Here is a 57,671-nt window from a genome sequence, read left to right as displayed (position 1 = left end):
TCAGACCACGGCATGATAAAGGTAGAGGGTGATACACCTTTAGAAATCCCAGAAATGCTTTTGAATAAAGATCGCTTTGATTATTACAATTCTCAATCACTTTTGCGTGTCTATGTGAAAAACGAAACTGAAGTGAAAGAGGTTTACAAAGAACTTCAATCTAACAAAGATGAAAATTATACTGTTTATCTCACTAAAAAAATGCCTAAATATTTACATTTTTCTTCCAAAGAAGATCGATATAATAGGATTGGACAAATTACATTGATCCCCAAATCTCCAAAAATATTTTTAGAGAAAGGGAAGAAAACATCCGTTGGAAAACATGGCTACGATCCTAAAATTGTTCCAGAGATGAAAGCTACATTTTATGCTTGGGGTCCAGCTTTTAAAAATAGTCTTAAAATAAATGAATTTTCAAACGTAAATGTTTATCCATTGGTAGCTGAAATTTTAGGATTAAACATTGAGGAACCTATTGATGGTAATTTGAAAGTTTTAAAGAAAATATTAAAAGATAAATAATCCTAAAACAAGTATAGGGGCGCCAAAGGGGCGCCGGTACTTTATAATCAAAATAAATTTTTATAAAGATTGCATATCAATTACAAAACGATATTTTACATCGCTTTTTAGCATTCTTTCGTACGCATTGTTGATGTCTTGCATTTTGATCATTTCTATATCAGATACGATATTGTGTTCGCCACAGAAATCTAACATTTCTTGCGTTTCAGCAATTCCTCCAATTAGCGATCCTGCAACCGATTTTCTTCCCAAAATTAATGGAACAGTATTTAAAATAGGTTCTAATCCTCCCAAATATCCCACTAATACATGAGTTCCATTGATATTTAGAGTTGTAATGTAAGGATTGATATCGTGGATATAGGGTACAGTATCAATAATTACATCGAACTTTCCTTTTACAGATTTCATTTGATCTGAATCAGTAGAAATCACTACATCATCTGCGCCTAATTCTTTTGCATCAGCTGTTTTTTCTGGAGATCTAGAGAATAAAGTTACCTCTGCGCCCAGTCCTTTTGCCAATTTAATCGCCATGTGACCCAAACCACCAAGTCCTACAACAGCAACTTTAGATCCTGGTCCAACTTTCCAATGTCTCAAAGGTGACCAAGTAGTAATACCAGCACAAAGCAAAGGAGCAACAGCTGCTAAATCTAAATTCTTAGGAATATTTAAAACAAAATTTTGGTCTACTACCACTTTCTGAGAATATCCTCCAAAAGTATGGCCACCAATATGTTTGTCTTTACCGTTATAAGTTCCTATAGATCCATTTTCGCAATATTGTTCTAGATCTTGTCTGCAACTATCGCAAGTTTGGCAAGAATCTACCAAACAACCAACACCCGCCAAATCGCCAATTCTAAATTTTGAAACATTGCTTCCTACTTTTGTAATTTTTCCTACAATCTCGTGTCCAGGAACTGCAGGATACATAGATCCGCCCCAATCGTTTCTTGCCGTATGAAGGTCAGAATGGCAAACACCACAATATAGAATTTCTATCTCTACATCGTTTGGAGTCACTTCTCTACGGTTGATATTCATTTCGATAAGGTCAGAATCCTTAGTTTCAGCACCGTATGCCTTCACGGAAAATGTATTCATATTTTTTATTTTTAAATTAAAATCTTTATACAAAAGTCGTCTGTTTTTATCATATACTGTCATAGAAGCACTAAATTTTTTCATCCAATTGTAATGTAAATGTTTATCGCATTTTCATATCGCGGTTATTGTTACAAATAGTCAAGAAAACTTGTTTTTTATATTCTGCAATATTATTTTTATACTTAAAATAGAAAGCCTACTATGTCATTTTCTACCCAATCCAATTCTTTTACATTTCATACCCAAAAAGGTGAATTTCTCGCATTTCCAGCATATGGAATTTTAAAAATTAGAAATATTCGATATGCGTTTGCTGAGAGATTTCAAAAACCAATTTCACTAGCGCCTACTGAATTTGAACAAATACTTACAGATAAAACTGTTATTTGTCCTCAAAATATCAATCCATTATTAGAAAAAATGATAGGAAAGGTAAATATTGATGATTTTGAAGTAGATGAAACTCCGCTTTTCCTGACGATAAATCGACCTTTACTAATAAAAGAAAATGAAAAACTACCAGTAATTATTTGGATTCATGGTGGATCTTACGAAATAGGATGTGGGGATTTGTCTTCTGCAGATGCTGCAGATTGGGTAAGAGAACAAAATGTAATCATCGTAAATGTGACTTATCGTTTGGGGGTATTTGGTTTTCTGGGTGGAACTGAAGAAAAGCCAGCCAATTTAGGAGTATTTGACGTTATTGAAGCTTTGAAATGGATAAAATCTGCAATTTCAGATTTTGGTGGCGAAGCAGAAAATATAACACTTTTTGGGCAATCTTCTGGTGGAGATGCAATTGCTCATCTAATGATTTCGGAAGGTGTTGATTATCTTTTTAAACGAGTTATTATCCAAAGTGCGCCTTTCGGACTAAGAGATAATAGAGAAAAAATGATGGCGGAATTTTTATTGAATACTCAAAATATCAATAATGAAACTCAAGCTTCTGATATTGTAGAAATGTATCCGAATGGTCTGCCTTCATTTGTAAAATACGGATTGAAAGCTGCGATGCCTTTTTCTGTTCAATTCGGATTTCCACCACTTTGTAAACAAGAAGATACAAAGGAAATGTGGAAGAAAAATGCCAAAAAATATGATGTTTTATTAGGATTAAATGAGGAAGAAACTGCTTTGTATCTTAGAAGCTCTGAAAAAATGCAAAAGTTTGTTCCGAAATTCATTATAAATAAAACAATTCGTGCAACTACCGAAAGCATCTACGAAAAGCCTGCTCTGAAATTTGTAAAAGAGTACGCAGAATTTGGAGGAAATGTTTATTATTTTAAAATAAAATCGGGCATCAAAAATCATCCCTTCTCAGCGGCGCATGCGTTTGATCTTCCTCTTGTCTTTGGAAATGAAAAAGCTTGGGAAAATTCAGAACTTACCAAAAATATTCCTTGGAATTATTTTGGTGAAAATGGAAAAAAAATAAGAGCTTTATGGACAGAATTTGCTAAAACTGGTCATATTTCTGACACATCAAAAAGACCTGATATTTTGGAGCTACGAAAATTTTAGTTTAAATATTTTAATCAAAAGGCTCAGGAATCCAAACACTTACATTACCAGCAGGAACTTGAAAATTTCCCCATCCATTTTCATCAATAATCACTTTTTCTGTTGATTTTCCTAAAAAATCTGCAAACGTTCGATTTGCATATTTTATTCCTATTTCCATTGAAATTTGAGAAGCTTCTTTATTGCTCAAGGTTACTGCACAACCATCGTGTTGTTCATTTCCTTCTCTTATCCAACCGATGAAATTGGGGTTTTCGAAATAATCCTTCTGACTTCCGTAGGCAAAGTTTTTTCTTGCCTTCAAAAGTTGTTCTATATTTTCTACTTTCTCCAAATGTATTTCTTGGGGATTTCCATCTTTATCCTGATCAGAATAATGCGCTCCAAACAAATCGGGATAGAACACGCAAGGATACCCATTTTCTCTCAACAAAATTAGAGCATACGCGAGTGGTTTGAACCAATTTTCTACAGGCGCTTCCAATTGTTGTAATGGCTGCGTATCATGATTGTCCACCAGAGTCACCGAATGAATAGGATCATTTAGCGTTAAAGTTTCATCAAATATTTTTCTTAAATCAAATTGATCTCCCAGGTTGGATGCTTCATGAAAATTATGCTGAAGCGAGCTATCAAACAAACTCATGCAACCTTCTGTTGCTTCTATATATTTTTGCAAAAGCGGAAGTTGTCCAGGTGCCCAATATTCTCCAACAGCAAAAATATTTTCTTGGGTATTGGCTCGCAAAAGCGTCAGCCATTCTTTGAAAAAATTATAACCAATATGCTTCACCGCATCTAGACGAACCGCATTGAAGCCTACTGTATCATAATACCATTTTCCCCAACGGTTGAGTTCTTCGGACACGAAAGGATTTCGGTGTTCTATATCATTATACATCAGATAATCGTAGTTTCCTTTTTCATCATCTATCATCTTATCCCAACCATTTTCAGCATATTCGTTGATGATTCTATAGATTCCTTCTTCTTGGTTTTCTGCATAATCAACTCCAGAAAAACAAGTGAAATTCCACTCAAAATCAGAATATTTTTTATCACGTCCCGGAAACATAAATTTGGTATAAGATTCGATTTCAAAAGGCTCAGAAAGATTATGATTTCTATCTTCTGAATCTACTTTTATAGCATTGAAGGATTCTTTTTCATCTCCGCCTGCTTTATGATTCAGCACAATGTCTACCATTGCTTGTATGTCTTTATCTTGAAGACTTTTTACAGCATCTAGATATTGTTGCTTGGTTCCGTATTTTGTAGAAATAGTTTCTTTTTGGTCAAATTCTCCCAAATCGTACAAATCATAAGGATCATAGCCAACAGAATATCCGCCGCCAGAACTTTTGTATGCAGGAGGAAACCAAACCGTAGAAATCCCCAAATCATTTAGAAAATCGGTAGAATTTTTTATTTCATTATATAATTGTCCATTGCCATCAGAGTACCAATGGAAAAATTGTATCATTGTTGGGTTCATCCTATTTTGTAATTTGGTAATTACAATGTAGTGATAATTAAATGATTATTACTAAAATTCTTCAAACGGTATTTTTAGTTGAATAGATTTTGGATTCTTTTCTTCTGTACTAAGGTGCGAGAGTGAAAGCCCTAATAGTCGAACTGCCTTATCTAAAGGGCGAAGTTCCCAAAGTTTTTTAGCAACAGAAAAATATTCTTCAGTCGAAGTGAAATATTCTTCTTTGGTAAGACTTCTGGTGAATACGGTAAAGTCTTTATATTTAACTTTTAATGTAAGACACCGACCAGAAACAGTATTTTTTTGTAAACGTTGGTGAAGTTCTTTACTTAGTATTTCTATTTTTTCATTGATCTGTTGGTCATCTGCCAAGTCTTCAGAAAAAGTTCTCTCTACTGCTACACTTTTTTGTATTCTATTGGGTTTTACTTCAGAATGATGTATGCCTCGAACTACATTGTAAAAATAAGCACCAGATTTTCCGAAAAGCTGAGTAAGCTGAGTAAGTGTTTTATTTTTTAGATCCTTACCTTTAAATATACCATGGGTAAACATTTTGTTGGCAGTAACTTTTCCTACGCCATAAAATTTTTCTACGGGAAGATTTTCTAGAAATTTTTCTACCCTTTCTGGATGGATGGTTTTTTGTCCGTTGGGTTTGTTGATATCTGAAGCTACTTTTGCCAAAAATTTATTTACAGAAATTCCAGCTGATGCAGTAAGACCAGTTTGCTCGAATATTTTTTGCCGAATTTCCTTGGCAATACTATTGGCAGATTCTATTCCTTTTTTATTTTCGGTAACATCGAGATAGGCTTCATCTAATGATAGTGGTTCTACCAGATCCGTATACTCATAGAAAATAGCGCGTATTTGTTTTGAGATTTCTTTGTAACGCGCAAATCTTGGAGGGACAAAAATAAGATGCGGACATTTTTGAATGGCAAGTTTGCTAGACATCGCAGATCTTACGCCAAATTTTCTTGCTTCATAGCTTGCTGCGGCTACCACACCTCTGTGTCCTCCTCCTACAGCAAGTGGTTTTCCTTTGAGTTCTGGATGGTCGTGTTGTTCTACAGAAGCATAAAATGCATCCATATCTACATGAATTATTTTGCGAGTATCCAAAGAAAAATCCATATCACAAAGATATGGATTCTATAATTTTTCAAACTGAATATTACGCTCTATTTTATTTTTTGAGTTGGGTAATAGTAGTTTGTATTTCAGGATCTTCAGGAGAAATAGCATAGTATTTTGCAATAGCAGATTGCTGGTCTACTACCATAAATCTCGGAATCCAATTTAGCTCTATTTCATCATTGAAATTATTTTTCCACCCCGTAGAAAACCAGTAGTTGTCTTTATCCTTTTTATCGAATCTTTCTAAACTTCTATTAAATCCTTCTCTGGACCTTTCTAAAGATAAATATACAAAGTGAACATCCGGATTATTCTTTTCCAACAAATCTACTGCAGGTAATGCTTTCAGACAATCTCTGCACCAGCCAGCCCAAAAATCTATGACGATAATCTTACCTTTATTCTTGTTTAATATGTCTTGTATGGTGATAGATTTGCCCTCCTCGTCTTCTAAAATCTGACTTAATGCTTCTTTAGAAAACTTAGTTTTTATAACAGTTGGGCCTTTTTGTGCAAAAGAAAAGGAAAATACACCCATCATTAAGGCTACTAAAAGCTGTTTCATATTCATTTATTTTATACAAAGCTACTCAATGAGTCTAATATGAGGAAAAATTTACAATAGTATTCATCAGATTTGTGTTATCGAAAACATCAATGAGATTATAAAAATTAAATAAACCACAAATCAAAATTTGCGGCTTGTACTTATCTTTTCTTATTAACGTAATTCATAATAATCTGATCAAATTCTACAGATTGATCTATCACTACATTTATAGGCCAATAGTAGACAATATCCCTAAGTTGATCAAAGGTTTTCAAGCGAACATAATCCTTTTCCGTTGTGAGAATGAGTTTATACTCGCCCAATTTTTTATACTCTTCCAAAATATTTTTAATGTCGTTATCACTAAAATTATGATGATCTCTGAATTTCAAATGTTTCACCCTCTGAGAAAATTTTCCAAGATGGGTAAGAAGTGGTTTTGGGTTCGCTATTCCTGTAATTAATAATATATCGTAATAATTCAGGTTGTTATCTGGCAATATTTTATCTTTAGAATATACATTTTCGTCATATCCTATTGAGGAAAAAAATACTTTTTGTTTTGCAGTAGGATTTATCCTAGAAATATAGTAACGCTTGGTTTCCTCCGTAAGTTCATCAGGACATTTGCTCACCATTATAAGATCTGCTCTCTTTGCTCCCTTACGAGATTCTCTAAGGTCTCCAGCGGGTAATAAATGATCTTTGAAATAAGGGTCATTAAAATCTGTCATTAAAATATTAAAACCAGCTTTGATGGCTCTATGTTGGTAGGCATCATCAAGAATAAGCACTCCCAATTCCATCTCGTCGATGACTTTCCTAGCTCCAGGAACTCTTTTTTCCGATACAGCGACCACAAATTTGTTCTTGAAACGCTCAAATAGTTGCATCGCTTCATCACCCACAGTTTTATAGTTGCTATCGTAGTTGGTAATTTCATAACCCTTGGTAAGTCTTCCGTATCCTCTAGAAAGTACGCCTGTACGGTAATATTTTGAGAGGTATTTTGCCAAGTACATGACCATTGGCGATTTTCCACTTCCGCCCACAGACAGGTTTCCGACGTTGATGATCGGTGTAGGAAATTTCGAAGATTTAAATATTCCCAAATCATACATGAGATTACGGATACTTGTAACCATATTATAAATGAGGGAAAAAGGATAGAGATACCATCTTTTCATACGGATGCAAAAATAAGAATTTTAGTAATTATTTTAATAGTCAAAACAAAAGAGTTTGTGTTTATTTTGTGAGCTGATTTCTTTATTATCATCAAATTAAAGTATTTTTGCACTGTTATTATATTACATTGAGGTATTTTATAGAATTTTCGTACAACGGCAAGAATTATTTTGGGTATCAGATCCAGCCCAAAGACATATCAGTTCAAGAAGAATTAGAAAGTGCGCTTTCTACGATTCTAAGAGAAAAAGTAAAAACTACGGGTGCTGGACGTACAGATACGGGTGTTCATGCCAAAAAGATGTTTGCTCATTTCGAGACTGAGCATGTATTGGACGACCAGTTTTGCAGAAAACTGAATAGCTTTTTGCCTGCTGATATATCTATTAAAAGAATATTTGAGGTGAAGGAAGATTTTCACGCCCGTTTCAATGCAACTTACAGAACTTACGAATATTATATTTCTCTGGATAAAAATCCTTTTTCACAAGATTCTGCTTGGCAACATTGGAGGAAGAATTTGGATATCAATGCCATGAATGAAGCTTGTAAAATATTATTCGAATATGAAGATTTTACAAGTTTTGCCAAATTGCATACTGATAACAAAACCAATATTTGCCAAATTTACAAAGCAGAGTGGGAGCAATATGGCAGCGAACTGAAGTTTACTATTTCCGCAAATCGATTTCTTAGAAATATGGTAAGAGCTATTGTGGGAACAATGGTAGATGTAGGTTCAGGTAAAATAAAACCTGAGGATGTAAGAAATGTAATAGAAAATAAAAGTAGAGGTTCAGCAGGAACTTCTGCGCCAGCACACGCGCTTTATTTGGTAGATGTGGGCTATGATTTTTAAGTTTAATTTCATTTCAAAATTATAGAAAAACGACCAACTTTTTTTATTAAATACAAGCAGGAATTCTGCTACAATATAGAAACATTAATATTCTTCTGCAATACGTACTATGAAAAAACAAGATACCTGGGCAATCATAAAGAGATTATTCTTTATCGGAATGAAATTCCGTTCTTGGTTTATCGTAACACTTATTATATCCATATTATTATCTGTAGTTTCTACTTACCGGCCGTATCTCACTATGGAAATTGTAGACAATGATATTACCAAACTTCACGATAAAGCTTCTATGATGAAGCATATCTATTGGCTTGTGGCATTGGTTTTTGCAGAAACAATTCTTAATTTTTTCTTGGTTTATTTCTCCAACTATATATCTCAAAATGTAATTAGAGATATTAGAGAAAGATTATATAATAAGCTCATCTACTTCCGTACTGCCTTTTTTGATAAAACGCCTATAGGACAATTGGTGACACGAGCCGTGGGAGATGTAGAAACTATTGCTACTGTGTATACCGACGGATTTTTGATGGTTTTTGGTGATATTCTGAGAATTGTCTTTGTCTTAATCATGATGTTCAATACAGATGTGCATTTGAGTTATATAACGCTGGCTATTTTACCATTGATGGTCATTATAACAAGATTTTTCCAAAAAAGATTGAAAAAGGCTTTTACAGATGAAAGAAATTGGACGTCTACCCAGAATTCATTTGTGCAAGAGAGATTAGCAGGGATGCCTATTATTCAGGTTTTTAATAGACAAAAATCAGAATACGAAAAGTTCGATAAAATTAATATTACTTTAAAAGAAGCTTTACTAAAAACAGTATTCATCTTTTCTTTATTTTTCCCTGTTGTCGAATTGATCTCCTCATTATTTATCGGATTTATCTTATTTTATGGTGGTTATATTACCATAAGCGCTGGTGTTGTGATTGCATTTATCCAATATATTTCGATGTTGATAAGACCTTTAAGACAAATTGCCGATCGTTTCAATAATATCCAAAGAGGTATTGTAGGTGCAGAAAGGGTTTTGGGTATCATGGATGAAGACTTTGAGATGCCAAATACGGGCGTCGTGAAGAAAGATCATTTCGATGGTAAAATCGAATTCAAAAATGTGTATTTCTCCTACGATAACAATCAAGAAGTATTGAAGGGTATAGATTTTAAAGTAAATCCTGGTGAAACTGTGGCTATTGTAGGTGCAACGGGTGCCGGAAAATCTACCATTATAAGCCTTATTACAAGATTGTATGACTTGAAATCTGGAGAAATCCTGATAGATGGGGTAGAACTAAGAGAGTATGAACTTTACAATCTTAGAAGTCATATTGGGGTTGTACTACAAGATGTATTTCTATTTCATGGAAGCATATTCGAGAACTTATCTTTTGGAGACGAAACAATAACTTTAGAAAAAATAAAAGCAGGCGCGAAGGAGATTGAAGTGAATGATTTTATAGAAAGTTTACCTGGCGGGTATGACTATGTGGTGAGTGAAAGAGGATCCTCAATATCACTTGGGCAGAGACAATTGTTGTCATTCCTTAGAGCCTATCTATCAGATCCAAAAATACTTATTCTAGATGAAGCAACTTCTTCTATTGACCTCGAAAGTGAAAAATTAATACAAAGAGCTACCGAAAAAATTACTAAAAACAGAACTTCAATCATTATTGCACACCGACTTTCTACCATCGAAAAGGCAGACAAGATTATTGTAATGGATCAAGGTAAAATTGTAGAGGAAGGAACTCATCTGGATCTTTTATCTAATGATGGATACTACGCAAAACTGTATAAAGCTCAAGTAAAGAAAGACTAGATTACAAACCGTAAGGTACAAAGCCTAAATCTTTTTTCCATATATCACCGTATTTTTTATCCAATAGATCTGCTAATTGCTGATTGTTGGATTTTGCGGCTTTTGATGATGATTCAGTAATAACACAGCCTTGGCTTTTAATCCCAATTTTATACTTTTTGATGAATTCTGTGTTGCTTTTAAGGACAATTCCAAAATCGATGAAATAGCCTATCAACTCTTGTTCCTTTGTTTTTTCTACGGTAGTTGGCGTATTTACTCGTGAGTTTTCTTTGTTTTTCTGAGCTGAGGTAAAGGTTACCGCAGAAAAAAGAATGATAATCGTAATAATATTTTGTTTTTTCATCGTTAATTTTAGATAAAATATAGTTAAAAAGGTTAAATACCAGCATCTTTTAAATTTTTTTAAAAAGAAAATTCTAAAAATTTTATTCAAATTAAGGCGAATTATGTTCAGTTCAACAGACGCATCGCAAAGGCACAAAGTCGTTCTGATAGGGGTTTGTTAACATTTCGTTCATATTAAATTCACATTGTATTTAAATTTTAATTTTAAGTAATATTTTCAAATTGACATAAAATTTGAAAATATATTGTAAAAAGTCTTTGTTATTCGGAAAATTTGACGTATATTTAATAAATAATTCACCAATTGTTATAAAAAATAGGGGGTGTATTATAACGTTAATACTAATTACAAATTATACACAAATAATATGATGAACACAATCCAAGATGAATTTCAAGTTTTAAAAGAAGAACTGAAAAAATTAAATATTGATGTACAAAAGGTAGTAAAAGTAGGGAATGGCAGCATGGATTTTCATGAGGTCTACTACAAATCACCAAGGTACACGGAGATAAAAACTATATTTCTTCAGCGACATACTGTAGATAATGTCATTGAAAAATTTAAAACTGCTTACAAATAATAAAAACCGTTCACCTGAACGGTTTTTTTGTTTTCAATTAATTTCATTTGGTAAGGGAAGTAAATGCAAAATAGGTTTGAATAAACAGATAACCCATTCAGAATTTCTTGAATGGGTTTTGTTCTACTATAAGTTTAAAAATTAAAATTTAAGTTTCTGTTGCAATTTTTTACCATCTGCTTATGTCATGTTAGTGATAATAATAAGATTTTTTTCAACGATGGAAACAGCATATTTATTAGCTTTAATAGAAGACTTACTTACCAACATATTTCCGCTAGTATCTTATATCTCTACGGAACTAATATTTTGGTTACTATTGATGACTACATTTTGGTCTTGTTTGGTAATGTAATCTGCTGGTCCTTTTATATCGTGCGTTGCAAGATTTGAGGAGAGAATTGTAACACTATAATCTTCAACTTGACCATATTTTGGGTTAGAACATGCCGTAAGAACCGAATTATTAAACTCTCCAACTACTCTCATTCTAAGGAGAGTAATTACTATTGCATTCGCTGGAGGTGTTACCATTGCCGTAGCAGGAGTGGTAAAAGTAATCCCAGACTGTGTAATGATATTTTCTGTAACCTCAGCAAAGATTTTAGACCTCTTTAGATTGAAGGTATTTTCTCTTATTATTTCATATGAATGTCGTTCATAATTATTTTTCATCTACTCGTCCGTACCACAATTATTATTTCAGAAATTTGTGCATTGTAGAATAGCGTACCAGATAAGGTAAGTAGACTAGTGCGATTTTATTTGATATGATTTTTTGCAATATTATAAAATAATTTTGATTAAATGCATTGTTTTTTTTTTGTATTAAATTCATTCGAATGGTTAATGTTTATAAAAAAAATTGATTAATTATTCAAAAATATTAAATATTTAATAATTCTTACCACTATATGAATAATTTAATAATAATTCATTATCCATACTATACTGATTATGCTAGTAAAATTTTTTTTAATTAAGTATGTATCTATTTGATTTTAAAAATGAAGTAAGGGTTTATGTGAAAAATCTAAAGGTTATATTTTGAAAAATAATACATATGCTTTGTCTTCTTAAAAAATAGGTTGGTGTTTTTAGCCGTGAATGAACGGCATGTCTGAGCTCTTTTTGTTAGATCTGGGAATTGTGGTGATGGCACAAAAAAGCGAGTAGTGAAAGCACGAAAAGCTCCTAAACCAACAAGGGAATAAAAAAAACCGCTCAGAAAAATCTGAACGGTTTTAACTTTATATTATCTCGGTTATTGATTGTTACATCATACCTGGCATTCCACCACCCATTGGCATAGCTGGTTCTGCGCTTTTCACTTCAGTGATTACACATTCAGTTGTTAATAGCATTCCAGAAACTGAAGCTGCATTTTCAAGGGCAACTCTTGTTACTTTAGTAGGATCAATGATTCCTGCCTCTAGCATGTTTACATACTCATCAGTTTTTGCGTTATAACCAAAGTCTCCAGTACCTTCTGATACTTTAGCAACGATTACAGAACCTTCACCACCTGCATTAGCAACAATTTGTCTCAATGGCTCTTCAATAGCTCTTTTTACAATTTTGATCCCTGTCGTTTCGTCAGCATTTTCGCCTTCAAAGTTTAGTGCAGAGATTGCTCTTACCAAAGCAACACCACCACCAGCTACAATACCTTCTTCTACAGCTGCTCTTGTAGCGTGTAAAGCGTCATCTACTCTGTCTTTTTTCTCTTTCATTTCCACTTCAGAAGCTGCACCTACGTATAGTACGGCAACACCACCAGCCAATTTAGCTAGTCTTTCTTGAAGTTTTTCTTTATCATAGTCAGAAGTAGAAGTTTCCATCTGAGCTTTGATTTGGCTTACTCTTCCTTTTATTTTGCTTTCGTCACCACCACCGTTTACAATAGTTGTGTTGTCTTTATCGATAGTAACTTTCTCAGCAGTTCCCAACATATCTAACGTAATGTTTTCCATGGTGAAACCTTGCTCTTCAGAAATTACTTGTCCACCTGTAAGGATAGCGATGTCTTCTAACATTGCTTTTCTTCTGTCTCCGAATCCTGGAGCTTTTACAGCAGCAATTTTCAGAGAACCTCTTAGTTTGTTAACTACAAGAGTAGCTAATGCTTCACCTTCTACCTCTTCAGAGATAATTAATAAAGATTTACCACCTTGAGCAATTGGTTCTAGAACTGCTAATAATTCTTTCATTGAAGAGATTTTTTTCTCTACCAAAAGAATATAAGGATTTTCTAGTTCTGCCAACATTTTTTCTGGGTTGGTAACGAAGTAAGGAGATTGGTATCCTCTGTCGAACTGCATACCTTCTACTACATCTACAGTAGTATCAATACCTTTAGCTTCTTCCACTGTGATTACACCTTCTTTACCTACCTTACCAAATGCTTCAGCGATTAAAGATCCAATAGTTTCATCATTGTTAGCAGAAACAGAAGCTACTTGTTTCACCATTTCTTTAGAATCACCCACTTCTTTAGATTGAGATTTAAGGTTTGCCACAACAGCTGTTACCGCTTTGTCGATACCTCTTTTAAGATCCATTGGGTTTGCACCAGCAGCAACGTTCTTAAGACCTTCTCTTACGATAGCCTGAGCAAGTACAGTTGCGGTAGTAGTACCATCACCTGCAATGTCATTGGTTTTAGAAGCAACTTCTTTCACCATCTGAGCACCCATGTTTTCTACTTTGTCTTCTAGCTCAATTTCTTTAGCTACAGATACACCGTCTTTAGTAACGTGAGGAGCTCCGAAAGATTTTTCGATTACTACGTTTCTTCCTTTTGGTCCTAATGTTACTTTTACTGCATTTGCTAATGCATCAACTCCTCTTTTTAGAGCGTCTCTAGATTCTATATCGAATTTTATTTCTTTAGCCATTTTTTGTTGTATTAATGTACTTATATTTATGTATTAACGAAATTTTGCATCCACAAATATCGCGTTGAGGACACCTATAACTTGTTACAGTATTTTACCCAATAATTCCTAAAAGATCTCCTTCTTTCACGATTAAGAAATCTTTACCTTCTAATTTTAATTCAGAACCAGAATATTTACCGTAAAGTACTTTGTCACCTACTTGTACAGTGGTAGGCTCATCTTTTTTACCAGGACCTACTGCTACTACAGTACCTTCTTGAGGCTTTTCTTTCGCGGTGTCTGGGATAATAAGTCCTGAAGCTGTCTTCGTTTCTGCAGCAATTGGTTCGATAAGAACTCTGTCTGCTAATGGTTTAAAGTTTACTGACATAATATATTTATTTTAGTTATTTCTCCAATTAAAATCTCTAAATGTGTGCCAATTACGGGAAAAGAATTTTTTGGCAGATTTTTTTTTACGATGTGAAATTTTGGCAGAAAAAAACCTTCAAATTTTTGAAGGTTTTAATGGCTATTACTCTACAATTATTTTGTACAAGTGCTATTATATTGATCTACTATTTGTATATAGGGTTTCATACCGTATTCAGAATCTACTTTTGCTTGTAGAAAATTCTGCATGTCTTTATTTTTCACTGTTTTTCTGATCTCTTTCTTTTTATCTTCTTTTTCAAAATATTGCTTTTTCAGTTCTTTCTTGTCAATCTTATCCATCTTTTCATAATTTTCTTTCATGAATTGGCTAAACTCAGGACAATCTTTTGTTGCTTCTTCTACTGCTATTTTAAATTTACCTTCTAAAGTTCCGATATTTAAAAAATTCATTCTATTAATATCGAATGGTATATACGCATAATCGCTATTTTTATTTTTTATATAAGGGATAAATAAAGTGAGGTCATAATGTTTTGCGGTACCAAATCCTTGCAAGTTGTTGGTTGACATCATCGTTACAGAAAAACCATATAAACTCAATTTCCCTTCTTGTTGTAATGGGAGTAAAACGGTTTTATCCAAATCTACCACTTCCAATTGAGTATTAATGGTTTTCAGTTTCATTTTATCATAGATTAATCTTTCAGAGTCGTCTGCATCTAAAATAATAATTCTTTTAATATCTTCTATTTTTAAAGCTTCCTTTACTGAGGTTGCTGTAGTTTTAAAATTAATTTCTTTTGATGTGAAATTTAATCTTTTTTCTATACTTGTAACGGATTGAAGGTTGCTTCCTATTCTAGGAATTGCAAAGTTTTCTATAAATCCATTCTTTGTTTCTCCTGATTCCAAAATCACTTCAGCTTTTAAAGTGGCTTTCTGACCGTAGTAGATTTCTTTTTTTTGCGAAAATGCATTCACCGAAAATAGTAAACTAAGTAGCGTAGTTAAAGTCTTTTGTGTAAAATTCATGTCTGTAATTAAAGTTTTTAATGGTTTGAATTAGTTTTTAAGGTTGTTTAGATGTTTTTATAAAGTAGAAAAATTATTTTATTTTAAAAATAATAAGATTTCCTAGATACATTTTGTTTCCAGCAGCTTGCAATGAGTTTATCTATGAAAATTTTAATATTATGTAAAGTTTTGTAAAGTTTTGGTTGTGATTTTGTTTCTAATAAATGCATTTCTCGTTAAACCTATTCATCAAATTCAAAAAAGCTTTTATTACATAATCGTAATCAATTTTCATCGCCATTAGGTTTTCCTGCTTTTTATCTTTGATATTTTTTTTAAGTTAATTAACCAAACAATTCAGATTCTTTTCATTGCCATGAAGAAATCTTGCTAGTATTTCAGCAAGTTTTGGTGTTTTGAAATTTTGCAAAAGAACCACATTACATAGAACTATCATCTTAGTATAAATCTGCTTTTACATAAGGTTTGTCGCCTGAGTATAAAAATCTTGACTGTAGAATAGGAGTGAGGTGAGTATTAAAAAGAATGATATATCTTATTTCATTTTAAAGTTTTAATTTAAACTAAGTTACAAAAAAAGTGAACAGAAATTAATCTATTCACTTATATCCTTATTATATCTAAATTTTATTTCTTTCCAGCAGCTTGCATCGGGTTTAGCTTGCCGTTGGAAGCGCCTCTTGTGGCTCCCTCTTGTTTGGCTTTAAAGACAGAGAATTTGGATGTTGTTGTGGAACTTCCATCATTACTCCATGTATTATTAGAGGTATCTATATCGGCTGTTTCCCTCATGGGATCTAGCTGAATAGATTTTATTTTTTTGTCAAAATAATACGTTTTAGAAGCTTTTAGTTCATTATGTCTCCAAATTTGAGCTGAGGTCTTATCGGTAATTTTAGTACCATCCTCAAAGGTAAATTCAACAATTAAAGGCATAACCAAACCACCTTTGTTCAAGAAATCGATTTGGTAAGCTGTAATGTTCTTCAGGATTTCTCTTTCTTTGTTGTTTAAATGAGCAGAAGATTCGGATTTAAAAGTGTATTCTTTATTTTGATCTACTTTTTCTAGACCTCTGTTGTATTTATAATAAAAATCCTGAAGACTTTTATCTTTATCTACTTCAAAAGAAATAGTTTTATCTTCTATATTTCTAATCTTAGAGATGTCGGTAAAATCATTTTGTAGAGGTTTGTCTACTTTATATTTTATGTCTTTAGCTTCTTTTGGTGTAGCATCAAAATCTGGTGTTGCGATGGTTACTTTATCAATTGCGATATCTACAGGGTCTGTTCCATAAAACCAACCTCTCCAAAACCAATCTAGATCTTCACCGCTTGCATCTTCCATCGTTCTAAAGAAATCTGCAGGTTCCGGATGTTTAAAAGCCCATCTTTTAGAATATGTTTTGAAAGCTTTATCGAACAACTCTCTCCCCATAATGGTTTCACGAAGGATATTAAGTCCAGTTGCGGGTTTAGCATACGCATTGGGACCAAACTGAATAATGTTTTCAGAATTGCTCATGATGGGTTCTAGCTGGTCTTTTGGAAGCTTCATATAATCTACAATCGTATGAGCGGGGCCACGTCTAGAAGGGAATTTGTTGTCCCATTTTTCTTCGGTAAGATATTCTGTAAACGTATTTAAACCTTCATCCATCCAGCTCCATTGTCTTTCGTCCGAATTGATGATCATTGGGAAAAAATTGTGCCCTACTTCATGAATAATTACGCCAATCATTCCGTTTTTTATTCCTTCAGAGTAAGTTCCATCTTTTTCAGTTCTTCCGTAATTAAAACAAATCATCGGATATTCCATTCCGTTTGCTGCTTCAATAGATTGTGCAACGGGGTAGGGATAAGGTACGGTATATTCGGAATAGGTTTTTATCGTATGGGCAACAGCTTTTGTAGAGTAAGGTCTGTATAATCCATACGCTTCTTTAGGGTACAAACTCATTGCCATTACATTATTATTGTTTTCCGGAATTGTTACCTTCATGGCATCCCAAACGAATTTTCTTGATGAGGTCCAAGCAAAATCTCTTACATCTTTAGCTTCGAAAATCCATGTTTTTCTTTGTTTAGACCTTGTTTTTTCTGCTTTTTTAGCTTCGTCTAAGGTTATAATCTCTATGGGTTCAGAGGCATTTTCGGATTTTTTGTATCTCGAAAATTGGTCAGATGTTAAAACTTGTTCGTAATTCTTACATTCTCCAGTTCCAGCAACAATATGATCTGCAGGTACATTCATGCTAACTTTATAGTTTCCGAAAACCAACGCAAATTCTCCTCTTCCTGTAAATTGGTGATTTTGCCATCCATGAAAATCGCTATAAACGCACATTCTTGGGAACCATTGTGTGATGGTATAAAGATCATTTCCGTCTTCTGGGAAGTTTTCGTATCCGCCACGGCCTCCCATTTTTATTCTGTTGGGTATATTATAATTCCAATCTATTTTAAAAACAAATTTTTCTCCTTTTTTAAGAATTTTGGGCAAATCTATACGCATCATCGTCTTATTTACCGTGTATTTTAAAGGATTTCCAGAAAAATCTGTTACTTTTTCTAGGTTAACGCCAAATCCATTGTCTTTTGCAGGAAATTCGGATACCTTAAGCTGTTGATCATTGCTAGCTTGTGGAAGGCTAGAGGAAAACTGGAAGTCAGCTTTTTTTACTGATGATTGTTGGTTTTCGTCCAGTTGCAACCAAATATAATCCAAATCATCTGGAGAATTATTGTAATAGGTAACGGTTTCCGACCCTTTTAAATTTCTTTTTTCTTCATCTAGATAAGTGGTAATGTCGTAATCTGCTCTGTTTTGCCAATACGCATGACCGGGAGCACCAGAAGCAGTTCTGTAGACATTAGGAGTAGGTAAAATAGTTCCTAACTGCTCAAATTTATTGCCGTGGTTACTACCAGGATTATTTTGAATGTTTTGGGCAGCAGCACCCATATATATAAATACCGAAAGTGCAGTAACTTTTAGCTTCATGGTAAAATTATTTAATAATTATCAAATATAATAATAAGCAAGTATATATTTGGAAATGATTTAGCTTAAAAATGGAAGTCTCTCTAAACTCATTTTTAAAGACAGAGCGAAAACACCTGCTGAAATAAATAAAATCCAATCTTTTTTATTGATTTTAAAAATTGAAAGTAAAGCGGTAAGGAGAAGGAGAAGTAGTATGACAATAAGTATTTGCCCCAATTCCAATCCAATATTAAAACCTAGTAGAGGAATTGTAATACTTTGGCTCTTTGCTATCATTACTCTAGCGGTATTGGCGAAACCGAGACCATGTATTAGCCCGAAGAGCAAAGCGAGATAATAGTTGAAATTGGTTTTATCTGTTTTTTTATTTCTAAAATACATATTGCCTATGCAAGTAAAAACGATGGTAAGCGGGATCAAAAATTCTACCCAATCTGAAGAGATACGTATGAGGTCTAATATACTCAAAGCTAAAGTGATAGAATGCCCAATGGTAAAGGCGGTTATTAAGACTAGTATTTTTTTCCAATCTTTAAATGTAAATGCCGCAATAAGGGCTAATACAAAAAGCTGATGATCTAGTGCATCTAAAGAAATAATGTGTTCCCAACCAAGATTGAGGTAAAAAATGAAATCTTGCATCATATAATAATTCTAATATTTTACGAAAATAATCATTAATTTCGGAAATCATTTTTAATATCAAAAATTCATGTACAGCAGAAGGTTTTTATGTTGGTTTGTTTCCTTACTCTTTCTCTTCTCATTTTCATCAGAAGTCCATCCCTATCATGTAGGGTCGGTAGAGATAAATTATAACGAAAAATCTAAAACCTTTGAGATTGCAGGACGATTTTTTTTGGATGATTTGGAAAATAGTTTGAGTGCGAAATACAAAAAACCGCTCCACTTTAATGATAAAAAGTACAAAACGCAGCTTGCTGAAGCCTTAGAAACCTATTGTGCAGATTATTTTAAACTAAAATCTAATAATCAATTTTTGAAAATTAATTATATAGGCTTTGAGGAAGATGCAGAAGCTGTAAATATATTTTTGGAATCCGAGCCTGTTGCTAAACCTAAAAAAGTAGAAGTGGCCGTGAGTTTTTTGTATAATTACTTTGATGATCAAATAAATATTGTTCATATCATCATTAATGGCAATAGAAAAAGCGATAAGTTAACGTACCCCAATCGGTATATGTTTCAGCAATTTTGATTAAAATTTCTCATTCACCCACTTTATATGTGCAAGCAAGTCTGGGAAAAACTGGTCGTAGCACTCCTGCAATCGATCTTTGTTATCTAAAAAAGCTAGAAATACTGGAATATCTTTATCCAAATATTTTGCCTTGTGCAACACGTTTTTTATACTGAATTCTATTCCCCAATCTTCTCTATAATTATATAACCAATCTTCTTTTTCCATTTTTTTCAACATCTTCTTGAAATTTTCAGATAGATATTGTTCGTTTTCATTCAATACACGATAAACTCGTTGGGAATGTTTTTTCCAATTTTCAGCTGTGTTAATAAAGTGGTCGTTGGCAAGAAAATAATCCATAGAAACATCTACAAAAGCACCTGCGTATAATCTTACCAACGGACTAAAAACTTTTTTTGCCTCCGAAATCGCGGGATGAGAATCTGTATAGGTGTCTATGGCGCGATGTAGAGTAATGCCATTTTGCATCTCTCGTGGGAAAGAGTAGCGATCTTTGTTTTTGATAAAATCTTCCAAAAACTGCCCAACAATTTGTCCGTCAGAAAAACTTAGATAAGAATGTGCTAAAAAGTTCATGTACGAAGATAGAAATTTTTAGACAAAGTTTTTTCTTCATCAGAAGTGCTTACATCAACTCTATTTTGGGTTTCGGTATACGTAAAACTAATTTTTTTCTCTTTTAATTTTTCGTTTGAAATAATTTCTACACGCATACTTTCATCCATGACAATACAATCAATCTGAATTGGAAAAGGATATCCTTTTTGAAGCTGACAATCTTTATATTCAAAAGCTACCGTACAATGTGAGCTTAAAGGCGAAAATCTTTCGTACTCATTGTAGATTACCATAGCATGCGGATTTCTTTCTATTATTTTTAGTCCAGCTTGTAGACTTGTAGAGTAGAGTAAGGATAATCGAAAATAAGATATCCATTGTCTTCCAATTTAAGATAACATTCATCCAAAAACTGAATGGTCTCTTGTTTGGTTTGATGAATAATGACATGAAAACTAAAAATACAATCAAATAAATTCTCGAAAGGTATTTTTGAAATTTGCCTAATTTTAGATTTTTAGACGGATGTTTATTCTTAGCAATTTCTAGCATTTCTGTATTGAAATCTGCCCCATGAGTAACAAAATTGGGTAGTCTTCCTGTGCCACAGCCCAAATCTAAAATCTAGTATAGTAGTTTGTTTTGAAAGAAATTTTGTAAAAATTTTCGCTCTTGTGTACCTACATATTTCCCGTAAGAATTGTCGAACCTATTTTCATCATAGTTTTTTACGAGCTGATTGTAATATTCTTTTATCGTCATCTATTATGTTTATTAGTAAAATAAAAACCCTGAATAGTACTATTCAGAGTTTTGGAAATTACTAAAAATTAGGGCTAATTGTATAAAAATGAGTTTTCTATGATGGTGTTTTTAGAATCTTTTTACTATTGGTGAGGGTTAGCCCGATAATGAAGTACACAAATTATTTTTTTTCAAACATTTTATCTTAATGATAAATTTCCATAATATGAATAAGATGCACGGTCCACTCTTTAAAAACGGATTTGTACTTTAATAAGTAGCAATGACTTATTTTTCCTTATTTATATTGCAATAATATTAAATAATTATCAATAATAAAAGAAATTTAACATAAATTTTAAAATAATCTTTCGTGGAAGTCTTCCACCTTACTTACTTCTTGTATACTAATGCCAAATTTCCGTTTTGGAAGCTTGTTGAGGTTGGATATAAATATTTTTTCATAGCCCAATTTTTCGGCTTCGGTGATTCTTTGTTCTACTTGTGCTATAGGACGTATTTCGCCGCTTAGTCCAATCTCACCTGCGAAACAATAGTGATCTGAGATGGCAATATCCTCATTAGATGAAAGTATAGAAGCAATGACAGCGAGGTCTAGAGCCGGATCATCTGTTTTTATTCCGCCAGTAATATTCAAGAAAACATCTTTTGCGCCCAACTGAAAACCTGCTCTTTTTTCTAAAACTGCCAATAGCATATTGAGTCTTTTAGAATCAAAACCTGTGCAACTTCTTTGTGGCGTACCATATACGGCTGTACTTACCAATGCTTGGATTTCTAATAACATGGGACGATTTCCTTCTAAAGTTACCGCCACAGAATTTCCCGATAATTCTTCGGATTTTTTGGTAATGAGTATTTCAGATGGGTTTTTTATTTCTTTTAAACCTTGTGAAACCATTTCATAGATTCCGATTTCAGAAGTAGAACCAAAACGGTTTTTATTTGCTCGCAAAAGTCTAAACAAATGATTTCTATCACCATCGAAATTCAAAACTACATCTACCATATGTTCTAGAACCTTCGGTCCCGCAATTTGTCCATCTTTGGTAATGTGACCCACCAAAAATACAGGTACATTGTTTTCTTTAGCGTATTTAATAATTTCATTAGAACATTCTCTAATCTGAGAAACTGTTCCAGGAGAACTTTCTATCAGTTGAGATTGCAATGTTTGAATAGAATCAATAATAATAAAGTCGGGTTCTAATTTTTTGGCTTCATGTAGTATTTTTTCCAAATTGGTTTCCGTATAAAGAAAGCAATTTGGGTTTTTTACATCAGCCAAACGGTCTGCACGCATCTTAATCTGTGAGGCACTTTCTTCTCCAGAAACATAAAATATCTTCTTTTTCATTTTCAAAGCCAATTGAAGAAGTAAAGTAGATTTGCCAATTCCGGGTTCTCCACCGATCAGTGTTACAGAGCCCAAAACAATACCACCTCCCAAAACTCTATTCAATTCTTCGGATGGTGTTTTTATTCTAGGTTCTTCTACTGCTTCAACCTCAATAATGTTGATTACATTTTGTTTGGTTTTGCTACCAGGTAAGCTTTTAGGAGAAGTTTTTTCTACAATTTCTTCTACCATAGTATTCCATTCTCCACAATTTTTACATTGCCCAGTCCATTGTGGGTACTGAGAACCACAATTCTGACAGATATATGCTGTTTTTACTTTTGCCATGATGTAAAATTATGAAATTTCTTGTTTAATTTTTTTTAACTCTTACCATAGATCAATGTGAGAAAAAATAAGTACAGCTATATTTGTATTCTTAAATATTAGAACAATGAAAAAAATATTCTTAAGTTTCGCACTTGCTTTTATGAGCATCATCACTTTTGCACAATCTACTTGGAAAGTAGATCCTATGCATTCATCTGTTAATTTTAATATCAAACACATGGGCATTAGCTTTGTGCAAGGTAGATTTGATAAATTCGATGGGACTGTGGAGGCTCCAGGGCAAAATTTGGATAATGCAAAATTCAATTTTACAGTAGATATTGCTTCTATCAATACGGGTGTAGAAATGAGAGACAATCACTTGAAAAGTGCAGACTTTTTTGATGCGGAGAAATTCGGAACAATGAAGTTTGAAGGTGCAACTTTAAAGAAAGCTAAAAACGGAACTTATGTTTTGAAAGGTGCGTTGACAATAAAAGATGTTACTAAAAACATTAGTGTTCCTGTAACTTTCGGAGGAGTAACGAAAAACCAACAAGGTAAAGAAGTAGTAGGTTTCCAAACTAAATTTACGGTAAATCGTTTAGAGTATAATGTAAAATATGACCCAACTGCTGCTGCATTGGCTAAAGATGTAGAAGTTGCTTTGTATTTTGAACTACAGAAATAGATAATTTCCAACGTTAGATATTCTTATAAAATTAATATTAAAAAATGGTTTCCTAAAGTAATTGTAGGAAACCATTTTTATTTTTCAGAAATAAATTGCCTCGCTTTTAATTTTCCCCTAACTTTGCACAAACCTAATCTAATGAGTAAAAAGAATACCAAGTACATCTTTGTGACAGGAGGTGTAACTTCGTCTTTGGGAAAAGGAATCGTTTCTGCTTCTTTGGGACTTTTGTTAAAAGCACGTGGTTTTAGCGTGACTATTCAAAAACTAGACCCCTATATCAATATTGACCCAGGAACATTAAATCCTTATGAACATGGAGAATGTTATGTAACAGAAGATGGCGCTGAAACAGATCTAGATTTAGGTCATTATGAGCGTTATTTGGATGCTCCAACTTCACAGAATAATAACGTTACTACGGGTAAAATTTACCAAACAGTAATAGATAAAGAAAGAAAAGGAGACTTTTTAGGAAAAACCGTTCAGGTAATTCCACATATCACCAACGAAATTAAGCGAAGAATAAAAATGCTCTCTAAGCAGGACTACGATATTATCATTACTGAGATCGGAGGAACTGTGGGAGATATAGAATCTTTACCTTATATAGAAACAGTACGTCAGCTGAAATGGGAATTGGGAGAGAAAAATTCTATGGTTATACATCTTACTTTGTTGCCTTATTTGGCATCTAGCGGTGAGTTGAAGACAAAACCTTCTCAGCATTCTGTAAGACAACTGATGGAAAGCGGAATCATGGCAGATGTGTTAGTATGTAGAACTGAGCATGAAATCCCGAAAGAACAAAGAGCAAAACTAGCTCAATTCTGTAATGTTTCTTTAGATAATGTGATAGAATGTAAAGATTTAGATACTATCTATGAAGTTCCTATTTACTTACAAAAACAAAATTTTGATGACGTAGTAATGAAAGGATTGGATCTGAAAAGTGATAAAGTAGCAGATCTAAAAGATTGGAACATCTTCCTTAATAAGTTCAAAAATCCAAAAAGAACAGTAGAAATTGCATTGGTAGGAAAATATATTTCTCTACAAGATTCTTATATTTCTATTGCAGAAGCTTTCAAACATGCAGGTGCAGATTTGGAAACCGAAGTGAAAGTAAGATGGGTGTACAGTGGAGATATCACTGCAGAAAATGTTGCTGAAACATTGGCTGGAGTTGATGGAGTCTTAGTAGCACCAGGTTTTGGAGATAGAGGTATCGAAGGAAAAATTTTAACGGCTACGTTTGCAAGAGAAAACAAAATTCCGATGTTAGGAATTTGTTTAGGAATGCAAATTATGACTATAGAATTTGCTAGAAATGTGTTGGGTTGTGCAAAAGCAAATTCTATGGAATTTGATGGAAATACAGAATATCCAGTAATCTCATTGATGGAAGAGCAAAAAGATGTAGTAGATAAAGGAGGCACAATGCGTCTTGGTGCGTGGAAGTGTGCATTGAAAAGCAGTTCTAGATTAGCTGAAATCTATGGTAACAAAAATATCTCAGAAAGACACCGTCACCGTTACGAATTTAATAGTGAGTATCTACAAGATTTCGAAAAGAATGGTTTCCTAGCAACAGGGACCAACCCTGAGACTGGTTTGGTAGAAGCTTTGGAGATGGTAGATCACCCTTTCTATGTTGGAGTACAATATCACCCAGAGTATAAAAGTACAGTAGCAACACCTCATCCACTATTCAAAGCTTTTGTGAAAGCTTGCGAAAAGAGATAAGGTATAAGCGTATAACAAAACGTTATAATAAACTCAGGTTGATCTTTTTCTACCTGAGTTTATTATATAGTAAATAAGTAAAAGAGAAGGTTTTGATAAAAAAATCAGTATTTTTGTCACCTCAAATTTTTATGCATAGTATAGAATTTTATATTATGTAAATATCTTGAATCATTAATTAATTAAAATAAAGATGCAACAAAACAAAGGACTCGATAAAAGTCAGATTATTAGTTTTGCGGTTTTATGCGTAGTACTCTTCGGATTTATGTTTTATTTCCAGAATAAACAGCAAGAAGAGGCAACAATAATTGCCGAAAAACAAAAGACTGAACAGGTAAATAAAGAGATAAGCCCTACATCTGCTAGCAACATTAACCCAAATGTTACTACAGACCAACTACAGACAGTTCAGTTGGGTAACAAGGAGCTAAAGCTAGAATTTTCTAGTCTGGGTGGGCAGGTTTCTAAAGTTGAGCTTCTCAATTACAAAGCTTATGATCATAAAACTGATAAAGCAGATCTACCTTTGTATTTAGTGAATAAAAATAATTCTAATTACGGATTTCAGTTTAAAGATAAATCAGGGAAATTTGTAAACACGAAAGATTTAGTTTTTGCACCTTCAGTTTCTGGTAATGCAGTAACGCTTACCGCAAATTATAACGGAGCTACTATTCAATTTATCTATACTTTATTAGACAAATATACAGTAGATTTCAAAGTACAATCTCAAGGTTTGGCTTCAGTGACCTCAGATAAAAATGCTATATTCATTTGGGATTATAGTGTTAGAAATTTAGAGAAAGGTAGGGCTCAGGAAATGTCGCATTCAGAATTTTCTTACGCCTTTAATAACTATAAAGATTATGATTATGATGGGAGCACAGATATGGATGAAACCAAGGAAACCCTAAATTGGATTGGAGTAAAACAACAATTTTTCTCTTCTGTAATTGAAGCTAAAAATGGTTTTACGCAAAGCACGGGAAATCAAGATACTATTGAAGAAGGTGAATTCTTGAAAAAACTAAATTACCAAGGTCAGGTACAAATGGCGGGTAGTGAGTTAAATCAAGACTTTACATGGTATTTTATGCCATTAGATTTACCATTATTGAAATCTTATGATAAGAATTTCGATGAGATTTTACCTTTAGGTTGGTCATTTATTGGATGGATGAACCGTGGGTTCTTTATGCCAATGTATAATTTAATTGCGTCTTGGGGAATCACAGCAGGTTGGGTAATTTTCTTGATGACTATTATTGTTAAGTTAATCTTATCACCAATTATGTACAAGCAACATAAGTTGAGTGCAATGATGAAAGTGATACGTCCGGAAATTGACGAGGCAAATGCAAAATATAAGGATGCAGATCCTATGAAAAAGCAACAAGCTACTATGGAAATTTACAGAAAAGCCGGTGTAAACCAAATGGCTGGATGTTTACCAGCATTGGTACAAATTCCTATTTTCTACGCATTGTTTAGATTTTTCCCGAACTTTATTGATCTAAGAGGACAAGGGTTTTGGTTTGCAAAAGATCTTACCGCTTATGATGATCTTATTAAATTACCATTTAATATTCCATTTTTGGGAGAACATTTAAGTGTGTTTGCTATTGCCTGTACTATTGTAATCCTTATCTATACGGTGATGACTTCTGGAAATATGCAGCAGCCTCAGCAAGAGGGAATGCCGAATATGAAGGTAATCATGTATATTTTCCCAATTACATTCTTGTTCTTCCTTAACACATCTGCATCAGGATTATCTTGGTACTATTTCGTCTCCAATGCTATTAACATAATTATCATTTTGGTGATTAAGTATTTGATATTAGATGAGAAGAAAATACATGCACAGATACAGGCAAACAAAGAAAAGCCAAAGTCTGAAGGCAAATTCCAGAAGAAGATGAGAGAAATGATGGAGAAAGCACAAGAGCAGCAGCAACAAAATGGTAAGAAAAAATAATCTTACGCACTAAAAAAGAGAGGCTTTTGCTTCTCTTTTTTTATATTCTTATTTTTAATTAGATTCCTTCCAAATTTCAATCAGAGGTATTGTAATATATGTAAATTGAATTTAATCATATATTAGTCTGAAAGACTGTCTGTGATGAGTCGTGGGTCCAAATTCTTTAAGGGCCATTTGATGTTTTTTTGTAGCATAACCAAAGTTAGTATTCCATCCATAATTTGGAAATTCATCATGAAGTTGTATCATTAATTGGTCTCTATAATTTTTTGCTAGAATAGAAGCTGCTGCAATTGATAAAACTTTAGAATCTCCTTTTATAATACACTCATGAGGAATCATCAAATAATCATGAAATTTGTTACCATCTACGAGGATTAAATCTGGTCTGGTTGTCAATTTGTCTAGAGCATTATGCATTGCATAGATGCTTGCATTCAGGATATTATGTTCATCTATGAAACTCGGAGGTAATTCTGCGATAGCATATTCTTTCACATTATCTTTAATATAACTATCCAAATCCATCCTTGTTCTAAATGTTAGTTTTTTCGAATCATTAACTAAATTCTGGTTAAAATCCTCATCTAGAATAACTGCTGCAGCGACAACGGGACCACATAAGCATCCTCTTCCTACCTCGTCACAACCAGCTTCAATATTATAATTGGACCATTTTTTTATCAATTCCATAAAATTATTATTTACGAGTGTCTAATTTAGTGCATAATCTGTTTATTAACAGTATTTTAGCAAATTATTAACAATATTACGCATTTTTGTTAAAAAGTTTCAGAACTTTGCGCCGTAAAAATAATATTAATTATGAAGAAGTTAACTACAAGTGTTCTTTTAGTTGTTGTCGCTTCATCTTTTGGATTAGTAAATGCCCAGGAGAAGAAAAAAGATACCATCCTAAGAGAACAAAGTATTGGGGAAGTTATTATTACTGGAGCATTAGGAATTACAAAAAAAGCGAATGCTCAAACTGCTGCTGTACAAGTTATAAGCAATGAACAATTGACTGCAGCATCCAATCCAAGTGCTGTTTTTTCACTACAAGGAAAGGTTTCTGGGGTAAGTATCTCTAATACCAATAGCAGTGTTACAGGTACACCTAAAATACAAATTCGAGGTATGAGATCTCTTACGGGTAATAACAATGCATTAGTTGTTATAGACAATGTGATTTCTTCGGCGGAAGCTCTTCAGCAGTTGGCTCCTGAATTAATTGAGTCTATGAACATATTAAAAGGTTCACAAGCAGCTGCCTTATATGGTTCTGATGGGGTAAATGGTGTCGTATTGGTGACGACAAAAAAAGGAGCGAAGGGAAGAATGAAAGTTACTTATAATGGATCTTTCGATTTTGAATCAGTACTCAACGTACCAGATAGACAAAAAAATTACGGGCAAGGTTGGTACCTAGGAAAAATTAATGTAGAAAATGGTTCGTGGGGAGCACCATTTGCTGGAGCTTTAGGTGGCCAAAATGTTGGTTATGGTGTTCCATTATACGATTATAGTGGTGATGGACATATTGACGTCAATCCAAATGATGATGCTGCAACACCTGATGATGGTGCCATGATTCAATCTAAGTATGCACCTTATGGAAAAAATAATGTAAAAGATTTTTTCAATGTTGGTACGGTTATACAAAACGGAATCACTGCAAATGTGGGTGATGAAAACAGCTACTTACTAATGTCATTGGATCATATGCAAAGAGAATTTGTAGTCCCGGATGATAAAGTGAAGAGGCTTTCTGCATTCTTAAAGGCTGGTACTAAATTTGGTAAATGGAATTTTGATGCTATTGTTAATTACACACGTCAAACAAGTAATACAACTGATAGTGTTTTATATGAAGATTTATTACAATCCTCAGTAGATGTTCCAATTTCTGCTTATAAAGGCTATCCAGATGCAGCTTATGCTTGGAACATTTTTTATCAAAATCCATATTGGACGCAAAAACATGTTAGAATTAATACTACTACCGATAGATTAAATATTATAGGTTCTGCAGGATATAAAGTAAACAAAAATATAGATGTTTTGTATAGATCAAACCTAAACTATGCTGGTTCTTTTGGTAACCAATGGAATGATGGTTGGTCTAGTACTCTGATTACAGATGCAGCAGCGGTTACTTCTTCTTATGCACAATCTAATGCAAGTCAAACTAAATATTATGGAGATTTATTAGTTAATTTTAACTATGAACTTACCGATGATTTGAACATGAAGTTAAATCTTGGACACAACTTCCAAAACTTTAGTCACAATACAACTTCTGCAGGTGGATCTGGTTTAATAATCCCTAACCTATACCAAATTTGGAACCTAGCAAATCCTACCAATCCATATAACTTAGATAATACTAGAGGTTCTTACAACTCTCAAGCTGTTTTCGCTAACTTAGATTTAGGATTTAAAGATTATTTATTTTTAACAGCTACTGCAAGAAACGAGTGGAACTCAGTGCTTCCCGAAGGTAAAAGAAGTTATTTCTTCCCATCTGTTGGAGTTAGTTTTATTCCTACTAAGGCTTTTGATTTTGAAAGCAAAACTTTAAGCTATTTAAAATTATATGGTAACATCAGTGGCACAGCAAATGCTACTTCAGTAAGTCAATATAGTGTAAGAAATTATATGAACCTTGGAGCAGGATTTCCCTTTACGCCGTCTGGAGGACTTAGTTTCCTAGTCCCAACAGCACAAACAGATCAAAATATTAGACCTGAAAAAGTTTCAAAGAAAGAAGCTGGTTTATCTTTTGGATTATTTAAAAACAGAATTTTGTTTAATGGATCAGTATATCAAGATGATACTACTGATATGATTACTAATAGAACAACATCAACTACATCAGGTATTTCTAGTTTATTAACGAATATTGGTAAGCTAAGAAATAGAGGTATTGATGCTGATATTACAGTAACCCCTATCAAAACTCAAGATTTCAGATGGGATATTGGTGCCAACTTCTCTACTTACCAAATGGAAGTATTAGAAGTTGCTCCAGATACTGATAGAGTATCTATTGGAGGTACTAGTTTAGTTGGGATCTATGCTGTAAAAGGTTTGAAAGGATTACAACTAATGGGTACAGACTTTGTGCGTGATAACCAAGGTAGAATCATTGTAGATGCTTCTAACGGTAGACCGTCTGTAACAACAACACTACAAAACTTAGGAACTGTGAATCCTAAATACCAATGGGGATTCAATACCAGTGTAAACTACAAAGGTTTTAGACTTTCAGCTACAGCAGATTGGAGAATTGGAGGTAAAATTACTACGGAGATACTTCAAAATATGGCGTTTAATGGTACTTTACCTGATAGTGGTAATTTCGATAGAGAAGGTGGATTTATAATGCCTAATTCTTCATATTTGTCTGATGGACAATATGTTTCTAATGATAATGTATTCTACCAATATGCAGGAGGGACAGGGAATCAACTGTATGATGGAGTTGAATACTACTACCAAAATCAATTTGGTACAGTAGGATCAAACCAAGTAGTTTCTGCATCATATTTTAAAATTAGAGAAGTTGCAATTTCTTATACATTAAATTCAGAGATGTTGGATAATACAGGAATCAATAGCTTAACGATTGGAGTACATGCAAGAAATCCATTTGTGAAATATTCTAATTCTAACAAAAACTTTGTAGATCCAGAATCTGCATACACTACTGGAAATGCACAAGGTTATGCTACAGTTGGACAATATCCTTCAATCAAATCTTACGGTTTTAGTATTAATGCTAATTTTTAATAAGTAAAACAATGAAAAAAATATTCTTATACTCATCAATTGCTCTAGCAACTTTCGTTACATCGTGTCGAGAGATGGATGATAATATATCACCAAATAATGTAGATCCTTCATCTATTTCACCTAGACAAACTTTAACGGCTTCACAAAATTTGGTTTTCACTGCACAAGCTGGTACTATGAATTCATTATCTAATGTTTGGACGAATACTTGGGCAGGTAATAACTTTTATTTTGGTAATCCTATAACAAGGGAATATTCTCTTGATATTTCAAACACATTTAGTACAGGTATTTGGACTAGCAGTTATATTGCAGCTAATAATTTGCAAGGAATTATTAATGGTGGTGCAAAATTACCTCTTCATTCTGCAATAGCTAGAATCCTAAAGGCATATACGATGCAATACGTTGTAGATTTTTATGGTGATGTTCCATATTCAGAGGCATTTCAAGGACAAAATAATCTTACTCCGAAATATGATGATGATTCTGCCGTTTATAGAGAATTGGTATTAGAAATTAACAAAGCAATCGCTGATATCGATGCAACAAAAGCTGCTGGAATCAATGGTGATAATATTGTGACGGCACAAGAAGATGTGATCTTTGGAGGTGACGTTGACAAATGGAAATTGTTTGCTAAAAATGTGAAACTTAAGATTCTACTAAGACAATCTAAAGTCACTGATGCTGATGTTAGAACTTTTGTAGATGCACAATTGAAAACTCTTGCTACTGGCAACCAAAATGATTTCTTTACAGGTGATGTAACCATCAACCCTGGATATAGTAACCAAAACTCATCTACTCCAAACCCAATGTTTACAAACTATGGTGTAGTAAACTATCAAGGTAGTTCTGTAAATACTAACGGTTGGAGACTTTATAAAGCTGCAGATTATTACGCAAGTTCCGCAAACGGAACTATGTATGGTACAGGTACTGGAGATTTAAGAGGTACAGTAATGTTTAGATCTTTATCTTCTAGTAGTGACGCTATGCAAGCTGTAAGTACTATCCGTGGTTTGAAGCAAGGTGCTCCAAAACTTACAGGTAGTGAGTGGACGCAAGCTTCTGTTATTGGATGGAAATTTATTGGAAGTAATACAACTTCTCCTACAAGCTATAACACATCAAATGCTTATAGTATGGTCCGTCAAGGAGATACTAATTCTGGATCTATAATTGCAAATAAAGGTGCCTCAATGGATGGATATTTAGCTTTAGGTGCAGAAAATAAGCTATTGTTGGCTGAAGCTGCTACTTTGTATCCTACAATTTTTACTTTCAGTAATCAAGCATTATATCAAGAAGCAGTAAATGACTCATTTACTTTCTATGGTCTAACAGCGGCACAAGCGTCCCAGTATCTTAATGGTATTAATGGTACTACTGCAGGATGGGCTGGTGCGCCAAATAAAATTGCAGCTATCCAATACCAAAGATTTGCTTCATTGCCTAACTTGAGACAAGTTGAAACATATATCAACTTCCTAAAAACAGGTTATCCAGCAATTCCAGTTGCTGAAAATGCATCTGCTACTAACAAGCCATATAGATTAATCTATCCATCATCTGAATATACTGGTAACTCAAGTAATGTACCGAATGTAACAATCCCGCAAGCTTTTACAAAGAATGCTACAACACCATTCTGGAACCAAAACTAATATTTAAATCAAATTTAATATGTTTTCACCGCCCTCGGGCGGTTTTTTATTTCCGTATATTTGCAATTCAAATTAAGATAATGAATATTAAAAATATCATAGAAGAAAAACTTGCTGAAGTGATTCTTAGTGTATTTCAGCTAAAAGATATAAAACTAGAAATTCAGGAAAATAAAACTGAATTTGAGGGAGATTTTACTATTGTGACTTTTCCTTTGGTAAAGCAATTGAAGAAAAACCCTGAAAGTATTGGTCTAGAACTAGGAGAATCTTTGGCAGTACAATCTGAGCTTGTAGAGAGCTTTAATGTGGTAAAAGGATTTCTGAATATTAAGGTTAAAAACCAATTCTTTGTTAATCAATTTAAGGCGATTACGAGTGAATTTTCTGTAATTGACAAGAAAAATTCTACGGTGATGGTAGAATATTCTTCACCTAATACCAATAAACCTTTGCATTTGGGACACATTAGAAACAACCTTTTAGGTTTTTCAGTTTCTCAAATTCTTGAAGAAGCAGGATATGATGTGATAAAGTCACAGATTATCAATGACAGAGGGATACATATTTGTAAATCTATGTTAGCTTGGGAAAAATTTGGTAAAGGTGAAACTCCAGAATCAACAGGCATAAAAGGGGACAAATTTGTAGGTAATTTCTATGTAGAGTTTGATAAAAACTATAAAAAAGAAATTGCTGAACTTATGGCAAAAGGTCTTACAGAGGACGAAGCAAAGAAAGAGGCTCCACTTATCAAGGAAGCTCAACAAATGCTTTTGGACTGGGAAAATGGAGACGAAAAAGTAAGAAAACTTTGGGAAGAAATGAATACTTGGGTATACAAAGGATTCAACGAAACTTATAGTAGACTTGGAGTAAAGTTTGATCAAGTTCAATACGAAAGTAATACCTATATTCTTGGTAAAGATTTGATACAAGAAGGTATTGCTAAAGGTGTTTTATTTCAAAAGGAGGACGGATCTGTATGGTGTGATCTTACAGATGAGGGTTTAGATCAAAAATTATTATTAAGATCTGACGGAACTTCTGTATATATGACTCAAGATTTGGGAACAGCAGTACAACGTTTTAAAGAAAATAATCTTCAAAAACTAATTTATACCGTAGGAAACGAGCAAGATTACCACTTCCAAGTTTTATTTAAAATTTTAGGTAAATTAGGATACGAATGGGCAAACCACCTTTATCACTTATCTTACGGAATGGTAGAATTGCCTGAGGGAAAAATGAAATCTCGTGAAGGTACCGTGGTAGATGCAGATGATTTGATGCAGGAGATGTATGCTACAGCAAAATCGAAATCTCAAGAATTAGGTAAATTAGAGCATCTTTCTGATGATGACAAGGAAACATCTTATGAAAAGGTAGGTTTGGGCGCATTGAAGTATTTTATGTTGAAAGTAGATCCAAAGAAAAAAATGCTATTCAATCCTGCAGAAAGTATAGATTTTAATGGAAATACAGGTCCATTTATTCAGTATACTTATGCGCGTATCCAATCTTTATTAGCTAAAGCAGAGTATGCACAAAAGGAGATTTCTGAGGTGCCACTCAATCAATTTGAAAAAGAACTTATTGTGCATTTGGGGAACTATAAAACCATTGTCCAGAAGGCTGCAGAAAGTTTGAGTCCAGCATTAGTGGCAAACTATCTATATGATTTGGTGAAAGCGTATAATTCATTTTATCAAAATAATCCTATTATGATTCTAGAAGATGAAAATGTAAAACAAATTCGTCTAGATTTATCAGATCTCACGGCGAAAACAATCAAAAAATCATTACGATTACTTGGCATAGGAACGGTAAACAGAATGTAAATCAATAGGAACCCTCTTGAATAATTCATGAGGGTTTTTTATGTGATTACATTATTTCATTTACATGGTGATTGAATTTTATTTCAATCAAAGATTAACAGTTGACCCATACAATTTAACACCAATGATGAGTTGATATTCAAAATTTATGGCACAAATTCACTCAATTTCACTAATATTTCAATTGATTATAAAGTTATTTTAAAATTATTTTAACTTTTTTTATTATAAAATTTTAACAATCTATTTAATATTAATAATACGTTCTTGTTATTTTTAACAAATTTTAACATGTTATATTGCATTTATATTATTAATTCTTGATTTTTAAAAATTCAATAATATGTACCATATGTAATTAATTTTATAATTTTTTTAAGTTTTTGTCGTTTTATTCGAAAAGTTTTAGAACTTTACCGTTACCAAAAATTAAATTAATTATGAAGAAATTAACGATAGGGGTGTTAGCCTTGGTACTATCTTCCTCCTTGGCTGTAGCAAATGCTCAAGAAAAAAAGACAGATAGTGTGAAAACACAAAATATAGAAGAAGTTGTTGTAACTGCTTTAGGTATCAAAAGAGAAAAGAAAGCATTGGGGTACGCATCACAAGAAATTAAAGGTGATATGCTTTCCGACGCAGGACAAACCAATGCAGTAAGTGCTCTTTCTGGTAATGTTGCTGGAGTTCAAGTAACTGCACCTAGTTCTATGGGAGGGTCTACAAGAATAACGATGAGAGGGATAAGTTCTGTTACGGGAGAAAATAGACCCTTAATTATTGTGGATGGTGTTCCTTTAGACAATTCTAATGTCAATAGTGTTGATACTCAAAGAGGAGCTGGAGGAAGAGATTATGGTGACGCAACTTTTGATATCAACCCAGATGATATCGAAACAGTAACTGTATTAAAAGGAGGTCCAGCAGCTGCTTTGTACGGATCTAGAGCTGGAAATGGTGCTATCGTATATACCACAAAATCAGCTAAAAAAGGAAGAACTGAAATTCAATTTAATACAGGTGTATCATTTGAATCAATCTACATAAGACCCAAATTGCAAAATATGTATGGTGGAGGACTAGAATCTTCTTTACCTACAGCAAATATCAATGGGCAAATCACAAATATTGCAGATTTTGGAACTGACGAAAGTTGGGGACCAAAATATGATCCTAATTTATATTATTTAGGTTGGGACTCCTTTGATCCTGAGTATTCTAATGAATACATGAAATTAAAGCAATGGGTAGCTCCTAAAAAAGATGTGGATGATTTTTTCAGGATGGGTACAACCTACACCAATAACTTCTCTGTTTCGAAAGCATTTGAAAACACCAATGTAAGATTATCCTATACCAACACAAGAATAAACGGAATTGTACCTACCTCAGAAATAAAAAAGGATAACCTAAGTATGAATATTAGTTCTACTTTGTCTGATCGTTTGAAGGCTGAAGGGGTATTTAATTATGTAAGAACAGAAGGCTTCAATAGACCAGAGCAAGGATATGGAGATAATTCTGTAGCACAAAAGTTTTACCAATGGGGGCAAAGACAATTGGATTTCTCGGAACTTAAAAACTATAAATTAGCGAATGGAATGCAAAGGTCTTGGAATAGAACTGCATGGAATGATGGAACTCCAAACTTTTCAGACAATCCATATTGGACAATATATGAAAATACGTCAGCAGATTTAAGAAACCGTTTTTTTGGTAATGCTGGATTGACTTATAATTTTTCTAAAAAAGTATATGTATCTGGTAAAGTATACGGTGACGTATATTCACAAAATATAGAATCAAGAGTTGCCGTGGGGTCTGCTGCCTTGTCTGAGTATAATTTACAAAAAAGAAATAATTCAGAATTTAATTACGAAGGGAGAATTCACTACAACGATAATTATGGTGATTTCAACCTGAATACCTTTGCAGGTTTTAATATCATGAACAGAAAATGGGATGCCCTTAGTGGAAATTCTGTTGGAGGGATTATAATCCCAAACTTATACAATTTAGCTAACAGTAGAGAGTCTGCAAAAGCATCTAATGCTTCTTACCATACAGGTGTGAAAAGTTTATTTGCTTCTGTTTCATTAGGTTACAAGAACATATTATTTATAGAGGGAACAGGTAGAAATGATTGGTTTTCTATGATTAATAACGATCAATTCTACCCATCAGTTACAGGTAGTTTCGTGTTCTCACAAGCATTGAAAGCAGATTGGCTATCTTTTGGTAAGATAAGAGCAGGATGGTCGAAAATTGCGGGTTACTCTGCCGATCCATATATCAGAGGAACCTTTTCATCAATAGATACACCTTTCTGGGGTTCTCCAATGTATTCTATGCCTGCAACAAAAGGTGAGCCTAATATTTTACCAGAAATGAAAACAACTAAAGAAATAGGTATAGAAGCTCAATTCTTTAAAAATAGATTTGGTTTCGATGTGACTTATTATGATGTGAAGACAAATGATTTAATTATTCCTTTACCTATTGATCCTGCTAACGGATTTGGTTTTAAAAGAATCAATGCTGGAGAAATGACCAATAAAGGTATTGAAGCTATGGTGAATATTTCTCCTGTAAGAACAAGTGATTTTTCTTGGGATATAACTTGGAATTTCACAAGAAATAAAAATAAACTAGTAGAGTTACAAGGTAGTTTAGAAAATTACATCCTAACTAATGCACCATTTAGAGCGCAATTATCTGCTCAGGTGGGATACGCTTATGGTCAGATTTTAGGAACGGATTTTGTGTATGATGGTAATGGAAATAAAGTTGTTGATGCCAATGGCTTTTATAAAGCATCCGCTATAAAACCTTTAGGTTCTATTTTGCCTGAATATAATATGGGATTCAGAAATTCATTTAAATATAAAAGCGTTGGGCTATCTTTCTTGATCGATGTACAACAAGGTGGTAAATACTTTTCTACAACCCATATGTGGGGAATGTATTCCGGAATGCTTGAAGAGTCGGCTTTAGGAGGCAATAGAGAAGCAGGAGTAGTTTTGGCAGGAGTTAAAGAAAATGGGTCTCCAAATGATATTTTACTAGATGCACCAACTTGGGGGGGTACATATTACAATACAGTAGATGCACAAAACATTTTTGATGCAAGCTATATTAAGTTGAGAGATGTTACTTTATCTTATGATTTTCCAAAAGATGCGTTAGGTGGCGTATTGCAAGGCTTTAGAATATCGGCATTTGCTAGAAACTTATTTGCGTGGAATTTAGATTTTAAAGGTGTAGATCCTGAAAATACATCTTATGGGTCTGGAAACTTACAAGGACTAGAGGGTGGATCATTACCTTCTACAAGAATGTATGGTGTTAACTTAAACTTTAAATTTTAATTAAAATGAAAAAAATTGTAACTATAATTGCACTGTCGGGAATAGCATTTGTATCGAACAGTTGTGCAGACAAATTTGATGAAATAGATGTTAATCCAAATTCTACAGAAAATCCATTACCTACAGGATTATTTAATAGTGCAACTAAAGAATATATGGACTTCACTAGAGATGGATGGGTGTCTGGAAGAATGATGTTACCTTGGGTACAATACTCTGCACAAAGACAATACACAGAAGAAGATAGATATCAATACAGATTAAGTACAGATGACCAATATTGGCGTAGATCTTATTATGTAGCCAATGACTATAAAAAAATAATATCATTAAATACTGATCCTGCTACTGCTGCATTAATGTCTACATATGGTTCTAATAAAAATCAGATTGCAGCATCTAGAATTATGCTCTCTTATGTGTTTCTAAATTTGGTAGATGCATTTGGAGATGTACCATATTGGTCTTATGGCAATAAAGATGCAGACTTTCAGGCACTAGATATTGATGCCTCATTGCAACCTAAATTTGCGAGTCAGCAAAAAATATACACTGACATAATGAAGGAGCTTAAAGAGGCTGCAGAAATGATTGAAATAAATAAAGATATTCTCATAGAAGGTGATCAAATATTTGAAAATGATCCATCAAAAATGAAGAAATTCGCCAACTCACTTAGGTTAAGAGTTGCAACTAGGGTAAAAGGAGTTGTACCAACAGCTGCGGGTCATATCACAGATGCTATCGCATCTGGCGTAATGACTTCTAATAATGATAATGTAGGTTTGACTTATGAAAATAATTTAGTCAACCCTTCACCATTTTTCTTGACGTATCAATCTCGATCAGATTTTGCTATATCTAAAACTTTTGTTCAATTACTTAAGGGACAGACAGGCGGATTTAGTGAAGATCCAAGATTATTCAAATATGCTTCACCAACTTCAGTTAAAATAGGAAATATAAGAGGCCAAACCATGACTGAAGCTGCTTCAGCAAGTCAAATTAGCGGTATGCCATATGGTTTACCAAGTACTTTAGCTGCTAGCCAGGCTTCTTCTGCAAGTTTTTTTGGAGCAAGTGTATTAAAGCCTGCCTATACAGAAATTTTTATGGAATATGCAGAGGTAGAATTTCTATTAGCAGAAGCAAATGGATGGTCGCAAACCAATTATGTAAACGGAGTGAAAGCATCTTTGCAAAGATGGGACATAGATGATGCTAAGATAACAAGCTTTGTCGCATCACTTCCTGCAGCAAATAAGCAAAATGTATTGACACAAAAATATGTTTCACTTTTTATGCAACCAGCAGAAGCTTGGGCAGAGTATAGAAGAACTGGATACCCTAATACGCTATTACTTCCAGGACAATCAGCCAATCTTAACGTCCCATCTGCGACAGGACAAACTACTTATATTTTTACATCGCTAATTGCAGGATTAACTGATTTACCAACAAGAATTTTCTATCCTACTCAGGTTAAGAACTTAAATACATCTAACTATCAAGCAGCTGCATCTGCTATCGGTGGCGATAAAATGAACACTAAACTAATTTGGGATACAAACTAATAACATCTTTTTAATATTATTTTACAAGCCGCCTTCGGGCGGTTTTTTTATTGGTTGAATTGATTTTGCCTCATAAAAATTCCTCAAGAATAGTCTTGAGGAATTTTTATTTTTAGGTAATTTATTTTTCTTTTAGGCTGTCCCTGTATAATTTTGCATTGCTCCATTTGGCATGCTTGGAAGGCTCTATGCGATAGCCTTTTTTGTAGGTATATACTTTTGTGAATTCTGCCCCGAAAAAAATAAGCATGCAAGAATAGTTGATCCAAAGCATGACCAATATTACCGTTCCAGCAGCTCCAAAGGTAGAAGTCGGCTTGAATTGACTAAAGTACAAGCTAAGCAAAAACTTACCTATTGTAAATAGTACAGCAGTTAGTAATGCACCCTTCCATACAGATTTCAAGCTTATTTCAACATCTGGAAGTACTTTAAACATTAAAGCGAATAATAATACGACCACTAAAAATCCAATTCCAAAATTTACAATCTCTACGATGAAATAGGTTTCTAGTCCAAAATAGGTCGTTATAAAGTTATTAAACAAACTAATAAATGAAGATAATACCATGGTAATCATTAGTAGGAAGCCTAGAATTAAAATCATACTTAATGAGTTCGCTCTATCTAATAAAAATTTCACCAATGCCTTCTTGGGAGCAGCCTCCACATCCCAAAGTGTATTTAGGGTCTTCTGTAATTGAAAGAATAGCGTGGTAGACCCGAAAACCAAGGATCCAATCCCAACTATTTTCATAAATATATTTTGCTTATCTATCAAGGCGCCAGCTACCATATCTTGTATACTTTTAGCTACATCTTCACCCATCATTCCGCTAATCTGCGTCGTGATTTCTCCTCTAATGGCATCTTCACCAAAAAAATAACCTGCAATCCAAATGATAATAATAAGTAACCCAGGAATTGAAAAAATGGCGTAATAAGCTAAACTTGCAGAATCGCTGGATGCTGGAGAATTATTCCATTCAGAAAAAGTTTCCTTCAGGATTTGCCAGAAAAATTTAAGTTCGTTTATCATATTAAAAAGGGTATCCTATTGCAATATTGAGTATCAAATTGTCTTTTCTCCAACCTCCATCGCCGAAGTTGATTTTATCGAATGTCCAACGGTCATTTTTCTCGTAATAAGGCACTCGTATTGGCATCGCAACATCTAATCTCAAAATTAGGATTGAAAAATCTAGACGTAAGCCCAATCCTGCACCCACTGCAATTTCATTTAGAAATTCTTTTGAAAACTTGGCGCCAGGTCTGTCTTTATCTTCATTGATCAACCAAATATTTCCTGCGTCAGCAAAGACTGCAACATTTAGAAATTTATATAAATTTGCTCTATATTCCGCATTCAATTCTAATTTAACATCTCCAGATTGATCAAATAAAAAGTTGGAGCTACTACTCGCATCTTTCGCTTTTCTAGGATCAAAACTTCCTGGCCCTAAAGTTCTCGCTCGGAAAGCTCTAATACTATTACTTCCACCTACAAAAAACTGTCTAGAGAATGGTATGAATTCAGAATTCCCATAAGGTATTGCCACGCCTGCAATAAATCGGGTTGCAATAAAGTTTTTCTCGTTCAGTTTGTGATAAAATCTAAAATCGTTTTCTATCTTGGCATATTGGCTAAATGGAATTCCAAATATATCTTTTTTCTTATCTTCTTTATAGTTGGCACCCGTAAGGAGACCTGTAATATTTCCCGCCAAATCCAACATACCTTTATAATAGAAAGTATTAGTTTTGGGAAGCATTGTTGTAGTGTACGTATAAGAATAGGTAGGTCCAAAAATAAGTTGTTGTTCTACAACGCGCTCTAGATAAGGATTATTGATATATTTGTCTTTATATTTTTGAGTTACATTAGCAGGGTCTACTAAGGTAACATCTATCACTTTTAGTTCGTGTTCCTTTCTTGCGTTTTCCTTCCACGCATAGCCAAATGAAGCATTAAAGGTATTGAGGGTGTATAGAGATGTTCTATTCTGAAATTCGTATCCTATATTGATATTGGTTCTTGGTACAAATGCACTTGAAGAATTAAATTTAAAAGGTGCTACGATTCTTGGGATAGACAGCTGCGCATTAGCTCCTGCTCTAAAAATATTTTCAGCGTCCTTTGGTCCACCCATTTGGATGTCAAAAGCACCATACACTGCTGCTTTAAACTGTTCTGCTCCTTTAAAGAAATTTCTGTGATTCCAGTTAAGATTAAGCTCACTTCCTGCGTAGTTAGCAGAATTTGTTCTACCTAGTGCTTCTAGTCTTAAAGATTGAAACTCTTTTGGGGTTAAAATATAATAAGCATCAAACTTGTGGTTGGTAGAATCTGAAACAACAAACTCATTTTTTACAAATTTAAATACACCAAGATTAATCAATCTATTCAGAGATAAATTATGGTCTTTTCTATTGTATAAATCTCCTTTTCCAAAATATAAAGCTCTATCAAACATTTTGGGTTTGAATTTTTTACTAGGATCAACAATGTAAATATCTTTAAAAGCAAATTGAGATAGAGAGTCAGCCGTCATTGGGATTTGATATTTCCCCCTTTTTACATCTCTCAGATTATAGTTTGGAAATACCACCACTTTATCTATCGTATAGGCTTCTGTGGCTTGTGTAGGCGTATTTTCTTTTAGCTTAACGATTAATTCTACTTTATGATTTTTTTGCACCGTACTATCTGCTTGTACGATAATGTTATCAGGATTGAAATAATAAAAACCTCTTTCTTTAAGCCCAGAATCTATTCTTTCTCGCTCAGATTTAATAACATCAAGATCGAAAGGTTGTCCAATTTTTAAAAGCGTCTTATCTTTTAAATTTTGAATTTCTCCATTTACCAAAGAAGAATCTCTAGCGAATTTCACGTCACTGAGGAGGTATCTAGTGCCTGGATTCACGGTATAAAGAACCTTTGCTTTTTTATTTTTAGAAATCGTATCATACTTTGCTTTTGCATTAAAGTATCCTTTGTTTTCAGAATAATTCTCTATAATATCTTTATTAAACTGCCTATCTACATCACCTAAAAGTACGGGCTTCTCTCCAAATTTATACTTTAGCCAATATTTTATTCCTTTTTCTTTTTTAGGTTCGGAGGTTATATTATACGCATATAATTTTGGTTTCAATCCTAGAAAACTAGAGTTGGGTTTTGGGGTAAGATTTTCTTCTAATGCAGTCTTTAGATTTGCTTTTTCACTTTTAGATAAGCTATCATTTTCTATCTTGATGCTTGCGCCTGTGTATAGAAGCTGACCTTCTTTTAGAAATTTGGTATTGCTACACGAGACCGCTGCTGCAGTAGCACCAGAAACCAAAATAGATTTACAATATAAGTTTAATTTTTTTTTCATCATTTAAATTCTACAACTTGGTTATTTTCTTTCTTTTGATTTTCTCTTCTGAATTTTCTCGATTTTTGAAAAATATCTTTAAATTGGTTATAGTCTAAGGTAATGATAAATCCAACACCGGTCTCCACAATCTGACCTTGTAAGGCTACCTGATAATCATTCTTACGGTAAGCACGCAACATATATCTTCCATCTTTGGATAGGCTATAATCTATGGAAACATCACCAGCGATATTAGTCGTGTTTTCATTTTGTCTAGCTTCGCCTTCTAGCCCAAAATTACTTCCCACAGAAACTTTTAGACGATCATTCAATAGTTTTTTGCTGATTCCAATATTAAGGTCAGTTTTTGTGTTTTGTTTACCAGTAGAATAGTCCTCGGACGATTCTAAGTTAAAATTAAGATCAACCCCTTTTATAAGATCAGAAGCTAAATTGTTCAGTTGTTGAGATAATATCTTGCTAACACTTTGTCTTGCTAATGTTTCTGCAGACAAACCAGAGTTGCTTTGGAAAGGATTTTCGCCAATAAAACGGTTAAGTAATAAGATAGCAAAAACTTGCTTATTCATCTCAGATTCCTCGTTTCTTAGTTGTGTAAGTTTTGCGTCTACTACTTCAGTAACATTGCTGGCTACCGAATTATTTTTTTCATCTGTAGTGATATCAAAAGAAATTTCTGGTTTTAGCAACTCACCTTTTAGTTTTAATAATGTATTGAAAGGCATTCTTTGTTTAAACATATTGTACTCTGCAGAAGAGCTAGAACCCAACTGTTGCTCTACTAAGTCTATAGGTGAAGCTTCTGTTTTGTAGATTGCCGTAATGTCTAAATTGGCTGTTGTGGGTTCACCCGTCCATGTAATGGTACTTCCTTTTTGGATGTCGAATTTTCTTTTTAGTAAGCTTACAGACAACTCATAACTTCCTTTTTCTACTTGGTAAACTCCCACAAGAGTAGTTTTGCCCGAAGGATCAATACCGCCTGTGAGTTCTGCTTCACCTTGTAATTTTACAAAATCTCCATTAGCCTTATCAATAATTATAGACATTTTTGCTTCTTTACTCACATTGATGTTTACATTCACATCCATCCCTTTAAACTTCGTTTGAGAATCTAAAGAATCTGCTACAATTGTTTTTTGAAGCGCAACCTGATCTTGATCTATAAATTCTACAATACCATCTCTCTCTTGTAATGAAGGGCTAGATTGTGGTAGCACAAAAGTGAAATCTGTATTTTCTGATACGGATAATTTTCCATCTACTTTAGGTAAATCTAAATCTCCTCGTACTTGTAGTGCAGCGTCGATAGCTAAGATTCCATACATCATGGCATCATTCGATTTTTGAGAATTCACTACCTTGAAATCCTTGGCATTAAGATCCAAATTAAAGGCAAAATCTCTATAGGTTTGCGTTAAAACCTGTCCGTTGATCTTTAAAGAGTTGCCATCATTATCATTTATTTTAAACTGATCAAACTCAATTCCTCTGTTGGTAAATCTAATATCGTCATCTATTTTTCTAAAATCACTTCCTGTTTGTGCTATTTGAAGTCCCACATTATTCATCTTGAGTGTCCCTAAAATTGAAGGTTTTTCTGGAGTTCCTTTTACTTTTAGTCCACCAGAAATAAAACCTTCTGTGTTTACAATAGCATTCATCGTAAAGCCTTGCAGCGTTTTCATCTGAAGTTTATTCATGGCTAAATTGAGATCAAAACTACTTGCAGAAGTGTCATACGTTCCTAGTACTTTTACATCATTATCATTCCCTGAAAGAATCACATCTGCATTGATGAGGCTTTTGCTCAAACTATTTACTTTAGCATCAATATTTCCAACAGGACTTCCGAATACAAAAAGATCGCTTACTTTAAGATTGGTATTGAAGGTCATGTTTTTCGTAATATCTCTTACTTGTGCCGTCCCATTAATGGTTCCTTTGGCTAGGAGAGAATCCTTTTTAATGATTTCGGTAATGATTTCTATTTTAAAATCTTTCAACGAGATATTCAACGGACTGTTTGCTGTGTTACTTTCAGATTGTAATAATATTTCACTGCCTTCATGGGAAAGTCGGAAATTATCCGCTAAAATACCGTTTTTACCAATTTGTATTTTATTATTTTCGCCAACGGTCCAATCCATATAATTGAGTTTTAAACCATCGGGTTTCAGTGATATTTCGGTGATTTCATTCAGAGATTTGGCATTTCCAGCAATCAAAAATTGGGTTGCATCTTTATCATCTTTAGTGCTTATATTATAATTGATGATATTGTTGACAACGTCACCCATTAGATTTACTTTGTTTAAAGCAAAACTTTCATTTTTTAGTGCCTCTACATTTACATTATATTGAAGTGCATTATTCTCATTAGTAAGAGATAATGACGCGTTTTCAATCGTATTTGCACCATACAAAACTTGTGGAATTTGTGCATTGATAAGAATTTTCTGTGTGTCTGCATTATAATCTCCATCCAATGTAATGGTTTCAAAACTTTTCAATTCGGGAACGAATTTTCTAATTAAATCATCATTTTTAATTTTTGCATTGATGGTAAAAAATTGTCCCACCTGAATCTTCTGAGTTTTTCCAGGTTTTTGAAATTGATAATATTGATTAATGGTTTGCTGTAAAGCGCCGAAAATCTGTGTAAGTTTATATTTACCTTTTAGTTCTACATCTGCAATTTGTGATTCAAAATTAATCTGGTTAGATTCTGCTGTAGAAGTAGCTTTAAGGTTCATTTCCTGAATTGGGAAAACTTCTTTAGTATCCGAAATTGCAAAGTTTTGGAGAGTAAGATATCCATTCAGTTCATCGGGATTTAGATTCGTAAAATCACCATCTACAGCACCTGCAATAATCATAGGTGTTGCGTAGAATCCTAGTTTATGAATATCCAATTTGTTGATATTTCCTTTAACTTTAACCGTTGGATTTTTATCATTGTAAATGCCAGATGCGACAAGTTGAAGATTGGCATTAGGATCTTTAGAATTCAAATTTATATTATAAACGCCACGCTTTATTTTCCCAACAAGAACCATATTTTGGTAACGGTAACCATTGTAGACGGCGGAACTCACATGACCTTTAAGATTTGCATTTGCATTTTTAAAATCAAAGCTTTCACCCTTAGCAGAAATTTGTGCTGTGACGGCTCCTACATCTTTATTTTGTATGATTTTTCCTATTTGTAAATTTTGCAAATTGGCTTTTACATCATATAATTCATGGTTTTTTCTTCTTAAATCTAAATTCGCAATTACTGCTGCATTTCCTAGCGTAGAAGCAAGTTTTAGATTGGTGGCAATCACTTGTGTGGTTCCTTTTGCAATTCCACTTATTTTCATGTTTGATGGTAAAGTAATATTGCTAGGGATTGTATTTTTTGGAACTAAATTATAGATTGTTTTAGAAGAAGAAGACAATTCTGCAATTTTTAGATCATAGTACAACTGACTAGGGTTCATTGCATTTTTTATCTTTCCTGAAGCCAAAACTTTCAGTTCGTCGATACCAGAAACTTTCAAATTTTGAATATCTAGATCGTTTACGGTACCATTGATCTTAGCATTAACTTGTAAAATAGCATTAGGATATTTGTTGAAAGGCGCTGTATTTCTAAGCGATGGAACAATAGTAATAATGTCCGAAAATCCAACTTTAGAATCTCGAATATTTGCAGAAATCCTTACTGCTCCTAGATTTTTAGATAATTGTTCTACAGAATTGTAATTTAATATAACCTCATCTCTTAAAACTGTTTTAGGTGTTTGTAGGTAAAGGTTTTTTAGGTAAGCTTGTTCTTTTTCGTAAACAAAATCGGTATTGAATTTCTGAATGTTCAGTCCTCTTTTCTCTGAAATTTCAGCAGATTTTACACTTCCTGCAAACTGATTATTTTCCATTTTAAAATTTCTCACCTCAACATTTAGACGATCAAAATTAAGATGATTAAAATCCAATCCGCTTTTTGTAGGCGCGATCGCTGTATTATTATACGCCACTTTTACATCATCAAAAATCAATTTGCCCAAAAGAATCTTGATGGCATCTTCTTTTTTGGCTGTAGACGTGTTTTGTTGTGGTTCTGGGGAGGAGACGTTATTCGCTAAAAATAAGTTTGCATGGATGTTGGCTCCCTTTAATAGAATATCTCCAATATTGAAAGCATTTTTCTCAAGATCTAAATCGTTAATTTCGGTACTGAGTTCTTTAAAAATGATTTTTGCGAATGTTTTACTATTGTCATCTCCATAATCTATATCAAAATTGGTAAGATTGATGCCTTTTAAGCCAATTTTCATGGGTTTCTTTTGGTTCAGAGAATCTACTTTTTTCTCCACTTTATTAGAAACTTCCGTTAAAAGGCCTTGTTTTAATTTTAATTTTAAACCATCAACATTGATATCATTTACGGCATAAGCATTTTTCTGCAAATCAAATGTTTTTACTCGAGTATCAAAAGATTTCAGATAGGCTTGGATATCATTTTTAGATTGCAAATCGTTGAAGGTAATGCCAATATCTTTTAATTTAATTTTATCTAAAGAAATGATGAAGGGCTTTGAGCTAGATTCCTCTTTGTCTGTAGTAGCAAAGGCATCTGTAATATAATCGAAATTAAATTTTCCATCTGCTTTTCTTACCACATTAGCCTTTACTCCTTCTAAATCTATGGATGTGATATCTGCTTTGGAATCTATTAATTTCCAAATGTCTAATCCTGCATCAAATTTTCTTACCGCTAATAAGGTGTCTATTTCTTGTCCTTTTAGGTAAAGATTTTCTATCACCAAACTGTTTGGGAAATCTACATATACACGGTCTAGCTTTACTTTTGTCTTTATTTTTTTCTCCAGATAAACAATCAGTTTATCTTTTACATAGTTTTGCACTGCAGGAAGTCTCAAACTTAGCACCAGAAGAATACAAAGGGTCAGTAATGAGATCAGCGTAATCACTATGCCTCTAATAATTTTTCTTATTCTTGTTTTAGATTTCAACATTCAGAAGGTTTTCACAAATATAAATAATAACTTTTACTAAAATCCGAAAAGTTATTAGTTGATATCGTTGGGATTACGAAATAATGCATTTTTTGTAATATTTGGTAAACAAATGATATATTACAAATATAAAATAGCAACATATCTGCCAAGATGCATTAATCCTGATTATTTAGTGAAGCAAAAAAAACAAAACCTGCTCTTGGGAAGCAGGTTTTATAGTGAAATACGTTTCCTATTGTGAATAAATATTTGGGAATATTTAAAAGTGAATAGGTTTCAGATGTTAGTCGAATAGACAATAGGAAAAATAAATCGGATGGAGGTTTTTACTTCATAGTTTGTTATTTAGAGTAAGGTTAATGAATATTTTATTTTTCCCAATTTGCAATTTCACCTTGTGGCGCTGCGCCACCTTGTGCTTCGGTAATTGGGTTTTGTTCTTGATTGATGTGATAGATGTAGGCAGCTACTTTCTCAGCATCTCTTCCAGTAATGGTTCCATCTTTAATAAATGGTCTCATGGTTGGATTATTGGGAGAACCGTTTTCTAGCATCCAAAATACATTTTTGAATAAGCTTTTCTCTTTAATATTGATCCAATGCTTATCCGTAAGATTCGGCCCTATGCCTCCTTTTCCTGCATCTGCATGGCAAGACACGCAATTGGTTTTGAAAATCTGTTCGCCTTCAGCAATATGATCAGCGTTATACACTGCATTTTCTAGATTGATCTGAGGTGCATTTTTTTCATATTCTGCTATGGATGCCAACATCATTTTTGCCTCTTTTTGATATTCTTTTTCAGGGTGTGCATAATCTGTAAAAGAAAATGCTAATAAATAAACTGCGCAAAAAATTATTCCGAAATAAAATAGACCAATCCACCATTTTGGGAGCGAGTTGTCTAGCTCTGTAATCCCATCAAAACCATGATCTATCAATAGATCTTTCTCTTCAGATTGAGATTGTTTTTTAAAAGCAGAACTCCAAAGTCTGACAAAATAAGGGGTAGTTTTCTCGGCTAAAAATAGTTTTTTCTCTACTTCCGTCAGTTTGGCAAATTTTTGATTTTCTACTAAATCACCAATAGAGTTCATGATGAGCAGTAAAATGTTTACAATAACTAAAAGTATCCAAAAATAGACTGACGAAAAGTATCCCGAATCTTGTGCAAACATCTCAAATGCTAATATAGTAATACCAAATGTAAGAGCAATGTAGATGGATATTGGAGTTCTCGTTTTCATTTTATTTAAAAATTTTACGATTTAATTATTTTGTGCTTGCTGTTTTTATATCTGTAGTTTTAATGTCTGTACCCAATCTTTGTAGATACGCGATCATGGCTACAATCTCTCTTTGCTCTAGTGGAACAAAGTCTGCACCTTTGGCAATTTTTTCTTTTTCCATCTGATCTTTTACATCACTAGCTTCTGCATAAATTCTTTTTACGATGGCTGCAGATTGGTTGTTTGCCCATTGTTCTGCAGAATCTATTTCTGCCTTCGTGTACGGAACATCAAATACAATTTTCATCAAAGATATTTTGTCTATCATCTGAGAACGATCTAGCTTGTTGGTAATCAGCCAAGGGAAACGTGGCATAATAGATCCTGCTGAGGTTATTCTAGGATTGTACATGTGTTTGAAGTGCCAAGAATCTGGATTCCTATCACCTTGTCTATGCAAATCTGGTCCTGTTCTTTTAGATCCCCATAAGAAGGGTCTGTCGTATACAAATTCGCCTGCTTTAGAATATTGACCATTTTTCCCATCAAATCTCATTACCTCATCTCGGAAAGGTCTTATCATCTGAGAGTGGCAAGAGTTGCACGCTTCTCTGATGTATAGGTCTCTACCTTCTAATTCTAACGGTGAGTATGGTTTTACTGCAGATATTTGTGGTAAATTACTTTTCACTGTTAATGTGGGTACAATCTCTACCAAACCTCCTATGGATATAGTAATGAAAGATAAAATACCAAGTAATAATGGTGTTCTTTCTAACCATAGGTGAGCTCCTTCGCCTTCTTTTCTATCGCTTCCAATATTTGCCAATGCTGGTGCTTCTGCTGGTACATTTTTCTGGAAAGAACCTGCTTTTATGGTTTTATAAACATTTACTACCATTAGAACAGCTCCACCTAGATAAAACAATCCACCTAAGAATCTTAGTTTAAAATAAGGGATAATAGCGGTTACAGTATCTAGCCAGTTTTTCCAAAGTAGAGTACCATCTGGGTTGAATTGTTTCCACATCAATCCTTGGGTAAATCCTGCGATATATAACGGTACTGCGTAGAAGATAATTCCTAAAGTACCCAACCAAAAATGCCAGTTGGCTAATTTTTTAGACCAAAGTTCGGTTCTCCACATGATTGGGATAAGATAGTAGACTACACCGAACGCCATAAATCCGTTCCAGCCTAAAGCTCCAAGATGTACGTGTCCAATTACCCAATCTGTATAATGTCCTATTTTGTTTAATGATTTTGTAGCTAATAATGGTCCTTCAAACGTTGCCATTCCGTAGCATGTTACGGCTACTACAAAGAATTTCAGTATTGGGTTTTCTCTTACCTTGTCCCAAGCTCCTCTTAGGGTTAATAGTCCATTCAGCATTCCACCCCAAGAGGGTGCAATCAGCATAATAGAGAAACCAGTTCCCACTGCTTGTGCCCAAGCAGGTAGTGCAGTATATTGCAAATGGTGAGGGCCTGCCCAAAGATAAACGAAGATCAAAGACCAAAAGTGTATGATAGATAGCTTGTATGAAAAGACAGGTCTATTCGCAGCTTTAGGTAAGAAATAATACATTAATCCTAATACTGGCGTAGTTAATACAAAAGCTACAGCATTATGACCGTACCACCATTGAACAAGGGCATCTTTCACTCCTGCGTATGCAGAATAAGATTTCCAACCTGTGAATGATAAAGGAACTTCCAAATTATTAAAAATATGCAGCATGGCTACGGCGATCCAAGTAGCGATATAGAACCAAACCGCTACATATAGATGTCTTACGCGTCTTTTAGCAATTGTTCCGAACATATTGATCCCGAATATTACCCAAGAAAATGTAATGAGAATATCTATTGGCCATTCGTGTTCTGCGTATTCTTTTGAAGTATTAATACCCATTAGGAAGGTAATTACTACAGCAATAATCATGATTTGCCATGTCCAGAAATGAACCCAAGATAGTGTATCGCTATACATTCTTGTTTTCAGTAATCTTTGCATGCTATAGTAAGCGCCACAGTAGAAAGAGTTACAAACAAAAGCGAAAATCACTGCGCTGGTATGAAGCATTCTTATTCTACCAAATCCAAGTGCACCTTGAGAGTTGATAAGACCTTGTATGTTTCCACTTTTCAAACTCTGAATGGTGGTGTCATCTGTGCCGAATAAAAATTCGGGCAATTCAGGATAAAAAAGCATTAAAGCTGCTGTAAGTCCTAAGATAAAACCTATAATCCCAAATACAATCGTAGCATACAAGAATGCTCTGACAATATTATTGTCATAATTAAATTTTTGCGTCTCCATATTTCCAATAGTGTTGTATAGAATGATTTTTATTCTGTCTAATGATTATTCTCTTTTGGAGAATTCATGTACAATAAATATCATAGTACGTGTCTAATGTTTTCACAAAGGTATTTAGTAACTTTGTTTGAGGCTATTAGATAAACTTCTAAAATATACCGAAAACTACTAAAACAGAAGACCAATGAAATTGTGTGGAGAAAATATCAGGAAAATAAGAAGAGGCAAGGATTATACCCAAGAGTATATGGCGTTTGAGATGGGAATTTCTCAAAAAGCCTATTCGGATATAGAAAATTCTAAAGTAAAGATTAATCTAGATATTCTGACTAAGATATCTGCTATTTTGGATATAAAGCCTTCTGATATCTGTAGTATTTCACATCAATGTTCACATAATGATTATGAGGAAAAGTATAATGATTTGCTTCAGTATATGAAGGAGAATAATGTGAAAATCCCTGAAAATTATTTAAAATAAAATGGTAAAGGCATAAAAAAACCATCCTTGAAAAAGGATGGTTTGTAGACCCACAGGGATTCGAACCCCAACTGATGGTACCAAAAACCAGAGTGCTACCGTTACACCATGGGTCTGTATTTTTTAGTGATGCAAATCTACATCTTTTTTTTGTAATTGCAAATGTTTTCTGGTTTTTTTTCTAAAATTTTCTAAATTTTTAGTTTATCATCTTAAAAAGAAAAACCATCCTTAAAAAAGGATGGTTTGTAGACCCACAGGGATTCGAACCCCAACTGATGGTACCAAAAACCAGAGTGCTACCGTTACACCATGGGTCTGTTTCTTTTGATGCTGCAAATCTACAGCTTTTTTCGTTACTTGCAAATAGTTTTTAAACTTTTTTATAAATTTACAATAGTTTTTAAAGGCAGCAAACATGGTATTAGACTTCAATAATCTCAATATTAATAATTTAGATTTTCAAACTGAATTTGAAGAAAAAGTGATTTTTTTTTTAAATGAATGGATTTCTTCATCGCAAACTGTGAAAGTACAAACTTCTGGGTCCACAGGCGTTCCAAAAATTTTTGAAGTCGAAAAAGAAAAAATGCGCAATTCTGCAAAAATGACTTGCGATTTTTTAGATTTAAAAGAATCTGATACCGCATTATTATGCCTCCCAATAGAGTATATTTCTGGAAAAATGATGATGGTAAGAAGTTTTGAAAGAAAGCTTCAGCTTATCATCGCCAATCCATCCATAACTCCATTAGAAAATCTGGAGTCCAGAATTGAATTTTGTGCGATGACGCCTTTGCAAGTAGAAAATTCTTTAGACAAATTACATCTCATAAAAAATCTAATTATTGGTGGAGCTCAAATTTCTGAAAGTTTAAAATTTAAAATTAACAATAAACTAAAAGATTTACCCTCCAAAACCAAGATTTTCGAAACCTACGGAATGTCTGAAACACTTTCCCATATTGCCTTGAAAGAAGTTTATCCTCATCCAGAAAGTTATTTTACCATTTTTGATTCCGTATCTATTGCTAAAGACGAAAGAGGTTGTTTACAAATTTATGCCCCAAAAGTGAACGCTGAAATATTGAAAACCAATGATGTGATAGAACTTAAAAATGATAAACAATTTAGATTTCTAGGCAGATTAGATAACGTGATCAATTCTGGTGGTGCCAAAATTTTCCCAGAGGAATTGGAAAAATTAGTAAAAAAAGAAATTCCGAATGAGGTGGTATTTTTGGGTATCGACGATGAGGTATTAGGACAAAAATTAATAGCTGTAGTGGAAGGCGAGGAGAGTGATGAGATGTTTAAAATTTTTAAAACGATTCAGTTTGAGAAAAAATTTCATTTTCCAAAAGAGATTCAATTTGTTACTCAAATACCTAGAACTCCCAATAATAAAGTTAATAGGAGAGCATTGCAAACATTATTAGAAAACTAGCATGAGAGATTTTACCAAAGAACTCAACTTCAAAACATCCAGGAGCAGTGGAGCAGGAGGACAAAATGTAAACAAAGTAGAAACCTCTGTGACCGTCACTTGGAATGTTGAGGAATCTCTAGTTTTCAATGATCGACAAAAATCTTTAATAACAGAAAAACTTAAAAATAGAATTAATCTTGAAGGTTTTCTTTTTTTATCTGTCTCGGAAAATCGTACGCAACTGATGAATAAAAATAAGGCGATTGAAAAGATTTTGGAAATTGTGAATGCAGCATTGATAATTCCTAAGCGCCGCATCGCAACAAAACCTTCTAATGCCAAGAAGGAGAAAAGATTGGATAGCAAAAAAAAGCTTTCCGATAAGAAAGAAAGTAGACGATTTAAACTTTGACTTTCAGGACTGAAAAATTATGGTATTTTTGAGAAAAAATAATTCATGATAAAAAAAATTACCTTATTTGGGATTTTAGCATTTCCATCGCTATTTCTAGCTCAAGAAAAATCTAAACATTCAAAGATTGCTATTATCCCTTCCGTAGGACTTGGGTGGAGAACTGCTGAGACCCCAAAGGGATTGTCATTTCAAGAAAAAGAATACATCAAAGGTTTAAAATCAGGATTGAATTTTGATATTTCTGCTTATTATTTACTTAAAAATGTAGTGGGTATCGGAGTAAAATATTCAATTTTTAATGCTTCCAATGATGGACAAATAACTGTACAAGATAAATACGGATATAGTTATACAGGATATGTACATACCAAAGATCAAATTACCTTTATTGGACCTTCTGTTCTTATTTCTAATCTCAATGAGGAAACCAAGCACAAATTATTTGTAGATATGGCATTAGGTGTAATTACGTACACCACGCAGACAGGCGATGTAAAGGGCACAGGTTCTACATTCGGAGCTGAAATGAACATTGCTTATCAATATCAAATCTTACAAAATATTCTCATTGGTCCAAAAGTAGGACTTTCGGGTGGTACACTGAGTAAAATGAAGTACAATGGCGTTACGTATGACTTTGGAGAAGACCAAAAAGAGGGTTTGAGTAGACTTTCTTTAAGTGCAGCTGTCACTTTCCGTTTTTAAATTTTATCTTTGCAAAAATTAAAATCGACATGAGCAATAGACCAATTTCTGAGTTTTTAGAAAAATACTATTTACATTTTAATGCTGCTGCTTTGGTAGACGCATCTAAAGGTTATGTAGCCCATCTAAAAGATGGTGGTAAAATGATGATTACCCTTGCTGGTGCAATGTCAACAGCAGAAATGGGTAAAATTTTAGCAGAAATGATTCGTCAAGACAAAGTTCAAATCATTTCTTGTACAGGGGCAAACCTAGAAGAGGATGTAATGAACCTTGTGGCGCATTCTCACTATAAAAGAGTTCCTAACTATAGAGATCTTACTCCAGAACAAGAAAGAGAATTGCTAGATCAACACTTCAATAGAGTTACAGATACTTGTATCCCAGAGGAAGAGGCATTTAGAAGATTGCAAACGCACTTAGAAGATGTTTGGCATGCAGCTGAAGAGAAAGGCGAAAGATATTTCCCACACGAATTCCTTTACCAAGTGGTAAATTCTGGAGTTCTAGAGCAATATTACGAGATTGATCCTAAAGATTCTTGGATCGTAGCGGCAGCAGAGAAAAACTTGCCAATCGTTTGTCCAGGTTGGGAAGATTCTACTACAGGTAATATCTTTACCTCAAACGTTATCAAAGGAAAACTGAATGTACACACTGTAAAATCGGGTATCGAATACATGATTTATCTTACAGAATGGTACAGAGCAAACTCTGGTGACAAAGGTGTAGGGTTCTTCCAAATAGGTGGAGGTATCGCTGGAGATTTCCCAATTTGTGTGGTACCAATGATGTACCAAGATCTAGAGTGGGAAGATGTACCTTTCTGGGCATATTTTTGTCAGATTTCAGATTCTACTACTTCTTACGGTTCTTACTCAGGGGCAGTTCCGAACGAAAAAATTACTTGGGGTAAACTAGATATTGATACACCTAAATATATCGTTGAAAGTGATGCGACTATCTGTGCACCCTTGATGTTCTCTTATATCTTAGAAAACGAATAATAAAAGCATCAAAAACATAAGTTCACAATGCCCAGCTTTTTAGTTGGGCATTTTTATTTTTGGGGCGTGCCCCTCGTCAATGCTTTTCCCACCGCTAGGGTCGGGCTGCTTTGGGCTTCGCTTCGCTACGGTGCTTCGCACGACTCCCTTCGGTCGTCCCCGCCGCATCCCTCACGCGATTTTTTTTCTACAAAAAAACATTATAAACAACACTCGGATATTATTTTCTCACTTAGAAATTTAATTCGTTATCAAATAATTCAATTCAATTTTCTATTTAGTTTTTATTAAACTATTCTTAAATAAAATCTTCATTATCTAAAATACGTTCGTAATTTTATATCAATTATTTGATTTAAAAACATGGACGAAATATTCAAAAAGCAAGTTTGGGAAGTTAGTAGACTCATTCCTTTTGGGCGAATAACTAGCTATGGAGCCATTGCAAAAACTGTAGGCTATCCCAATCATTCGCGTCATGTGGGGAAGGCAATGGCAGGTTGTCCGGAAGATGTTCCGGCGCATCGTGTTATTTCTAGCTCAGGAATTCTTTCTGTACCCGAATTTCAAGTGAAACTAGAAGCAGAAGGAATTGTAGTAGAAAACCTTCGAATAAAAAATTTTAAGAAGTTATTTTGGAATCCGATGGACGAAATTTCAATGTAAGATGATTTATTTTAAATCTAAAATGACAATTCAGCAGGAAAAATCTACAATTCAGATATTTATTTTTGATCATCAATTGATAAATAGAGTAGTTTTGATCAACAAAATTATTAGACAATGAACATCTTAAAAACTTTAGGTTTAATCGCATTATTCGCTTTCAATTTTTATCAAGCTCAGATGGATGATAAATTTTATCAGCCTTGGAAAGAAATGAAACCCTTCGAAATGAAAATTTCAGAAAACATATCATTTCCAGTAGAAAAAGATACCATTACGGCTTATGTTGCAAAACCTAGTGTAAAAAGTAACAACAAAACAATATTGTTTTTCCATGGAGCTGGAGGAAATGTTACGACTTATCAATACATTACAAAGCCTTTGGTGGAAGTGGGTTATCAAGTAGTCATGATTGATGTTCGAGGCTATGGAAAATCCACTGGAGTACCCACCCATATTAATATTGCAGAAGATTCTCAAAAATTGTTTGATTTTTTAATGACAAAACCTGAAATTAAAGACACAAAAATCTATATCTACAGTGCTTCTTTAGGTTCGCAGATTGCAGCTCATTTGGCTAAAGACAATAAATCCAAATTATCTGGATTAATCATTGATGGTGGAATGTCTTCTTTTGCAGATATTGCCTCAAAATTTGCTCCTCAGTTTAAAAGTTTTATCGAAAGTAGTTTGGCAGGAGTTTATTCTGCTAAAGAAGATCTAAAAGCTACCGAAGGACTTCCAAAGTTATTTATTTATACCAAAAAAGATTCTACGGTTCCCTTTTCTCACGGGGAAAGTAATTTTTCAAATGCTGCAGAACCAAAAGTGTTTTTGGAGGCAGGAAACGAACATATACAAGCAATGAAAGACGAAACTGCAAAAGTTTTGGAGGCAATTGGGAATTTGTAATTTTGAAGTTTGTATTTTGATTTTAGGGGCGGCGAAGCCGCCCCTAAAATCAAAATACTTAAAAAATAATTCATATAATTTTTTCGAAATTAAGGTTTCATAGGCATATTGAAAACGCCTTCAGTCAGAATCATTTTATCGGTTGCTGTAGAATCTGAGGCGACTAAAACTCCACTAAAAGTGCCACTAATCTTTTCGCTATTCAACGTTGTAATGATGAGGTCAAATTGATCCTGGGTAGATGGACTCAATGAATAAGCTATTTTTCCTCCAGTGAAATTTGAAAAAAGTACAAAAGGTGAATTGTTATTCAAACTATAATTGCCAGCAGTTGCTTTTTGCGCATCACTAATTAAGCTAATTAAAATTTCCTTATTCTCGTTATTTATGGTTTTATTCGCTCGGATTTCTAAAGAATTACCATTCCACTTTCCAAGAACATTTATGAATTTTTGACGCGTTCCATCAATATTTACAGTCAAGAAATCTGCAGTATCTTCATGTTGATCTTTTTCACAACTTGAATATAAAAACATAATTGGTAGTAGTAATAAAATTGATAATTTTTTAGCAAAATAAATTCTCATAAATATTTGATTTTAAGTAAATAAACGAATTTTTTTTTTGAAATAGTATAGAACTCGAGTATTAAAACAGTTTCAGGGGGGCGCAAAAGGCGCCGCCGAAACATTAAATTATCTTTTA

45 protein-coding genes and 2 tRNA genes (1 of these 47 running past the window's edge) are annotated in these 57,671 nt (G+C 33.6%); 21 read left to right on the top strand and 26 right to left on the bottom strand.

Features of this window, described 5'->3' with window-relative positions; translation table 11 throughout:
• Nucleotides 1–525 carry the 3' end of an ectonucleotide pyrophosphatase/phosphodiesterase gene (locus ACKI42_RS08615; RefSeq protein ID WP_407404456.1) on the top strand. It extends 753 nt beyond the left edge of the window, so the window shows 525 of its 1,278 coding nt (coding positions 754–1,278); the start codon falls outside the window, past its left edge; its stop codon occupies nt 523–525.
• 60 nt (nt 526–585) lie between these two features.
• On the opposite strand, the gene ACKI42_RS08610 is transcribed toward ACKI42_RS08615, so the two are convergent.
• The gene (locus ACKI42_RS08610; protein ID WP_407404507.1) at nt 586–1,638 is read right to left on the bottom strand and encodes an NAD(P)-dependent alcohol dehydrogenase; all 1,053 of its coding nucleotides are present in this window, start codon (nt 1,636–1,638) and stop codon (nt 586–588) included.
• Nucleotides 1,639–1,842: 204 nt separating this feature from the next.
• On the opposite strand from ACKI42_RS08610, the gene ACKI42_RS08605 reads away from it, so the two are divergent.
• The gene (locus tag ACKI42_RS08605) at nt 1,843–3,171 is read left to right on the top strand and encodes a carboxylesterase family protein (RefSeq protein ID WP_407404454.1); all 1,329 of its coding nucleotides are present in this window, start codon (nt 1,843–1,845) and stop codon (nt 3,169–3,171) included.
• Between the two features lie 10 nt (nt 3,172–3,181).
• Here the strand turns inward: ACKI42_RS08605 and ACKI42_RS08600 are convergent, their stop codons facing one another.
• The 4 genes from ACKI42_RS08600 to lpxK form a co-directional block, all read right to left on the bottom strand.
• Entirely contained in the window at nt 3,182–4,654 is a 1,473-nt protein-coding gene (locus tag ACKI42_RS08600; protein WP_407404452.1) for an alpha-amylase, read from the bottom strand.
• A 63-nt stretch (nt 4,655–4,717) separates the two neighbouring features.
• The gene (gene dinB, locus ACKI42_RS08595; RefSeq protein WP_407404450.1) at nt 4,718–5,806 is read right to left on the bottom strand and encodes a DNA polymerase IV; all 1,089 of its coding nucleotides are present in this window, start codon (nt 5,804–5,806) and stop codon (nt 4,718–4,720) included.
• A gap of 52 nt (nt 5,807–5,858) precedes the next feature.
• The gene (locus ACKI42_RS08590) at nt 5,859–6,374 is read right to left on the bottom strand and encodes a TlpA family protein disulfide reductase (protein WP_407404448.1); all 516 of its coding nucleotides are present in this window, start codon (nt 6,372–6,374) and stop codon (nt 5,859–5,861) included.
• 143 nt (nt 6,375–6,517) lie between these two features.
• Nucleotides 6,518–7,546, bottom strand: a complete 1,029-nt coding sequence (lpxK, locus tag ACKI42_RS08585) for a tetraacyldisaccharide 4'-kinase (RefSeq protein WP_407404446.1) — start codon at nt 7,544–7,546, stop codon at nt 6,518–6,520.
• A gap of 128 nt (nt 7,547–7,674) precedes the next feature.
• On the opposite strand from lpxK, the gene truA reads away from it, so the two are divergent.
• Together truA and ACKI42_RS08575 are read left to right on the top strand one after the other, a co-directional pair.
• On the top strand, nt 7,675–8,406 hold the full coding sequence (gene truA, locus ACKI42_RS08580; protein ID WP_407404444.1) for a tRNA pseudouridine(38-40) synthase TruA: 732 nt from the start codon (nt 7,675–7,677) through the stop codon (nt 8,404–8,406).
• 109 nt (nt 8,407–8,515) lie between these two features.
• Nucleotides 8,516–10,246 carry an ABC transporter ATP-binding protein gene (locus tag ACKI42_RS08575; protein ID WP_407404442.1) on the top strand — a complete coding sequence of 577 codons (1,731 nt, stop codon included), beginning with the start codon at nt 8,516–8,518 and terminating at the stop codon, nt 10,244–10,246.
• Between the two features lies 1 nt (nt 10,247).
• On the opposite strand, the gene ACKI42_RS08570 is transcribed toward ACKI42_RS08575, so the two are convergent.
• A complete protein-coding gene (locus ACKI42_RS08570; protein WP_407404440.1) occupies nt 10,248–10,592 on the bottom strand; it encodes a hypothetical protein in 345 nt (114 codons plus the stop codon).
• A gap of 370 nt (nt 10,593–10,962) precedes the next feature.
• Between ACKI42_RS08570 and ACKI42_RS08565 the strand changes: the two genes are divergently transcribed.
• Nucleotides 10,963–11,178, top strand: coding sequence for a hypothetical protein (locus ACKI42_RS08565; RefSeq protein WP_407404438.1), 216 nt, complete (start codon nt 10,963–10,965; stop codon nt 11,176–11,178).
• Nucleotides 11,179–11,463: 285 nt separating this feature from the next.
• Here ACKI42_RS08565 and ACKI42_RS08560 read toward each other — a convergent pair whose 3' ends face one another.
• From ACKI42_RS08560 to ACKI42_RS08535, 6 genes are all read right to left on the bottom strand, one after another.
• Complete coding sequence (locus ACKI42_RS08560) at nt 11,464–11,853, bottom strand: GEVED domain-containing protein (RefSeq protein WP_407404436.1); 390 nt, start codon at nt 11,851–11,853, stop codon at nt 11,464–11,466.
• Between the two features lie 599 nt (nt 11,854–12,452).
• A complete protein-coding gene (gene groL, locus ACKI42_RS08555; RefSeq protein WP_407404434.1) occupies nt 12,453–14,075 on the bottom strand; it encodes a chaperonin GroEL in 1,623 nt (540 codons plus the stop codon).
• A 94-nt stretch (nt 14,076–14,169) separates the two neighbouring features.
• Nucleotides 14,170–14,448 (bottom strand): co-chaperone GroES, encoded by a 279-nt coding sequence (gene groES / locus ACKI42_RS08550; RefSeq protein WP_407404432.1) that lies wholly within the window; start codon nt 14,446–14,448, stop codon nt 14,170–14,172.
• Nucleotides 14,449–14,603: 155 nt separating this feature from the next.
• Nucleotides 14,604–15,485: a hypothetical protein gene (locus ACKI42_RS08545; protein WP_407404430.1), complete on the bottom strand. Its 882-nt coding sequence runs from the start codon at nt 15,483–15,485 to the stop codon at nt 14,604–14,606.
• 630 nt (nt 15,486–16,115) lie between these two features.
• A complete protein-coding gene (locus tag ACKI42_RS08540) occupies nt 16,116–18,494 on the bottom strand; it encodes a M1 family metallopeptidase (RefSeq protein WP_407404428.1) in 2,379 nt (792 codons plus the stop codon).
• 60 nt (nt 18,495–18,554) lie between these two features.
• Entirely contained in the window at nt 18,555–19,139 is a 585-nt protein-coding gene (locus ACKI42_RS08535; protein ID WP_407404505.1) for a HupE/UreJ family protein, read from the bottom strand.
• Between the two features lie 70 nt (nt 19,140–19,209).
• On the opposite strand from ACKI42_RS08535, the gene ACKI42_RS08530 reads away from it, so the two are divergent.
• Nucleotides 19,210–19,716, top strand: coding sequence for a DUF6702 family protein (locus ACKI42_RS08530; RefSeq protein ID WP_407404426.1), 507 nt, complete (start codon nt 19,210–19,212; stop codon nt 19,714–19,716).
• Here ACKI42_RS08530 and ACKI42_RS08525 read toward each other — a convergent pair whose 3' ends face one another.
• The 5 genes from ACKI42_RS08525 to radA form a co-directional block, all read right to left on the bottom strand.
• Nucleotides 19,717–20,298 carry an ACP phosphodiesterase gene (locus ACKI42_RS08525; RefSeq protein ID WP_407404424.1) on the bottom strand — a complete coding sequence of 194 codons (582 nt, stop codon included), beginning with the start codon at nt 20,296–20,298 and terminating at the stop codon, nt 19,717–19,719.
• On the bottom strand, nt 20,295–20,594 hold the full coding sequence (locus ACKI42_RS08520; protein WP_407404503.1) for a hypothetical protein: 300 nt from the start codon (nt 20,592–20,594) through the stop codon (nt 20,295–20,297). Before ACKI42_RS08520 ends, ACKI42_RS08525 begins: the two co-directional genes overlap by 4 nt.
• Before the next feature lie 5 nt (nt 20,595–20,599).
• Nucleotides 20,600–20,722 (bottom strand): hypothetical protein, encoded by a 123-nt coding sequence (locus tag ACKI42_RS08515; RefSeq protein ID WP_407404501.1) that lies wholly within the window; start codon nt 20,720–20,722, stop codon nt 20,600–20,602.
• Between the two features lie 182 nt (nt 20,723–20,904).
• Entirely contained in the window at nt 20,905–21,042 is a 138-nt protein-coding gene (locus tag ACKI42_RS08510) for a hypothetical protein (RefSeq protein WP_407404422.1), read from the bottom strand.
• 340 nt (nt 21,043–21,382) lie between these two features.
• Nucleotides 21,383–22,732 carry a DNA repair protein RadA gene (radA, locus tag ACKI42_RS08505; protein WP_407404420.1) on the bottom strand — a complete coding sequence of 450 codons (1,350 nt, stop codon included), beginning with the start codon at nt 22,730–22,732 and terminating at the stop codon, nt 21,383–21,385.
• A gap of 106 nt (nt 22,733–22,838) precedes the next feature.
• Here radA and ACKI42_RS08500 point away from each other — a divergent pair, with 106 nt between their 5' ends.
• From ACKI42_RS08500 to yidC, 3 genes are all read left to right on the top strand, one after another.
• The gene (locus ACKI42_RS08500; protein WP_407404418.1) at nt 22,839–23,405 is read left to right on the top strand and encodes a YceI family protein; all 567 of its coding nucleotides are present in this window, start codon (nt 22,839–22,841) and stop codon (nt 23,403–23,405) included.
• A gap of 141 nt (nt 23,406–23,546) precedes the next feature.
• Nucleotides 23,547–25,154, top strand: a complete 1,608-nt coding sequence (locus tag ACKI42_RS08495; RefSeq protein WP_407404416.1) for a CTP synthase — start codon at nt 23,547–23,549, stop codon at nt 25,152–25,154.
• A 193-nt stretch (nt 25,155–25,347) separates the two neighbouring features.
• Nucleotides 25,348–27,135 (top strand): membrane protein insertase YidC, encoded by a 1,788-nt coding sequence (gene yidC, locus ACKI42_RS08490; RefSeq protein ID WP_407404414.1) that lies wholly within the window; start codon nt 25,348–25,350, stop codon nt 27,133–27,135.
• A gap of 111 nt (nt 27,136–27,246) precedes the next feature.
• Here the strand turns inward: yidC and ACKI42_RS08485 are convergent, their stop codons facing one another.
• Nucleotides 27,247–27,831, bottom strand: a complete 585-nt coding sequence (locus ACKI42_RS08485; protein WP_407404412.1) for a ribonuclease HII — start codon at nt 27,829–27,831, stop codon at nt 27,247–27,249.
• Nucleotides 27,832–27,963: 132 nt separating this feature from the next.
• Between ACKI42_RS08485 and ACKI42_RS08480 the strand changes: the two genes are divergently transcribed.
• The 5 genes from ACKI42_RS08480 (at nt 27,964) to ACKI42_RS08460 (ending at nt 39,386) form a co-directional block, all read left to right on the top strand.
• The gene (locus tag ACKI42_RS08480) at nt 27,964–30,930 is read left to right on the top strand and encodes a SusC/RagA family TonB-linked outer membrane protein (RefSeq protein WP_407404410.1); all 2,967 of its coding nucleotides are present in this window, start codon (nt 27,964–27,966) and stop codon (nt 30,928–30,930) included.
• An 11-nt stretch (nt 30,931–30,941) separates the two neighbouring features.
• A complete protein-coding gene (locus tag ACKI42_RS08475; protein ID WP_407404408.1) occupies nt 30,942–32,603 on the top strand; it encodes a SusD/RagB family nutrient-binding outer membrane lipoprotein in 1,662 nt (553 codons plus the stop codon).
• 80 nt (nt 32,604–32,683) lie between these two features.
• Complete coding sequence (argS, locus tag ACKI42_RS08470) at nt 32,684–34,444, top strand: arginine--tRNA ligase (RefSeq protein WP_407404406.1); 1,761 nt, start codon at nt 32,684–32,686, stop codon at nt 34,442–34,444.
• A gap of 440 nt (nt 34,445–34,884) precedes the next feature.
• On the top strand, nt 34,885–37,812 hold the full coding sequence (locus ACKI42_RS08465) for a SusC/RagA family TonB-linked outer membrane protein (RefSeq protein WP_407404404.1): 2,928 nt from the start codon (nt 34,885–34,887) through the stop codon (nt 37,810–37,812).
• Between the two features lie 5 nt (nt 37,813–37,817).
• Nucleotides 37,818–39,386 (top strand): SusD/RagB family nutrient-binding outer membrane lipoprotein, encoded by a 1,569-nt coding sequence (locus ACKI42_RS08460; protein WP_407404402.1) that lies wholly within the window; start codon nt 37,818–37,820, stop codon nt 39,384–39,386.
• Nucleotides 39,387–39,507: 121 nt separating this feature from the next.
• Here the strand turns inward: ACKI42_RS08460 and ACKI42_RS08455 are convergent, their stop codons facing one another.
• The 5 genes from ACKI42_RS08455 to ccoN form a co-directional block, all read right to left on the bottom strand.
• The gene (locus ACKI42_RS08455) at nt 39,508–40,425 is read right to left on the bottom strand and encodes a YihY/virulence factor BrkB family protein (protein ID WP_407404400.1); all 918 of its coding nucleotides are present in this window, start codon (nt 40,423–40,425) and stop codon (nt 39,508–39,510) included.
• Nucleotide 40,426: 1 nt separating this feature from the next.
• A complete protein-coding gene (locus ACKI42_RS08450; protein WP_407404398.1) occupies nt 40,427–42,769 on the bottom strand; it encodes a BamA/TamA family outer membrane protein in 2,343 nt (780 codons plus the stop codon).
• On the bottom strand, nt 42,769–47,796 hold the full coding sequence (locus tag ACKI42_RS08445; protein WP_407404396.1) for a translocation/assembly module TamB domain-containing protein: 5,028 nt from the start codon (nt 47,794–47,796) through the stop codon (nt 42,769–42,771). The genes ACKI42_RS08450 and ACKI42_RS08445 overlap by 1 nt, the downstream gene beginning before the upstream one ends.
• 371 nt (nt 47,797–48,167) lie before the next feature.
• Nucleotides 48,168–49,046 carry a cytochrome c gene (locus tag ACKI42_RS08440; RefSeq protein ID WP_407404394.1) on the bottom strand — a complete coding sequence of 293 codons (879 nt, stop codon included), beginning with the start codon at nt 49,044–49,046 and terminating at the stop codon, nt 48,168–48,170.
• Between the two features lie 25 nt (nt 49,047–49,071).
• Nucleotides 49,072–51,351 carry a cytochrome-c oxidase, cbb3-type subunit I gene (gene ccoN, locus ACKI42_RS08435; RefSeq protein ID WP_407404392.1) on the bottom strand — a complete coding sequence of 760 codons (2,280 nt, stop codon included), beginning with the start codon at nt 51,349–51,351 and terminating at the stop codon, nt 49,072–49,074.
• A gap of 184 nt (nt 51,352–51,535) precedes the next feature.
• Between ccoN and ACKI42_RS08430 the strand changes: the two genes are divergently transcribed.
• Nucleotides 51,536–51,832 (top strand): helix-turn-helix domain-containing protein, encoded by a 297-nt coding sequence (locus tag ACKI42_RS08430; protein WP_407404390.1) that lies wholly within the window; start codon nt 51,536–51,538, stop codon nt 51,830–51,832.
• A gap of 45 nt (nt 51,833–51,877) precedes the next feature.
• On the opposite strand, the gene ACKI42_RS08425 is transcribed toward ACKI42_RS08430, so the two are convergent.
• Both ACKI42_RS08425 and ACKI42_RS08420 read right to left on the bottom strand, forming a co-directional pair.
• Nucleotides 51,878–51,948 (bottom strand) — tRNA-Gln (locus ACKI42_RS08425).
• A 133-nt stretch (nt 51,949–52,081) separates the two neighbouring features.
• Nucleotides 52,082–52,152 (bottom strand) — tRNA-Gln (locus ACKI42_RS08420).
• A gap of 98 nt (nt 52,153–52,250) precedes the next feature.
• On the opposite strand from ACKI42_RS08420, the gene ACKI42_RS08415 reads away from it, so the two are divergent.
• The 6 genes from ACKI42_RS08415 (at nt 52,251) to ACKI42_RS08390 (ending at nt 56,966) form a co-directional block, all read left to right on the top strand.
• Nucleotides 52,251–53,279 carry an AMP-binding protein gene (locus tag ACKI42_RS08415; RefSeq protein WP_407404388.1) on the top strand — a complete coding sequence of 343 codons (1,029 nt, stop codon included), beginning with the start codon at nt 52,251–52,253 and terminating at the stop codon, nt 53,277–53,279.
• 1 nt (nt 53,280) lies between these two features.
• Nucleotides 53,281–53,673 carry an alternative ribosome rescue aminoacyl-tRNA hydrolase ArfB gene (arfB, locus tag ACKI42_RS08410; RefSeq protein WP_407404386.1) on the top strand — a complete coding sequence of 131 codons (393 nt, stop codon included), beginning with the start codon at nt 53,281–53,283 and terminating at the stop codon, nt 53,671–53,673.
• Between the two features lie 45 nt (nt 53,674–53,718).
• A complete protein-coding gene (locus ACKI42_RS08405) occupies nt 53,719–54,381 on the top strand; it encodes a hypothetical protein (RefSeq protein ID WP_407404384.1) in 663 nt (220 codons plus the stop codon).
• A gap of 29 nt (nt 54,382–54,410) precedes the next feature.
• Nucleotides 54,411–55,388, top strand: coding sequence for a deoxyhypusine synthase family protein (locus tag ACKI42_RS08400; RefSeq protein WP_407404382.1), 978 nt, complete (start codon nt 54,411–54,413; stop codon nt 55,386–55,388).
• 363 nt (nt 55,389–55,751) lie between these two features.
• On the top strand, nt 55,752–56,054 hold the full coding sequence (locus tag ACKI42_RS08395; RefSeq protein ID WP_407404380.1) for an MGMT family protein: 303 nt from the start codon (nt 55,752–55,754) through the stop codon (nt 56,052–56,054).
• A 117-nt stretch (nt 56,055–56,171) separates the two neighbouring features.
• Nucleotides 56,172–56,966, top strand: a complete 795-nt coding sequence (locus ACKI42_RS08390; protein WP_407404378.1) for an alpha/beta hydrolase — start codon at nt 56,172–56,174, stop codon at nt 56,964–56,966.
• Nucleotides 56,967–57,055: 89 nt separating this feature from the next.
• Here the strand turns inward: ACKI42_RS08390 and ACKI42_RS08385 are convergent, their stop codons facing one another.
• Nucleotides 57,056–57,553 (bottom strand): hypothetical protein, encoded by a 498-nt coding sequence (locus ACKI42_RS08385; RefSeq protein ID WP_407404376.1) that lies wholly within the window; start codon nt 57,551–57,553, stop codon nt 57,056–57,058.
• Between the last annotated feature and the right edge of the window lie 118 nt (nt 57,554–57,671).

The sequence above is a fragment of the Chryseobacterium sp. genome, assembly GCF_045629545.1.
In the GTDB taxonomy this organism is placed as follows: Bacteria; Bacteroidota; Bacteroidia; order Flavobacteriales; family Weeksellaceae; genus Chryseobacterium.
The sequence above is the reverse complement of the archived record's forward strand: the minus strand, read 5'-3'. Positions and strand labels throughout refer to the sequence as shown.

Excerpts from the sequence above, each read along its gene's own strand:
- ACKI42_RS08390 (WP_407404378.1), top strand. The coding sequence starts at position 56,172 with ATGAACATCTTAAAAACTTTAGGTTTAATCGCATTATTCGCTTTCAAT.
- ACKI42_RS08400 (WP_407404382.1), top strand. The coding sequence starts at position 54,411 with ATGAGCAATAGACCAATTTCTGAGTTTTTAGAAAAATACTATTTACAT.
- ACKI42_RS08540 (WP_407404428.1), bottom strand. The coding sequence starts at position 18,494 with ATGAAGCTAAAAGTTACTGCACTTTCGGTATTTATATATATGGGTGCT.
- ACKI42_RS08475 (WP_407404408.1), top strand. The coding sequence starts at position 30,942 with ATGAAAAAAATATTCTTATACTCATCAATTGCTCTAGCAACTTTCGTT.
- lpxK (WP_407404446.1), bottom strand. The coding sequence starts at position 7,546 with ATGAAAAGATGGTATCTCTATCCTTTTTCCCTCATTTATAATATGGTT.
- ACKI42_RS08605 (WP_407404454.1), top strand. The coding sequence starts at position 1,843 with ATGTCATTTTCTACCCAATCCAATTCTTTTACATTTCATACCCAAAAA.
- ACKI42_RS08385 (WP_407404376.1), bottom strand. The coding sequence starts at position 57,553 with ATGAGAATTTATTTTGCTAAAAAATTATCAATTTTATTACTACTACCA.
- ACKI42_RS08415 (WP_407404388.1), top strand. The coding sequence starts at position 52,251 with ATGGTATTAGACTTCAATAATCTCAATATTAATAATTTAGATTTTCAA.
- ccoN (WP_407404392.1), bottom strand. The coding sequence starts at position 51,351 with ATGGAGACGCAAAAATTTAATTATGACAATAATATTGTCAGAGCATTC.
- ACKI42_RS08500 (WP_407404418.1), top strand. The coding sequence starts at position 22,839 with ATGAAAAAAATATTCTTAAGTTTCGCACTTGCTTTTATGAGCATCATC.
- ACKI42_RS08575 (WP_407404442.1), top strand. The coding sequence starts at position 8,516 with ATGAAAAAACAAGATACCTGGGCAATCATAAAGAGATTATTCTTTATC.
- ACKI42_RS08535 (WP_407404505.1), bottom strand. The coding sequence starts at position 19,139 with ATGCAAGATTTCATTTTTTACCTCAATCTTGGTTGGGAACACATTATT.
- ACKI42_RS08495 (WP_407404416.1), top strand. The coding sequence starts at position 23,547 with ATGAGTAAAAAGAATACCAAGTACATCTTTGTGACAGGAGGTGTAACT.
- ACKI42_RS08395 (WP_407404380.1), top strand. The coding sequence starts at position 55,752 with ATGGACGAAATATTCAAAAAGCAAGTTTGGGAAGTTAGTAGACTCATT.
- ACKI42_RS08525 (WP_407404424.1), bottom strand. The coding sequence starts at position 20,298 with ATGAACTTTTTAGCACATTCTTATCTAAGTTTTTCTGACGGACAAATT.
- ACKI42_RS08570 (WP_407404440.1), bottom strand. The coding sequence starts at position 10,592 with ATGAAAAAACAAAATATTATTACGATTATCATTCTTTTTTCTGCGGTA.
- dinB (WP_407404450.1), bottom strand. The coding sequence starts at position 5,806 with ATGGATTTTTCTTTGGATACTCGCAAAATAATTCATGTAGATATGGAT.
- ACKI42_RS08560 (WP_407404436.1), bottom strand. The coding sequence starts at position 11,853 with ATGAAAAATAATTATGAACGACATTCATATGAAATAATAAGAGAAAAT.
- ACKI42_RS08430 (WP_407404390.1), top strand. The coding sequence starts at position 51,536 with ATGAAATTGTGTGGAGAAAATATCAGGAAAATAAGAAGAGGCAAGGAT.
- ACKI42_RS08445 (WP_407404396.1), bottom strand. The coding sequence starts at position 47,796 with ATGTTGAAATCTAAAACAAGAATAAGAAAAATTATTAGAGGCATAGTG.
- ACKI42_RS08460 (WP_407404402.1), top strand. The coding sequence starts at position 37,818 with ATGAAAAAAATTGTAACTATAATTGCACTGTCGGGAATAGCATTTGTA.
- ACKI42_RS08450 (WP_407404398.1), bottom strand. The coding sequence starts at position 42,769 with ATGAAAAAAAAATTAAACTTATATTGTAAATCTATTTTGGTTTCTGGT.
- ACKI42_RS08530 (WP_407404426.1), top strand. The coding sequence starts at position 19,210 with ATGTACAGCAGAAGGTTTTTATGTTGGTTTGTTTCCTTACTCTTTCTC.
- ACKI42_RS08590 (WP_407404448.1), bottom strand. The coding sequence starts at position 6,374 with ATGAAACAGCTTTTAGTAGCCTTAATGATGGGTGTATTTTCCTTTTCT.
- ACKI42_RS08465 (WP_407404404.1), top strand. The coding sequence starts at position 34,885 with ATGAAGAAATTAACGATAGGGGTGTTAGCCTTGGTACTATCTTCCTCC.
- arfB (WP_407404386.1), top strand. The coding sequence starts at position 53,281 with ATGAGAGATTTTACCAAAGAACTCAACTTCAAAACATCCAGGAGCAGT.
- argS (WP_407404406.1), top strand. The coding sequence starts at position 32,684 with ATGAATATTAAAAATATCATAGAAGAAAAACTTGCTGAAGTGATTCTT.
- ACKI42_RS08480 (WP_407404410.1), top strand. The coding sequence starts at position 27,964 with ATGAAGAAGTTAACTACAAGTGTTCTTTTAGTTGTTGTCGCTTCATCT.
- ACKI42_RS08440 (WP_407404394.1), bottom strand. The coding sequence starts at position 49,046 with ATGAAAACGAGAACTCCAATATCCATCTACATTGCTCTTACATTTGGT.
- ACKI42_RS08455 (WP_407404400.1), bottom strand. The coding sequence starts at position 40,425 with ATGATAAACGAACTTAAATTTTTCTGGCAAATCCTGAAGGAAACTTTT.
- yidC (WP_407404414.1), top strand. The coding sequence starts at position 25,348 with ATGCAACAAAACAAAGGACTCGATAAAAGTCAGATTATTAGTTTTGCG.
- ACKI42_RS08485 (WP_407404412.1), bottom strand. The coding sequence starts at position 27,831 with ATGGAATTGATAAAAAAATGGTCCAATTATAATATTGAAGCTGGTTGT.
- ACKI42_RS08405 (WP_407404384.1), top strand. The coding sequence starts at position 53,719 with ATGATAAAAAAAATTACCTTATTTGGGATTTTAGCATTTCCATCGCTA.
- ACKI42_RS08510 (WP_407404422.1), bottom strand. The coding sequence starts at position 21,042 with ATGACGATAAAAGAATATTACAATCAGCTCGTAAAAAACTATGATGAA.
- ACKI42_RS08600 (WP_407404452.1), bottom strand. The coding sequence starts at position 4,654 with ATGATACAATTTTTCCATTGGTACTCTGATGGCAATGGACAATTATAT.
- ACKI42_RS08610 (WP_407404507.1), bottom strand. The coding sequence starts at position 1,638 with ATGAATACATTTTCCGTGAAGGCATACGGTGCTGAAACTAAGGATTCT.
- groL (WP_407404434.1), bottom strand. The coding sequence starts at position 14,075 with ATGGCTAAAGAAATAAAATTCGATATAGAATCTAGAGACGCTCTAAAA.
- ACKI42_RS08545 (WP_407404430.1), bottom strand. The coding sequence starts at position 15,485 with ATGAATTTTACACAAAAGACTTTAACTACGCTACTTAGTTTACTATTT.
- groES (WP_407404432.1), bottom strand. The coding sequence starts at position 14,448 with ATGTCAGTAAACTTTAAACCATTAGCAGACAGAGTTCTTATCGAACCA.
- ACKI42_RS08565 (WP_407404438.1), top strand. The coding sequence starts at position 10,963 with ATGATGAACACAATCCAAGATGAATTTCAAGTTTTAAAAGAAGAACTG.
- radA (WP_407404420.1), bottom strand. The coding sequence starts at position 22,732 with ATGGCAAAAGTAAAAACAGCATATATCTGTCAGAATTGTGGTTCTCAG.